Origin of the sequence: Streptomyces sp. NBC_01244 (genome assembly GCF_035987325.1) — a bacterium.
Taxonomy (GTDB): Bacteria; Actinomycetota; Actinomycetes; order Streptomycetales; family Streptomycetaceae; genus Streptomyces.
Genome location: NZ_CP108488.1, coordinates 8,338,471 through 8,394,293, shown reverse-complemented (window position 1 = coordinate 8,394,293; position 55,823 = coordinate 8,338,471). Strand labels below are relative to the sequence as shown.

51 protein-coding genes and 3 pseudogenes (2 of these 54 only partly in view) are annotated in these 55,823 nt (G+C 72.6%); 25 read left to right on the top strand and 29 right to left on the bottom strand.

Annotated elements, in window-relative coordinates:
* The 3 genes in view from egtB to egtD are tightly spaced (each overlapping or abutting the next) and all read left to right on the top strand, a layout consistent with a single transcriptional unit that may run on beyond the window.
* Nucleotides 1-84: the 3' portion of an ergothioneine biosynthesis protein EgtB gene (gene egtB, locus OG247_RS37345; protein WP_327256398.1), read on the top strand. Its footprint begins 1,245 nt before the window's first position; 84 of the gene's 1,329 nt are visible here — the last part of the coding sequence; the start codon falls outside the window, past its left edge; the stop codon is at nt 82-84.
* Entirely contained in the window at nt 84-917 is an 834-nt protein-coding gene (gene egtC / locus OG247_RS37340) for an ergothioneine biosynthesis protein EgtC (protein WP_327256397.1), read from the top strand. Before egtB ends, egtC begins: the two co-directional genes overlap by 1 nt.
* Nucleotides 914-1,984, top strand: a complete 1,071-nt coding sequence (egtD, locus tag OG247_RS37335; protein ID WP_327256396.1) for an L-histidine N(alpha)-methyltransferase — start codon at nt 914-916, stop codon at nt 1,982-1,984. The genes egtC and egtD overlap by 4 nt, the downstream gene beginning before the upstream one ends.
* A 233-nt stretch (nt 1,985-2,217) precedes the next feature.
* On the opposite strand, the pseudogene OG247_RS37330 reads toward egtD, so the two are convergent.
* The 3 genes and pseudogenes from OG247_RS37330 to OG247_RS37320 form a co-directional block, all read right to left on the bottom strand.
* A pseudogene (locus OG247_RS37330) lies at nt 2,218-2,751 on the bottom strand (lysophospholipid acyltransferase family protein); the annotation flags it as partial.
* Complete coding sequence (locus OG247_RS37325; protein WP_327256395.1) at nt 2,748-3,581, bottom strand: GNAT family N-acyltransferase; 834 nt, start codon at nt 3,579-3,581, stop codon at nt 2,748-2,750. The gene OG247_RS37325 and the pseudogene OG247_RS37330, both read right to left, overlap by 4 nt.
* Before the next feature lie 218 nt (nt 3,582-3,799).
* Entirely contained in the window at nt 3,800-5,059 is a 1,260-nt protein-coding gene (locus OG247_RS37320) for an extracellular solute-binding protein (protein ID WP_327256394.1), read from the bottom strand.
* Between the two features lie 166 nt (nt 5,060-5,225).
* Between OG247_RS37320 and OG247_RS37315 the strand changes: the two genes are divergently transcribed.
* Nucleotides 5,226-5,441: a dodecin gene (locus OG247_RS37315; RefSeq protein WP_327256393.1), complete on the top strand. Its 216-nt coding sequence runs from the start codon at nt 5,226-5,228 to the stop codon at nt 5,439-5,441.
* A 140-nt stretch (nt 5,442-5,581) separates the two neighbouring features.
* Here OG247_RS37315 and OG247_RS37310 read toward each other — a convergent pair whose 3' ends face one another.
* Both OG247_RS37310 and OG247_RS37305 read right to left on the bottom strand, forming a co-directional pair.
* Nucleotides 5,582-6,076: a phosphatase domain-containing protein gene (locus tag OG247_RS37310; protein WP_327256392.1), complete on the bottom strand. Its 495-nt coding sequence runs from the start codon at nt 6,074-6,076 to the stop codon at nt 5,582-5,584.
* A 56-nt stretch (nt 6,077-6,132) separates the two neighbouring features.
* Nucleotides 6,133-6,663, bottom strand: coding sequence for an NUDIX hydrolase (locus tag OG247_RS37305; protein ID WP_327256391.1), 531 nt, complete (start codon nt 6,661-6,663; stop codon nt 6,133-6,135).
* A gap of 216 nt (nt 6,664-6,879) precedes the next feature.
* Between OG247_RS37305 and OG247_RS37300 the strand changes: the two genes are divergently transcribed.
* From OG247_RS37300 to OG247_RS37285, 4 genes are all read left to right on the top strand, one after another.
* Complete coding sequence (locus OG247_RS37300) at nt 6,880-8,385, top strand: hypothetical protein (RefSeq protein ID WP_327256390.1); 1,506 nt, start codon at nt 6,880-6,882, stop codon at nt 8,383-8,385.
* 271 nt (nt 8,386-8,656) lie between these two features.
* On the top strand, nt 8,657-9,703 hold the full coding sequence (locus OG247_RS37295; RefSeq protein ID WP_327256389.1) for a S41 family peptidase: 1,047 nt from the start codon (nt 8,657-8,659) through the stop codon (nt 9,701-9,703).
* 58 nt (nt 9,704-9,761) lie between these two features.
* A complete protein-coding gene (locus OG247_RS37290) occupies nt 9,762-10,805 on the top strand; it encodes an LLM class flavin-dependent oxidoreductase (RefSeq protein WP_327256388.1) in 1,044 nt (347 codons plus the stop codon).
* A 10-nt stretch (nt 10,806-10,815) separates the two neighbouring features.
* On the top strand, nt 10,816-13,215 hold the full coding sequence (locus OG247_RS37285) for an excinuclease ABC subunit UvrA (protein WP_327256387.1): 2,400 nt from the start codon (nt 10,816-10,818) through the stop codon (nt 13,213-13,215).
* 16 nt (nt 13,216-13,231) lie between these two features.
* On the opposite strand, the gene OG247_RS37280 is transcribed toward OG247_RS37285, so the two are convergent.
* The 5 genes from OG247_RS37280 to OG247_RS37260 all read right to left on the bottom strand — a co-directional run bounded on the left by OG247_RS37280 (nt 13,232) and on the right by OG247_RS37260 (nt 18,067).
* Nucleotides 13,232-13,603, bottom strand: coding sequence for a cupin domain-containing protein (locus tag OG247_RS37280; protein WP_327256386.1), 372 nt, complete (start codon nt 13,601-13,603; stop codon nt 13,232-13,234).
* Nucleotides 13,604-13,745: 142 nt separating this feature from the next.
* Nucleotides 13,746-14,393, bottom strand: a complete 648-nt coding sequence (locus OG247_RS37275) for a hypothetical protein (protein WP_327256385.1) — start codon at nt 14,391-14,393, stop codon at nt 13,746-13,748.
* Between the two features lie 214 nt (nt 14,394-14,607).
* Nucleotides 14,608-15,354, bottom strand: coding sequence for a succinate dehydrogenase/fumarate reductase iron-sulfur subunit (locus tag OG247_RS37270; protein WP_243341339.1), 747 nt, complete (start codon nt 15,352-15,354; stop codon nt 14,608-14,610).
* Complete coding sequence (locus tag OG247_RS37265; RefSeq protein WP_327257768.1) at nt 15,351-17,306, bottom strand: fumarate reductase/succinate dehydrogenase flavoprotein subunit; 1,956 nt, start codon at nt 17,304-17,306, stop codon at nt 15,351-15,353. The genes OG247_RS37270 and OG247_RS37265 overlap by 4 nt, the downstream gene beginning before the upstream one ends.
* A gap of 56 nt (nt 17,307-17,362) precedes the next feature.
* Nucleotides 17,363-18,067: a succinate dehydrogenase cytochrome b subunit gene (locus OG247_RS37260; RefSeq protein ID WP_327256384.1), complete on the bottom strand. Its 705-nt coding sequence runs from the start codon at nt 18,065-18,067 to the stop codon at nt 17,363-17,365.
* A 94-nt stretch (nt 18,068-18,161) separates the two neighbouring features.
* Between OG247_RS37260 and OG247_RS37255 the strand changes: the two genes are divergently transcribed.
* Nucleotides 18,162-19,040 carry a LysR family transcriptional regulator gene (locus OG247_RS37255; protein WP_327256383.1) on the top strand — a complete coding sequence of 293 codons (879 nt, stop codon included), beginning with the start codon at nt 18,162-18,164 and terminating at the stop codon, nt 19,038-19,040.
* A 62-nt stretch (nt 19,041-19,102) separates the two neighbouring features.
* Here the strand turns inward: OG247_RS37255 and OG247_RS37250 are convergent, their stop codons facing one another.
* Nucleotides 19,103-19,765 (bottom strand): TetR/AcrR family transcriptional regulator, encoded by a 663-nt coding sequence (locus tag OG247_RS37250; RefSeq protein ID WP_327256382.1) that lies wholly within the window; start codon nt 19,763-19,765, stop codon nt 19,103-19,105.
* A 156-nt stretch (nt 19,766-19,921) separates the two neighbouring features.
* Here OG247_RS37250 and OG247_RS37245 point away from each other — a divergent pair, with 156 nt between their 5' ends.
* A complete protein-coding gene (locus OG247_RS37245) occupies nt 19,922-20,995 on the top strand; it encodes an FAD-dependent monooxygenase (RefSeq protein ID WP_327256381.1) in 1,074 nt (357 codons plus the stop codon).
* A 53-nt stretch (nt 20,996-21,048) separates the two neighbouring features.
* Here OG247_RS37245 and OG247_RS37240 read toward each other — a convergent pair whose 3' ends face one another.
* Together OG247_RS37240 and OG247_RS37235 are read right to left on the bottom strand one after the other, a co-directional pair.
* Nucleotides 21,049-23,238 (bottom strand): putative bifunctional diguanylate cyclase/phosphodiesterase, encoded by a 2,190-nt coding sequence (locus tag OG247_RS37240; protein ID WP_327256380.1) that lies wholly within the window; start codon nt 23,236-23,238, stop codon nt 21,049-21,051.
* Nucleotides 23,235-24,065, bottom strand: a complete 831-nt coding sequence (locus OG247_RS37235) for an SAM-dependent methyltransferase (RefSeq protein ID WP_327256379.1) — start codon at nt 24,063-24,065, stop codon at nt 23,235-23,237. Before OG247_RS37235 ends, OG247_RS37240 begins: the two co-directional genes overlap by 4 nt.
* Nucleotides 24,066-25,044: 979 nt before the next feature.
* Between OG247_RS37235 and OG247_RS37230 the strand changes: the two genes are divergently transcribed.
* From OG247_RS37230 to OG247_RS37220, 3 genes are all read left to right on the top strand, one after another.
* Nucleotides 25,045-25,200, top strand: coding sequence for a hypothetical protein (locus tag OG247_RS37230; RefSeq protein ID WP_327256378.1), 156 nt, complete (start codon nt 25,045-25,047; stop codon nt 25,198-25,200).
* Between the two features lie 39 nt (nt 25,201-25,239).
* Nucleotides 25,240-26,010 carry a bestrophin-like domain gene (locus tag OG247_RS37225; protein ID WP_327256377.1) on the top strand — a complete coding sequence of 257 codons (771 nt, stop codon included), beginning with the start codon at nt 25,240-25,242 and terminating at the stop codon, nt 26,008-26,010.
* Nucleotides 26,011-26,285: 275 nt separating this feature from the next.
* A complete protein-coding gene (locus OG247_RS37220; RefSeq protein ID WP_327256376.1) occupies nt 26,286-26,906 on the top strand; it encodes a hypothetical protein in 621 nt (206 codons plus the stop codon).
* Nucleotides 26,907-27,051: 145 nt separating this feature from the next.
* Here OG247_RS37220 and OG247_RS37215 read toward each other — a convergent pair whose 3' ends face one another.
* The gene (locus OG247_RS37215) at nt 27,052-27,567 is read right to left on the bottom strand and encodes a hypothetical protein (protein WP_327256375.1); all 516 of its coding nucleotides are present in this window, start codon (nt 27,565-27,567) and stop codon (nt 27,052-27,054) included.
* Nucleotides 27,568-27,919: 352 nt separating this feature from the next.
* Here OG247_RS37215 and OG247_RS37210 point away from each other — a divergent pair, with 352 nt between their 5' ends.
* Nucleotides 27,920-28,609 carry a class F sortase gene (locus tag OG247_RS37210; protein WP_327256374.1) on the top strand — a complete coding sequence of 230 codons (690 nt, stop codon included), beginning with the start codon at nt 27,920-27,922 and terminating at the stop codon, nt 28,607-28,609.
* A gap of 68 nt (nt 28,610-28,677) precedes the next feature.
* Here OG247_RS37210 and OG247_RS37205 read toward each other — a convergent pair whose 3' ends face one another.
* Nucleotides 28,678-29,568, bottom strand: coding sequence for a polysaccharide deacetylase family protein (locus tag OG247_RS37205; protein WP_327256373.1), 891 nt, complete (start codon nt 29,566-29,568; stop codon nt 28,678-28,680).
* Nucleotides 29,569-29,689: 121 nt separating this feature from the next.
* Nucleotides 29,690-33,004, bottom strand: a complete 3,315-nt coding sequence (gene lysX / locus OG247_RS37200; RefSeq protein ID WP_327256372.1) for a bifunctional lysylphosphatidylglycerol synthetase/lysine--tRNA ligase LysX — start codon at nt 33,002-33,004, stop codon at nt 29,690-29,692.
* Nucleotides 33,005-33,066: 62 nt separating this feature from the next.
* Between lysX and OG247_RS37195 the strand changes: the two genes are divergently transcribed.
* Together OG247_RS37195 and OG247_RS37190 are read left to right on the top strand one after the other, a co-directional pair.
* Complete coding sequence (locus OG247_RS37195; protein ID WP_327256371.1) at nt 33,067-33,528, top strand: universal stress protein; 462 nt, start codon at nt 33,067-33,069, stop codon at nt 33,526-33,528.
* A 352-nt stretch (nt 33,529-33,880) separates the two neighbouring features.
* A complete protein-coding gene (locus OG247_RS37190; protein WP_327256370.1) occupies nt 33,881-34,606 on the top strand; it encodes a DUF4328 domain-containing protein in 726 nt (241 codons plus the stop codon).
* A gap of 72 nt (nt 34,607-34,678) precedes the next feature.
* Here OG247_RS37190 and OG247_RS37185 read toward each other — a convergent pair whose 3' ends face one another.
* Nucleotides 34,679-35,893, bottom strand: coding sequence for a CapA family protein (locus OG247_RS37185; protein ID WP_327256369.1), 1,215 nt, complete (start codon nt 35,891-35,893; stop codon nt 34,679-34,681).
* 285 nt (nt 35,894-36,178) lie between these two features.
* Here OG247_RS37185 and OG247_RS37180 point away from each other — a divergent pair, with 285 nt between their 5' ends.
* From OG247_RS37180 to OG247_RS37170, 3 genes and pseudogenes are all read left to right on the top strand, one after another.
* Nucleotides 36,179-36,718, top strand: a complete 540-nt coding sequence (locus tag OG247_RS37180; RefSeq protein WP_327256368.1) for a sigma-70 family RNA polymerase sigma factor — start codon at nt 36,179-36,181, stop codon at nt 36,716-36,718.
* Between the two features lie 47 nt (nt 36,719-36,765).
* Nucleotides 36,766-37,418 (top strand): annotated as a pseudogene (locus OG247_RS37175) (class I SAM-dependent methyltransferase).
* Nucleotides 37,419-37,698: 280 nt separating this feature from the next.
* Nucleotides 37,699-38,163 (top strand): hypothetical protein, encoded by a 465-nt coding sequence (locus OG247_RS37170; RefSeq protein ID WP_327257767.1) that lies wholly within the window; start codon nt 37,699-37,701, stop codon nt 38,161-38,163.
* A gap of 9 nt (nt 38,164-38,172) precedes the next feature.
* Here OG247_RS37170 and OG247_RS37165 read toward each other — a convergent pair whose 3' ends face one another.
* The 5 genes from OG247_RS37165 to OG247_RS37145 all read right to left on the bottom strand — a co-directional run bounded on the left by OG247_RS37165 (nt 38,173) and on the right by OG247_RS37145 (nt 43,613).
* Nucleotides 38,173-38,577, bottom strand: a complete 405-nt coding sequence (locus OG247_RS37165) for a hypothetical protein (RefSeq protein ID WP_327256367.1) — start codon at nt 38,575-38,577, stop codon at nt 38,173-38,175.
* 51 nt (nt 38,578-38,628) lie between these two features.
* Nucleotides 38,629-39,489, bottom strand: coding sequence for an Fpg/Nei family DNA glycosylase (locus OG247_RS37160; protein WP_327256366.1), 861 nt, complete (start codon nt 39,487-39,489; stop codon nt 38,629-38,631).
* An 81-nt stretch (nt 39,490-39,570) separates the two neighbouring features.
* Nucleotides 39,571-40,227, bottom strand: a complete 657-nt coding sequence (locus OG247_RS37155; protein ID WP_327256365.1) for a signal protein — start codon at nt 40,225-40,227, stop codon at nt 39,571-39,573.
* A 43-nt stretch (nt 40,228-40,270) separates the two neighbouring features.
* The gene (locus OG247_RS37150) at nt 40,271-42,334 is read right to left on the bottom strand and encodes a SpoIIE family protein phosphatase (protein ID WP_327256364.1); all 2,064 of its coding nucleotides are present in this window, start codon (nt 42,332-42,334) and stop codon (nt 40,271-40,273) included.
* A gap of 7 nt (nt 42,335-42,341) precedes the next feature.
* A complete protein-coding gene (locus tag OG247_RS37145) occupies nt 42,342-43,613 on the bottom strand; it encodes a DUF6777 domain-containing protein (protein ID WP_327256363.1) in 1,272 nt (423 codons plus the stop codon).
* 175 nt (nt 43,614-43,788) lie between these two features.
* On the opposite strand from OG247_RS37145, the gene OG247_RS37140 reads away from it, so the two are divergent.
* From OG247_RS37140 to OG247_RS37130, 3 genes are read left to right on the top strand one after another with little or no spacing between them, the layout of a single operon-like run.
* Nucleotides 43,789-44,775 carry a YndJ family protein gene (locus tag OG247_RS37140; protein WP_327256362.1) on the top strand — a complete coding sequence of 329 codons (987 nt, stop codon included), beginning with the start codon at nt 43,789-43,791 and terminating at the stop codon, nt 44,773-44,775.
* Complete coding sequence (locus tag OG247_RS37135; RefSeq protein ID WP_327256361.1) at nt 44,772-45,368, top strand: DUF1990 family protein; 597 nt, start codon at nt 44,772-44,774, stop codon at nt 45,366-45,368. Before OG247_RS37140 ends, OG247_RS37135 begins: the two co-directional genes overlap by 4 nt.
* Nucleotides 45,326-46,801 carry a lipase maturation factor family protein gene (locus OG247_RS37130; protein ID WP_327256360.1) on the top strand — a complete coding sequence of 492 codons (1,476 nt, stop codon included), beginning with the start codon at nt 45,326-45,328 and terminating at the stop codon, nt 46,799-46,801. The genes OG247_RS37135 and OG247_RS37130 overlap by 43 nt, the downstream gene beginning before the upstream one ends.
* Here the strand turns inward: OG247_RS37130 and OG247_RS37125 are convergent.
* Both OG247_RS37125 and OG247_RS37120 read right to left on the bottom strand, forming a co-directional pair.
* Nucleotides 46,787-47,770 carry an NAD-dependent epimerase/dehydratase family protein gene (locus OG247_RS37125; RefSeq protein WP_327256359.1) on the bottom strand — a complete coding sequence of 328 codons (984 nt, stop codon included), beginning with the start codon at nt 47,768-47,770 and terminating at the stop codon, nt 46,787-46,789. The genes OG247_RS37130 and OG247_RS37125 overlap by 15 nt on opposite strands.
* A 223-nt stretch (nt 47,771-47,993) precedes the next feature.
* On the bottom strand, nt 47,994-48,170 hold the full coding sequence (locus tag OG247_RS37120) for a hypothetical protein (protein ID WP_327256358.1): 177 nt from the start codon (nt 48,168-48,170) through the stop codon (nt 47,994-47,996).
* A gap of 339 nt (nt 48,171-48,509) precedes the next feature.
* On the opposite strand from OG247_RS37120, the gene OG247_RS37115 reads away from it, so the two are divergent.
* Nucleotides 48,510-48,845: a hypothetical protein gene (locus tag OG247_RS37115; protein ID WP_327257766.1), complete on the top strand. Its 336-nt coding sequence runs from the start codon at nt 48,510-48,512 to the stop codon at nt 48,843-48,845.
* Nucleotides 48,846-48,943: 98 nt separating this feature from the next.
* Here OG247_RS37115 and OG247_RS37110 read toward each other — a convergent pair whose 3' ends face one another.
* Nucleotides 48,944-50,431: an SDR family NAD(P)-dependent oxidoreductase gene (locus OG247_RS37110; RefSeq protein ID WP_327256357.1), complete on the bottom strand. Its 1,488-nt coding sequence runs from the start codon at nt 50,429-50,431 to the stop codon at nt 48,944-48,946.
* A gap of 201 nt (nt 50,432-50,632) precedes the next feature.
* On the opposite strand from OG247_RS37110, the pseudogene OG247_RS37105 reads away from it, so the two are divergent.
* Nucleotides 50,633-51,412: pseudogene (locus OG247_RS37105) on the top strand (DMT family transporter); the annotation flags it as partial.
* A 144-nt stretch (nt 51,413-51,556) separates the two neighbouring features.
* On the opposite strand, the gene OG247_RS37100 reads toward OG247_RS37105, so the two are convergent.
* A complete protein-coding gene (locus OG247_RS37100; protein ID WP_327256356.1) occupies nt 51,557-52,810 on the bottom strand; it encodes a transglycosylase family protein in 1,254 nt (417 codons plus the stop codon).
* A gap of 207 nt (nt 52,811-53,017) precedes the next feature.
* On the opposite strand from OG247_RS37100, the gene gndA reads away from it, so the two are divergent.
* Nucleotides 53,018-54,463: an NADP-dependent phosphogluconate dehydrogenase gene (gene gndA, locus OG247_RS37095; RefSeq protein ID WP_327256355.1), complete on the top strand. Its 1,446-nt coding sequence runs from the start codon at nt 53,018-53,020 to the stop codon at nt 54,461-54,463.
* Between the two features lie 234 nt (nt 54,464-54,697).
* Here gndA and OG247_RS37090 read toward each other — a convergent pair whose 3' ends face one another.
* The 3 genes in view from OG247_RS37090 to panD are tightly spaced (at most 14 nt apart) and all read right to left on the bottom strand, a layout consistent with a single transcriptional unit that may run on beyond the window.
* Nucleotides 54,698-55,315 (bottom strand): arylsulfatase, encoded by a 618-nt coding sequence (locus tag OG247_RS37090; RefSeq protein ID WP_327256354.1) that lies wholly within the window; start codon nt 55,313-55,315, stop codon nt 54,698-54,700.
* An 8-nt stretch (nt 55,316-55,323) separates the two neighbouring features.
* A complete protein-coding gene (locus tag OG247_RS37085) occupies nt 55,324-55,686 on the bottom strand; it encodes a GNAT family N-acetyltransferase (protein ID WP_327256353.1) in 363 nt (120 codons plus the stop codon).
* A gap of 14 nt (nt 55,687-55,700) precedes the next feature.
* Nucleotides 55,701-55,823 carry the end of an aspartate 1-decarboxylase gene (gene panD / locus OG247_RS37080; RefSeq protein WP_327256352.1) on the bottom strand. 297 nt of this gene lie beyond the right edge of the window, so 123 of the gene's 420 nt are visible here — the last part of the coding sequence; its start codon lies beyond the right edge, outside the window; the stop codon is at nt 55,701-55,703.

Below are 55,823 nucleotides of genomic sequence, written 5' to 3'. Positions count from 1 at the left end.
GACCTGCCGGTGCGCCGGCAGATCTTCTCCGGGTTCCGGACCGCGCGCGGCGCCGTCCCCGCAGGCTCCGCCGGGCAGGCCTGATGTGCCGTCACCTCGCTTACCTCGGGGCGACCGTGAGCCTCGGACGGGTGCTGAGCGAGCCCGAGCACTCGCTGGTCCGGCAGTCGTGGGAGCCGCGCCGCCAGCGTTCCGGCACGGTCAACGCCGACGGCTTCGGCGTCGGCTGGTACGCGGAGGGGGATCCGGTGCCCGCCCGCTACCGCCGGGCCGGTCCGATCTGGGGCGACCTGACCTTCAGCGACCTCGCCCGGGTGGTCCGCAGCGGGGCCGTGCTGGCCGCCGTACGGGACGCCACGCGCCCCGGGGCGGACGGGGAGGCGGCGGCCGCCCCGTTCGCGGAGGGGCTGTGGCTGTTCAGCCACAACGGCTCGCTGCGGGACTGGCCGGACTCCGCGGCCCCGGTCGCGGCCGGGCTGCCGCCCCAGGAGCTGCTGTCCCTGGCCGCCCGTACGGATTCGGCGCTGATCTGGGCACTGGTCCTGCACCGGCTCCGGACGGACCCGGACCTCGGTGCGGCACTGGCCGGGACGGTACGCGAGCTGGCCGAGGCCGCGCCCGGATCCCGGCTGAACCTGCTGCTGACCGACGGCCGGGCCATCGCGGCGACGGCCTGGGGGGATTCCCTGTGGTACCTGGCCGACGCCCGGGCGCAGCGCACGGTGGTGGCCTCCGAGCCCTACGACGACGACTCGCGCTGGCGCGAGGTACCCGACCGGACCCTGCTGACCGCCACCCGCACCCGGGTCGACCTCGTCTCCCTGAAGGAGACCCCCGCCGGCGCACCGCATGCGCCGAACACATCGCACGCACCGCACGCACCGCACGCACCGCACCAAGGAGACGAAGGCACGTGAACGACTTCCAGCTCCAGCTGACCCGCACGCTCGACGAGCACGCCGCCGAGGCGGCGCTGCGCACGGATGTGCGCGACGGGCTGACCCGGTCCCCCAAGTCGCTGCCGCCCAAGTGGTTCTACGATGCCCGGGGCAGTGAACTCTTCGAGGAGATAACCAGGTTGCCCGAGTACTACCCGACGCGCGCCGAGCGGGAGATCCTGCTCGAACGGGCCCGGGAGATCGCCTCGGTCAGCGGGGCCCGCACCTTGGTGGAGCTGGGTTCCGGTTCCTCGGAGAAGACCCGGCACCTGATCGAGGCGCTGCCCGCGCTGGACACGTACGTGCCGGTGGACGTGAGCGAGAGCGCGCTGACGGGGGCGGCGAAGGTCCTGCTGGAGGAGCATCCGGGGCTGCGCGTGCACGCGTTGCTCGCCGATTTCACCCGGGCGCTGCGACTGCCGGAGTCCCCCGGGCCGCGGCTTGTGGTGTTCCTGGGCGGCACGATCGGGAACCTGCTGCCGCCGGAGCGGGCCGTGTTCCTGGCCGACGTACGGGCGATGCTGTCACCCGGGGACGCCCTGCTGATGGGGACGGACCTGGTGAAGGACCCGGCCGTCCTGGTGTCGGCGTACGACGATGCGCAGGGGGTGACCGCCGAGTTCAACAGGAACGTGCTGTCCGTGGTGAACCGGGAGTTGGGCGCGGATTTCCACACCGCCGACTTCGAGCACGTGGCGGTGTGGAACCGGGAGCACGAGTGGATCGAGATGCGGCTGCGGGCCCGCGGGCCGGTGGTGGTGAAGGTCCGGGCGCTGGATCTGGAGGTGCCCTTCGAAGCGGGTGAGGAGATCCTGACGGAGATCTCGGCGAAGTTCCGTCAGGAGGGGGTCCGCAGGGAACTCGCCTCGGCGGGACTGGAGTTGACCCATTGGTGGACGGATGCGGCGGGCCGCTTCGCCCTGTCGCTGTCGGTGGCGGACGGTATCGGCGCCGATGGCTGGGAGGGGACGCCGGGCAGCAGCGGCGGCGTCGCCGGCCGAGACGCGGGTACCGGTTCGGCGGGTTCGGCGAGCACGGCGGCCTGAGCCGCCGCCGCGAGGTCCCGCCGGTGCGCGTACCGGCCCGGCGGGATCCGCGGCAGCAGCCACACCTCGGCGCGCACTCCGCGGGCCCGCGCGATCCGCCACAGGGAGGCGGTCAGCGGATCGTCCCCGACGAAGGCGGGCGCCCCGGCTGGCCCACCGTCGTCGACCAGGTAGCTGATCCGTACGGGCTGTACGGGCACCCGCGCGTCCAGCGCGGCCTGGAACGCGGCCCGCCGGAAGGGGCCTTGGGCGCGTCCGCACCAGGTGGAGCCCTCGGGGTAGACGGTGACGCGGTCGCCGGTGAGCAGGGCCCGGGCGAGGGCGTCGACGGTGGCGGGCAGGGTGCGCAGCCGGTCGCGTTCGATGTAGAGGGTGCCTGCCTGCCGGGAGAGCGGCCCGAGCACGGGCCAGCTCCGGATGTCGCTCTTGGCCAGCATCCGGGAGGGCAGGACGGCGGCGACGAGCGGGATGTCCAGCCAGGAGATGTGGTTGGCGACGATCAGCCGGCCTCCGCCGGGGCCGGGGGTCCCGTGCACGGTGATCCGCAGGCCGAAGGCGCCCAGCAGAGCGGCGGCCCAGGCCCGTACCACCACGTGCCGGGGCCGCTCCGGCAGCAGCCTCAGCGGCGGGGCGCCGAGGATCCCGAGCAGCACCAAGGCGATGGCGCCGGCGAGACGCAGTACCGCGCGCGGCACGCTCGCGGTGCGCCCCTCGTGGCCGGCGCAGACCGCGGGAGTGCAGGGCGAGGTCGGGAGCCAGGCGCTCATGCGGCCGGGGCGAGCGAGAGGAAGTGCTTGAGGTAGCGGGGGTTGGTGCGCCGCAGGGAGAGCAAGACGTACAGGTCGGCGCAGCCGAACTCGGCGTCGAGGGCGGGCTCGCCGCAGACCCAGGCGCCCAGGCGCAGGTAGCCGCGCAACAGCGGGGGCAGTTCCATCCGGCCGGGGAAGTCGATGCCTTCGGGGTTCCAGGGGAGGTGCGGGGTGACCCGGTACTCGACGGGGGCGAGGCTGCGGGTGAGGACGTTCTCCCGGGTGGAGGCGGCCAGCACCCCGCCGTCGGAGAGCGGTATGGAGCAGCAGCCGGCGAGCCAGTTGTGCCCGGAGCGGTCCATGTAGCGGGCGAGGCCCGCCCAGATGAGGGCGATGACGGCGCCGTTGCGGTGGTCGGGGTGGACGCAGGAGCGGCCGACCTCGACGAGGTCGGGGCGGATGGGAGCGAGGGCGGAGAGGTCGAACTCGCCCTCGGAGTAGAGGCGTCCGGCGACGGCGGCGCGTTCGGGGGGCAGTAGGCGGTAGGTGCCGACGACCTGCTCGGTCTCCTCGTCCACGACGAGGAGGTGGTCGCAGTAGGCGTCGAAGGCGTCGGAGTCCAGGCCCGGCTCCGGTCCGTCGAGACGGGCGCCGAGCTCGCCGGCGAAGACCTGGTGGCGCAGCCGCTGGGCGGCGCGCACCTCGTCCTCGTTGCGGGCGAGGCGGACGGCGTAGTGGGGCGCGGGGGTTTCCTCGGCGTGCGGGGTGGGCGCCGAGGAAGAGGTGAAGGCGGAGACGGGGGCGACCGCGGGGGGAACGATGGACGGGGACAGGGGGGCGATGGTCATGACGGCTCCTGATCCGGCACGGGAAGCCAGGCCGGCAGGTGTGTGGCCTGGCTTCTTTACTTCTTCCGTGACCGGCTGGATTCGACATGGCCGCTTCGCGGCCCTTGGATGTGCGGACGCTGAACTTGGTGGGCGGACCCCTCCGGAGCGCTTCCCTCACCCTCGCCCGCCCTCTCCCGGCCTCCCCACCGTCCCCTCCCGCCCCCTCCCGCCCCGGATCAGCGGTCGGAGCTGAGGACCTTGCTCAGGGTGTCGGAGGCCGCCTTGGCCGCCTTCTGCGGGTCCTGGCCGGTGAGGACGGCCGTCATGAACGGCTTGATCGGGTTCTCGGCCTCCACCTCGGCCCAGCGGGGGGACTGCGGGGTGGCGCGGCCCTGGGCGGCGCCGGGGGCCATCGCCGTGGCGCCGTCGTTGCCCTGGACCACGTGCGCGAGGGTGGTCTTGTTGGGTACGTAGCTCATCGTGCGGGCGAGCTCGGTCTGCCACTTCTCGCTGACCAGGGCCGTGATCACGTCGACGGCGTGTCTACGCTGCTTCGTCTTCTCGGGGATGATCAGGTCCGAGCCGCCGGTGAGGACCGAGCCCACCTTGTCGGCGGTCTTGCCGGGGATCGGGAAGAAGCCGAGCTTGCCCTTGAGGTCCGGGTTCGCGGCCTCGATGGCGGCGGCCTGGCCGGGCGGGGCGATGATCTGGGCGATCCCGCCGCGGGCGAAGACGTCGGACTGCGGGGGCGTTTCCTCGTCGGCGTCCTTGGGGCCGTCGCCGAGGGCCTGAAGCTGCTTGTAGAACTCCATTCCGGCCAGGGCCTTCTCCTCGTCGAGGGTGCCGTGCCACTGGCCGCTGCTCTCGACCGCGAGCTCGCCGCCCTCGTCCCAGACGAACCCGGCGAGGACGTACCAGTTCTGCCCGGCGAGGTAAATGCCCTGCTGGGCGCCCTTGTCGAGCTTCTGCGTGGCCTGGATCCATTCCTGGCGGGTCTTGATCGGTGCCTTGACCCCGGCGCTCGCGAAGAGGTCCTTGTTGTAGATCACGACGCGGTTGGCGGCGTACCACGGGACGCCGAACTGGGCGCCGTTGACCTTGCCGGGTTCGGAGAGACCCTTCAGCCAGTCCTTGCCGTCCCACTCGCGCAGGGCTTCCAGGGTGAGTTCGGAGACCCCGCCGCCCTCGACGTACTGGGCGACCTGGGTGTTGCCGACCTCGATGACGTCGGCGCTCTCCTCGCTCTTGCCGGACAGGACGGCGTTGACCTTGTCGCCGATCCCCTTCCACTCCTGGATCTTCACTTCGAGGTCCACGCCCGGGTGTTCCTTCTCGAAGGTGTTGGTGAACTGACCTATGAAATCGTCGGAGGCGCTGCCCTTCATCAGCCAGAGCGTCACCTTCTCCGTACCTCCGCCCGACCCGGCGAGGCTGCAGCCGGTGAGGGCGGTCACGGCCGCGAGAGCGGTGGACACGGCAAGGAAGCGCATCTTCACGAAGGTCACCTTCTGGGGGATGGATCGCAGATGGCTTGAAATTGGCATAGACCAATGGGTGGGTCAAGGGGGTATCGCTATGGATTGTTCACGCAAAGTTCGCGAACACGGACTTACTGGGGCACCGTAGAACAAGGCAACAGCCACCCACTGTCGGGAGACCCCCATGTCCAATCACACGTACCGGGTGACCGAGATCGTGGGCACGTCCCACGAGGGCATCGACGCGGCCATCCGCAACGGCATCGCCCGTGCGGGCGAGACGCTGCACAATCTGGATTGGCTTGAAGTCGTCCAAATCAGGGGCCACATCGAGAACGGCGAGATCGCGCACTACCAGGTGGGGATCAAGGTCGGCTTCCGTCTCGACGGCGAGGCCTGAGGCACGCCTTCCCGGCGCCTACGGGACTCCCTGGGGCCCGCGGGAGCGCCGGGGGGGCCCGCGGGTGCCGGGGCGGCTCTCGCAGGCCCGTCCGGAGCGCCGGGCCCACCCAGGGAGCACCCTGGAGCAGGCGAACGCGCTCAGGTGCGCCCCTCCCCCTCCTGCGCGTCCTTGAGCTCCGGCGCGTCCGCCGCCCAGTCCGCCACGACCACCCGGAAGCCCGCCGCGCGCGCCGCCTGGCACACCAGCTCGTCGTCGTCCACCAGCATCCGCACCTCGCGGCCCCTCGAGATCCGCCGCAGGACCTCCAGCTTGGTCGTGCGGGCGGGCCGCCGGTCCTGGTTCCCGCGCATCCACAGCCGCCCCTCGGGCAGCCCGTTCCGGGCGAGCCAGTCCTCGGTGTCCGCGCGGCACCGCTCCGGGCGTCCGGTGAGGTACGTGACCTCGCAATCGGCCGCGCTCTCCACCGCGAGCGCGATCCCGCGGGCGAGGGGCGGATCGGCCGGAGCCGCACCGAAGAACCCGCTCCAGTCGCGCGGCCGGCTCTCCAGGAAGTGCTGCCGGTGGGCGGTGTCGGCCAGGGTGTTGTCGATGTCGAAGACGGCCAGGGGCCTGCGGTTCTGAGTCTCGGTCACCCCGCCAGCCTAAGCAGGGACGCCTCCCGGACGGCGCGGGGTTCTCGGCGGCGACGTCACGGTCCGGCCGAGTCGGCGCCGCCTCCGAGCCGGAGGGCGCACTGCCTCATGCGGAGCCGATCGCCGGAGAACCATCCCTGCCACGGCTCGTCCAGTCGGTGCCAGGCAACGGGCTGGCCGCTTTCAGGCACCAGCCGCGTCCGCTGATCGACGACCACCACGTAGGAAATGCCCGCGGTCGCCGACCAGCCGGGGCGGTACGAGCGGACCGTGGCGGCCGCCGGTACCGCCTGCGGTTCCGCCCGTACGCCGGTTTCCTCGAACAGCTCCCGGCGCGCCGCCTCTCGCGGCGTCTCGCCGGGGTCCACCTTCCCGCCCGGCGGCACCCACCCTCGCCGGCGGTGGCTCACCAGCAAGACGCGGGTCAAAGTGCGGTCGAACACCCACACCTCGGTGGCGAGCGGGCCTTGCAGGGCGGCCTCGGGGCGGAGCAGCCACTCCACGGTGCCGTCGTAGTCGGCCAGAGCGCGACGCGCATCGCGCATCGCGGCTTCGAGGACGCGCGCCTCTAGGGGATGTCCACTCACCTGCCGGAGAGTACGACGGGCCACTGACAATCCAGGCACCCCGGGTCGTGCGCCTCCCCCGCCGGGTTCCGTGGCGCGGCACCGACCAGCGGTGCACCAACCAGCGATCAGGCTCGGTCCGCAGCCGGGTGAGGCCGGTAGGGTCGTGGCCCGGTGGTCCCGGGGGGGGGCCGATGGTCCCGGGGGGGGCCGGCTGACACACGGGGGTTGCGACACATGCCTACGCCTGAAGGCATCTGGGAGGCCGCCGACCTGCCCGCACGCCGGCTCGCCGGGGTGGCCCTCAATCCGTCCTCTCCCGAGGATGTGCTGCTGCGTCTGCTCGCCGACGGTCCGCCGGCCGTACGGATGGTGCTGAGCCGGGACCGGATCCTGCCCGACGCCGTCGTCGAGGCCGTGCTCAGGCACCCCGACACCCGTACCCGTAGCTTCTTCGCCCGCAACCCCCACGTCGATCCGGCCCAGCGTGCACGACTGGTCGACGATCCGGAGTGGTTCGTCCGCGCCCACCTCGCCGAGGCTCCCAGACTGCCCGCCGGAGGCGTGTACAGGCCACTGCCTGACGAGGTCGTGGTCCACATGATCAGCACGTACGACAACGACATCCTGCAGGGCACCGTCTACCGGCAGATCTCCACCGCGCTGGAGCGGTCCATGCCCACCCATCCGGTCGCGAAGGTCCGCCGTTGGGGCGTCGGCAGATGGGACCAGCTGCCCGCCGGGATCCAGGCCGCGCTCCTGGCGGATCCCGACAAGGACGTCCGGGAGAGCGCGCGCGGGAGCGCACGGAGGTACGCGCAGTCCCAGGATCCGGCGTGGGTGGAGCGCGAACTGCCCGACCGGTCGTGCCACGCACGCTGGGACATGCTGATGTACCAAGCCCTCAGCCGAGCCGTCGTGGACAACGTCCTGACCGCCCCGATCGCCGAGGAGGAACGGGTGGCCATCGCCGGCAACCCCAGCCTGCCCACCGACGTGGTGGCCCTCCTGGCGGGCGATCCGGACCCCGCGGTGCGTGAGCGGATCGCGCACCGCGCGGACCTCGGACCCGCCGATCGCCGCGCGCTCGCCGTGGACCCCGATCCGAGGGTGCGGCTCGCCCTGTCCGTGCACCCCGAGCTGAGCGAGGAGGAACGGGCCGCGATCGACTACGAGATCCCCGCAGGCGGCTGCTTCCAAGCGTGGCGCGGGCCGACCGTGCCCCGGGACCCGCAGCACGTCCGCCGGGACGCGAACTCCGGTCACCCGCTGCTTCGCCGGAAGGCCGCCATGGACCGTACCCTGCCGCCCGACCTCATGGAACGCCTGGCCGCCGACGAGGATCTCGGCGTACGCGTCCTGCTGGCCCAGAACCATCCGGACGCCCCGGCCTCGCTCCTGCTGCGCAGCTTCCTCGAATACACCGGCCACGAGCGCGCGCACCTCACCACCCGGCCGAACTTTCCCACGGCCGGCCTGGCAGCCTTCGCCGACCACGAGGACCCCGAGGTCCGCGCCTTGGCCGCCCGCGACCCCCACACCGCGCCGGCAACCGTGGAGCGCCTCACCCGGGACCCGGACCCGGCCGTGCGCGGGGCGCTGGCACGCCACCCGAACCTTCCGCGGCCCCGGCTGACGGAACTCCTCGACGACGAGGAACTGGCCCACGAGACCGCGGCGAACCCGGCATTGGATCTCGAGGTCATCCAGCGGCTGGTGGCGATGCGGGGACGGCGGGCCTGACCTCCGCGACGTAGCCGATGTGACGTAGCTGATGTGACGCAGCCAATGTGACGCGGCCGCTGCGACGCAGCCGGACGGGAGGCGGGCCGGTGGGCGCGTCGGGCCCTTCGGTATCTTGGGCCTGACCTGGGCTGACCTCGCGGAGCAGACGGCCGCCGTGGGCTATTGGACGCCGCGATGACCGGCCGGCCGCTCTGCCGCCCCAGGACCTCGGCGTGCCCTCCCGCATCCCGTACACCGGCCCGCACGGGCGAGAGGACGGCTGATCCGCATGAAGACCCGAACCCCGGAGCCCGTGGCCCGCCGCCGGCTGATCGCCGCGGCAGCGGCGGCCTTCCTTGCCGCGACAGGCTGCGCCGGTCCGCACCGGACGGAGGGAACGGCCATGTCGTCGGGAGCGCGCGGATACCTCACCGCCGCACTGGACGTCATGGAGGGCAACTCGCTCTTCGCGGCGGACATCGACTGGCCGACCGTACGCCGCGGGGCCTTCGCCCGAGCGGGAGGCGCGCGGGTCCCCGCCGATACGTACGGGGCGGTCAGGGAGGCGCTGCGGGCGCTGGGCGACCGGCACAGCCAATTCATGACGCCCCAAGAGGCCGAGCAGGCGCTGAGCCCGGCACCGGATGGCTCCGCGCTGCCGGAGGCAAGGATGCTCGCCGGTTCCATCGGATACCTGTCCCTTCCCGCGGTGTCGTCCGACCGCGCCGCCGCGGCCTACGTGAGCCAGGCCCGGCAGGCCGTCGCGGAGGTCGACGGACAGGGGGCCCGCGGGTGGATCGTGGACCTGCGCAGCAACACGGGCGGGGACATGTGGGGACCGCTCGCAGCGGTGGGGCCCATCCTGGGCGACGGGGAGGTCGGAGCGTTCGTGGAGGCCGACGGAAAGCGGACCCCGTGGACGATCGGGAACGGCACGCCGCGCCAGTACCTCGCCACCTGGGGCCCCGCCACCCCGCTGGCCCATGCCGCCGCTCCGGCGGTGGCGGTGCTCACGAGCAGCCGGACCGCGAGCGCGGCCGAGGCCGTCACCATCGCCTTCCGCGGCCGCCCGGACACCCGCAGCTTCGGCCAGGCCACCCGAGGCATCCCCACGGGCAACGACTCCCACGCCCTCACCGACGGCGCCCTCATCCTCCTGACACAGGCCCGGGAGGCCGACCGTACGGGCCGGATCCACGACGGCCCCCTCCCGCCCGACGAAGCGGTCCCGGACGACAGCCGCGACCTCGGCAGCGGCCAGGACCGGACACTCGAAGCCGCGGCCCACTGGCTTCGGGGCGGGACGGCCCCCGACCGGACGCCCGGGGAATCCTGACGGCCGGGGAATCCTGACGCAGGGGGAATCCTGACGCCCTCCACGCGTTGATCACGGTGTGATCCGCACACTCTCGATACTCGACCGGTCCCGCACCCGCGAGGGGCACCCCGCCGCCCAGGCCCTGCGCGACACCGTGGAGCTCGCGCGCACCGCCGAGCGGCTCGGATACCGCAGGTTCTGGGTGTCCGAGCACCACAGCGTGCCCGGGGTCGCCGGATCCGCGCCCACCGTGCTCGCCGCCGCCGTGGCCGGGGCGACCACCCGGATCCGCGTCGGCACCGGCGGCGTGATGCTGCCCAACCACCAGCCCCTGGTCGTCGCGGAACAGTTCGGGGTCCTGGAGTCGCTGTTCCCCGGCCGGATCGACATGGGGCTCGGCCGCTCGGTCGGCTTCACCGGCGGGATCCGCCGCGCCCTCGGGCGGGACACCGCCGACGCCGACCGGTTCGAGGAGCAGCTGGCGGAGCTGCTGGGCTGGCTCGACGGCTCCCAGCGGGCGCACCCCGAGGTGCACGCCCGCCCGGCGGAGGGGATGCGGATCCCGGCCTACGTGCTGGCCACCGGCGAGGGGGCGGGGATCGCCGCCCGCGCCGGGCTGCCCCTGGTCGTCGGGGACCTGCGGGCCCGGGCGAGGGTCGCGGAGATCGTCACGGCGTACCGCGATGCGTTCCGGCCCTCCGCCTGGGGCGCGCGGCCGTACGTCGTGGCGTCCGGGACGGTCGCGGTGGCGGCCACCGCCGAGGCGGCCCGACGGATCCTGGTGCCGGAGGCCTGGGCGGTCGCGCATTCCCGCACCCGGGGCAGCTTCCCGCCGCTCCGCCCGGCCGAGGAGGTCGAGGCCCTCACCATGAGCCCCAAGGAACGGGAGCTGTACGAGGGCGCCCTGGCCGGGCACATCCACGGCACCGAGGAGCAGGTCGCGGCGGAGCTGTCCGAGGTCGCGGAGCTGACCGGGGCGGACGAGCTGCTGGTCACGACGTCCACGTACGACCGGACGGCCCTACTGGACTCCTTCGGCCGGCTCGCCCGGCTCACCGACCTCACTGGGCTCACTGGGCTCACGGAGGGCGCGGGGCAGCCCGGCCGCTCCGGACACTAAACTAGGACGAATGCACCAGCCCACCACCCCGCACGCCCACGATCCCTACGTCCGCGTCCGCGGCGCCCGGGAGCACAATCTGCGCGGGGTCGACGTGGACATCCCACGGGACGCGCTGACCGTGTTCACCGGGGTCTCCGGCTCCGGCAAGAGCTCGCTGGCCTTCGGCACTCTCTTCGCCGAGGCCCAGCGCCGGTACTTCGAGTCCGTGGCCCCGTACGCCCGCCGCCTGATCCACCAGATCGGTGCGCCGAAGGTCGACTCCGTCACCGGGCTCCCGCCGGCCGTCTCGCTGGAGCAGCGGCGCTCCTCCCCCGGCTCCCGGTCCTCGGTCGGGACGGTGACCATGCTGTCCAACTCCCTGCGGATGCTGTACTCGCGGGCGGGCTCCTACCCTGCGGGCGCCGAGCGCCTGGACTCCGACGCCTTCTCCCCCAACACCGCTGCCGGGGCCTGCCCTTCCTGTCACGGTCTCGGCCGCGTTCACCGCACCAGTGAGGAACTGCTCGTCCCGGACCAGGACCTGTCGATCCGTCAAGGAGCCATCGCGGCCTGGCCGGGCGCGTGGCAGGGCAAGAACCTGCGCGACATCCTGGAGGCCCTCGACCACGACGTGGACGCGCCCTGGCGGGAGCTTCCGGCAGCGGACCGCGAGTGGATCCTTTTCACCGAGGAGCAGCCGGTGGTGACGGTGCATCCGGTACGGGAGGCCGACCGGATCCAACGCCCCTACCAGGGCACGTACATGAGCGCCCACCGGTACGTGATGCGGACCTTCGCCGACAGCAAGAGCCTCACCCTGCGGGCCCGCGCCGAGAAGTTCCTGACCGATTCGCCGTGCCCGGTGTGCGAGGGCAGGCGGCTTCGCCCGGAGGCGCTGGCCGTGACCTTCGCGGGCCGCACGATCGCGGAGCTGGCGGCGCTGGCGCTGACGGAACTGGATGGGGTACTGGCCACCGAGCGCGGCGGCGGCGAGGCCGCCCGCGTGCTCACGGAGGACTTGCGCTCCCGGATCGGCCCGGTCACCGAGCTGGGGCTGGGCTACCTGAGCCTGGACCGCGGAGCCCCGACCCTGTCGGCGGGCGAGCTGCAACGGCTGCGCCTGGCCACGCAGTTGCGTTCGGGGCTGTTCGGGGTGGTGTACGTGCTGGACGAGCCGTCGGCGGGACTGCATCCGGCCGACACGGAGGCGCTGCTCGGCGTACTGGACCGGCTCAAGGAGGCCGGGAACACGGTGTTCGTGGTGGAACACCATCTGGACGTGGTGCGGCACGCGGACTGGCTGGTGGACGTCGGCCCGCTGGCCGGGGAGCACGGCGGACGGGTGCTGCACAGCGGGCCCCCGGAGGCTCTGGCCGCGGTGGCGGACTCGGCGACGGCCCGGTACCTGTTCGGCACCCGGCAGGCTCGGGAAGCACGCTCGGGGGCCGTGCGGAAGGCGACCGGATCCGTCCGGCTCAGCGGTGTGGAGCGGCACAACCTGCGGGACCTGGCGGCGGAGTTCCCGCTCGGGGTGTTCACGGCGGTGACCGGCGTGTCGGGGTCCGGGAAGTCCACGCTGGTGGGCCAGGTGCTCGCACGGGAGGTCCACGGGCGGCTGGCGGAGCCGGAGTTCCCGGTGCGGCGGCTGGTGGAGGTGGACCAGAAGCCGATCGGCCGGACCCCGCGCTCCAACCTGGCCACGTACACGGGGCTGTTCGACGTGGTCCGCCGGCTCTTCACGGCGGCGCCGGAATCGAAGGCGCGGGGCTGGAAGGCGGGCCGCTTCTCCTTCAACGTGCCGGGCGGCCGGTGCGAGTCCTGCCAGGGCGAGGGCTTCGTCTCGGTGGAGCTGCTGTTCCTGCCCAGTACGTACGCCCCTTGCCCGGAGTGCGCGGGGGCCCGGTACAACTCCGAGACCCTGGAGGTCTGTTACTCGGGGCTGAACATCGCGGAGGTGCTCGCCCTGACCGTGGAGTCGGCGGCCTCCTTCTTCGCGGGGGTGCCCGCGGCGGCCCGTAGCCTCGGGGCGCTGACGGACATCGGCCTGGGGTATCTGCGGCTCGGGCAGCCCGCCACGGAGCTGTCGGGCGGCGAGGCGCAGCGCATCAAGCTGGCGACGGAGCTCCAGCGCGTGCGCCGCGACCACACGCTGTACCTGCTGGACGAGCCGACGACGGGACTCCATCCGGCCGATGTCACGGTGCTGCTGCGGCAGTTGCACGGCCTGGTGGACGCAGGACATTCGGTGGTGGTCGTGGAGCACGACATGGCGGTGGTGGCGGGCGCCGACTGGGTCATCGACCTGGGGCCCGGCGGCGGTGCGGACGGCGGCCGGGTGGTGGCCGCGGGCACCCCGGCCGAGGTGGCCCGCGCCGCGGGCAGCCGTACGGCGGCCTATCTGGCGCGGGCCCTCGCGGCGGGCGGGTGAGCGGCAGCGCGGGTCGTCAGGCGTCCGGGGGCTTGGCGAAGTCTCCGTAGCCCTGCCAGTCGAGGACGACGCACGGCTCGTCGCCGAGCACCCAGGCGTCGTGGCCGGGGTCGATCTGGACGAAGTCCCCGGGCTGCGCCTCGATGCTGTCACCGTCGTCCATGACGACCTTCATCCGGCCGCTGACGATGTAGCCCACATGGGCGGCCTCGCAACTGTCGGTTCCCGCAATGGGCTTGATGTGCTGGGACCACTGCCAACCGGGCTCGAACACGGCCCGGCCGACCGGCCCGCTGTCGGTGTTGAGCAGATCGAGCCTGCCCTTGCCGTCCTCGAACCGGCGTGTCTCGTCAGCGGAATCGAAGCCCCTTCGGACGATTCCCGTCATGATCGTCGACCTCCCGGCGCACGACTGCCCCGAGTCCACTTCTCAGAGTACGCCCGTACCGCGCGGTCATCGCGGCGTGCTCGCGGCGTGCTCGCGCGCTCCCGACGTGCTCGCGGGGTCCCGGCGCGACCGCGCGCCGGTGCTACGCGTCCCCGTGGAGCAGGTGCTGCGGCAGCTCGCGGAAGGTCCAGACACCCTGCTTGCGGGCGAACATCCACACCAGGTCGTAGCGGTCGGGCCAGGCGGCCGGCAACCCCAGCACGTCCTGCGCTCCGAGGCCCCGGATCAGGCGGGGCATCCCCTGGTGCTCCCAGCAGACCAGGACGGGCATCCGAGCCGCCAGCACCGCCCGGACCAGGGCGGGCTCGGCTCCGACGGCGAATTCCGCCCGGACGGGAGTACCCAGCGCGGTGGCGAGCGGCTCGACCGTCTGGCGGCACCGCGCGGGCGCCCCCGCCCTGCCGCCGGCCGCGAAGACGGCCCCGGGCCGGGGCAAGGCGGCGCCCCGGGCCGGCGGGAAGAGGGTGGGCAGTTCCTGGGCTCGGCGCCGGCCCCGGACGGCGAGGAAACCGGGGTCCTCGTTGCCTTCGTCGTCCTCGCCGGTGTCCCCGGCGTACGGCTTCTCGGCGTGCCGGATGACCATGACGAGCGCGTCCTTGGCGGCCTCGGGGCCGGGGCGCGGCTTCGGGGGGCGCTCCTCCCCGGCGCAGCCGGCCGCCGCCAGCGGGGCGAGGGCGGCGGCCAGCACGGTGCGGCGGCGCGGGCCGGATCCGGCGGGGGCTTGAGACATGCGCCCACTGTCACCCACGCCCGGGAGGCCGACCGGTCACGGCACGGCGGGGGCCGCTCCGATCATCCGATCGGCGGACGCGTCGTGGTCACGAGCCGGGGTGTCACGGTCACGCACCGCCGGTTCGGGTCGCGCACCGCCGGTTCGGGTCGTGCGCCGCCGGAGCTTCTCGGTCCCCCGGCGGACGCTCCCCCATTTTCATGGAACCCGCAGGTCAGCGCGGGCCTCGGCGGACGGCCCGCAGCCACTCCTTGTTCATGGCGGCGATCGAGGGCAGCGGGATGCCCTTCGGGCAGGCCGTGGCGCACTCGCCGGTCAGGGTGCACCCTCCGAAGCCCTCGGCGTCCATGGTGGCCACCATGTCCAGGACCCGGGTCTCACGCTCCGGCGAGCCCTGCGGGAGCACGTTCAGGTGGTTGACCTTGGCGGAGGTGAAGAGCATCGCGGAGCCGTTGGGGCAGGCCGCCACGCACGCCCCGCAGCCGATGCACTCGGCGTGCTCGAAGGCGTAGTCGGCGTCGGGCTTGGGGACGGCCGTGGCGTGCGCCTCGGGGGCGGCGCCGGTGGGGGCGGTGATGTAGCCGCCGGCCTGGATGACCCGGTCGAGCGCCCCTCGGTCGACGACGAGGTCCTTGACGACGGGGAAGGCCGAGGCCCGCCAGGGTTCGACGTCGATGGTGTCGCCGTCGTCGAAGGAGCGCATGTGGAGCTGGCAGGTCGTGGTGCGCTCCGGCCCGTGGGCGTCGCCGTTGATGACGAGGCTGCACGCGCCGCAGATGCCCTCGCGGCAGTCGTGGTCGAAGGCGACCGGGTCCTCTCCGCTCAGGATGAGGTCCTCGTTGAGGGTGTCGAGCATTTCGAGGAAGGACATGCCCTCCGAGATGCCGTCGACCTCGTACGAGGCCATCGCGCCGGGGGCGTCGGCGTTCTTCTGGCGCCAGACGCGCAGGGTGAGCTTCATGCGTAGCTCCGCTGGGTGGGGTGGACGTACTCGAAGACGAGGTCTTCCTTGTGCAGGACGGGCGCGGCGCCCGTTCCGGTGTACTGCCAGGCGGCCGCGTACCCGAACTCCTCGTCGCGGCGGGCCGCTTCGCCGTCCGGGGTCTGGGACTCCTCGCGGAAGTGGCCGCCGCAGGATTCGGCGCGGTGGAGGGCGTCGAGGCACATCAGCTCGGCGAGCTCCAGGTAGTCGACGATGCGGTTGGCCTTCTCCAGCGACTGGTTGAACTCCTCGCCGCTGCCCGGCACCTTGATCCGCCGCCAGAACTCCTCGCGGATCTCGGGGATCCGGTTGAGGGCTTTGCGCAGGCCCTCTTCGGTCCGGGCCATCCCGCAGTACTCCCACATCAGTTCGCCGATCTCCCGGTGGAAGGAGTCGGGCGTGCGGTCCCCGTCGACGGCGAGCAGCTTGGCGAGGCAGTCGCGGGTCTCGCGGACGGCGGCCGCGGCCTCGGGGTGGGTGTCGTCGACGGCGTCCCGGTGCGGATGGCGGGCCAGGTAGTCGTTGATGGTGGAGGGCAGCACGAAGTAGCCGTCGCCGAGGCCCTGCATGAGGGCGGAGGCGCCGAGGCGGTTGGCTCCGTGGTCGGAGAAGTTCGCCTCGCCGATCGCGAACAGGCCGGGGACGGTGGTCTGGAGGTCGTAGTCGACCCACAGCCCGCCCATCGTGTAGTGCACGGCGGGATAGATCCGCATGGGGACCTCGTACGGGTTCTCCGCGGTGATCCGCTCGTACATGTCGAAGAGGTTGCCGTATTTCTCGGCGACCTTCTCCTTGCCCATCCGGCGGATGGCATCGGCGAAGTCGAGGTAGACGCCCTGGCCGCCGGGGCCGACGCCGCGGCCCTCGTCGCAGACGTTCTTGGCCGCGCGGGAGGCGATGTCGCGGGGCACGAGGTTGCCGAAGGAGGGGTAGATCCGCTCCAGGTAGTAGTCGCGCTCCGCTTCCGGGATGTCGGCTGCGGGGCGGGTGTCGCCCTGGGCCTTGGGGACCCAGATGCGGCCGTCGTTGCGCAGGGACTCGCTCATCAGGGTGAGCTTGGACTGGTGGTCGCCGGTGCGCGGGATGCAGGTGGGGTGGATCTGGGTGAAGCAGGGATTCGCGAAGTAGGCGCCGCGCCGGTGGGCCCGCCAGACGGCGGTCGCGTTGGAGTTCATGGCGTTGGTGGAGAGGTAGAAGACGTTGCCGTAGCCACCGCTCGCGAGGACGACGGCGTCCGCGTAGTAGCTGTCGATCTTGCCGGTGACCAGGTCCCGGGCGACGATGCCGCGGGCCACGCCGTCGACGGTGATCAGGTCCAGCATCTCGGTGCGGGCGTGCATCTCGACGTTGCCGGCGGCGATCTGCCGCGAGAGCGCCTGGTAGGCGCCGAGCAGGAGCTGCTGTCCGGTCTGGCCGCGGGCGTAGAAGGTCCGGGAGACCTGGACGCCGCCGAAGGAGCGGGTGTCGAGGAGGCCGCCGTACTCGCGGGCGAAGGGGACGCCCTGGGCCACGCACTGGTCGATGATCTCGACGGAGATCTGGGCGAGGCGGTGGACGTTGGACTCGCGGGCGCGGAAGTCGCCGCCCTTGACGGTGTCGTAGAAGAGCCGGTGTACGGAGTCGCCGTCGTTGCGGTAGTTCTTGGCCGCGTTGATGCCGCCCTGGGCGGCGATGGAGTGGGCGCGGCGCGGGGAGTCGGAGAAGCAGAACTGGACCACGTGGTAGCCCTGTTCGGCGAGGGTGGCGCCGGCGGCGCCGCCGGCCAGGCCGGTGCCGACGACGATGACGGTGTGACCGCGCCGGTTGGCCGGGTTGACCAGCTTGGCCTCGAAGCGGCGGCGGTCCCAGCGCTCGGCGATGGGGCCTTCGGGCGCCTTGGCGTCGGCGATCGGGTCCCCGGTGGTGTAGTCGGCGTAGTCGGCGTGGCGCATGTTCTCGTTCACCGTCTCGTTCACCGTCTCGCTGCTGCTCGTGTTCTCGCTCATGGTCAGCTCACCACTCCGGTCATGACGGCGACGGGCACGGACACGAAGCCCGCGAAGAGGACGAGGGCGAGGCCGTTGGCCAGGAACTTCAGCGTCCTGTCCCGTCGGGCGTTGCCCGCGCCGAGGGTCTGGGCGGCGCTCCAGAAGCCGTGGCGGACGTGCAGTCCGAGGGCCGCCATCGCCACGAGGTAGATGGTGTTGCCGTACCAGGTGGAGAAGGTGGCGAGGACGTTCTCGTACGGATGTCCGGCCCAGGCCCGCTCGTTCACGGTGAGCGTGGTGAGGTCGAGCAGGTGCCAGACGATGAAGAGGGCGAGGATGACGCCGCCCCAGCGCATGGTGCGGGTGGCATAGCTCGCGCGGCGGCGCTTGTGGGCGTACTTCACCGGGCGCGCCTTGATGTCGCGGCGGCTGAGCTGGTACGCGCAGACCCCGTGCGCGACGACCGCCGCGAGCAGGGCCACCCGGACGATCCACAGGGCCCACTCGTGGTGCAGGAAGGGCGAGCCGAGGGTGCGGAGCCAGTGGGCGTAGCCGTTGAACTCGTCCGCCCCGAAGAAGATCTTGAGGTTTCCGAGCATGTGCACGGCGAGGTAGCCGAGCATGATCAAGCCGGAGACGGCCATCACGGACTTCTTGCCGACGGAGGAGTCCCAGAGCGTTCGCGTGGTGGACGGCCGTCGATCCGTCCGCGTTGCCAGAGCCATGACATTGACGGTAAGGACGAAGGTCCCGAAAGGTCCAAGACATGGCAGAGCTCAAGTCAATAGTCTCAGCCTATGGAGGCGCTAGCCTGGGGTCATGCAGTTCCAGCAGCTGGTCTACTTCGTCGCCGTCGCCGAGACCCGTCACTTCACACGCGCGGCCGAGCGCGAACACGTCGCCCAGCCTTCCCTCTCGCAGCAGATCAAGGCGCTCGAACGGGAGCTGGGCGCCGAACTCTTCAGCCGGGCGCGCGGGAACATCACGCTCACCGACGCCGGCGAGACCCTGCTGCCGCTGGCCCGGCGGATCCTCGCGGACGCGGACACGGCGCGGCTGGAGGTGCAGGAGCTGGCGCAGCTCCGGCGCGGCCGGATCCGGCTGGGGGCCACCCCGAGCCTGTGCACGGGCCTGCTGCCGGGCGTGCTCCGCGCCTTCCACACCGCCCATCCGGGGATCGAGCTGCTGATCGAGGAGAGCGGTTCGCTGGACCTCGTACGGGAGCTCGCGCGGGGCTCCCTGGACCTCGCACTGATCGCCCTGCCGCTACCCCCCTCGGCGCCGGCGCTGACGACGGTGGAGCTGCTGACGGAGGACCTGGTGGTGGTTTCCTCGGCGGCCCTCCCGCCCCCGGCGGGCGGGGGCTCCCTCACGGTGTCCGCGCTGCGCGACGAGCCGATGGTGATGTTCCGGCACGGCTACGACCTGCGGGACCTCACGGTGGCGGCCTGCCGGGCGGAGGGCTTCGAGCCGGTGTTCACGGTGGAGGGCGGCGAGATGGACGCCGTACTGGGCTTCGTCCGCGCGGGGCTCGGCATCGCGGTGGTCCCGGCGATGGTGGCCGACCGCGCGGGCTCCGGCCTGCGCGCCACCCCCCTGGCGGGCTCCCCCCTGCGCCGCACGATCGCCCTGGCCCACCGCACGGACGTGGCACCCCCACGCGCGGCCCGGGAGCTGAAGCGCATCCTGCTGGGCTGATTCTGCTGGGCTGACCCTGCTGGGCCGATGCTGCTGGGCCGATGCTGCCAACCCGAGGCCCGTCAGCCCCCGGCAACCGGGCCGGGCCGGGCCCCGGGCAGCGCCCGGTCGAGGCCGTCGGACAGGAGGGCGAAGGCGCGCTCCGCGTCGACGACGGCGGCCGGGTGGGCCTCGTCGGCGCTCCGGCCGGCCTCGATGCGGAGGAAGTTCTCCCGGCCGAGCTCCCGGCGGGCCGCCACCAGGTATCCGGCTGCCAGCCGGGCGCTGAGCGGGTCGACCGTTTCGGCCTCCAGGACGGCGGCGAGCAACTCCACCTCGCGGGCGGCGTAGTGGGCCAGCCGGGACTCCAGGCTGGCGGTGCCGTAGAGCAGGCGCTGGAAGGCGAGCACGTTCGGGTGGTCGCAGAGCCCGGTGATCGGGTCCCGTTCCGCGAGCGCCGCCAGGAAGTGGGCGCGGACCGCCGCCACCGGGGTCTGCCCGGCGGCCCGGTCGCGCACGACGCGCGCCGCCTCGTCCTGATGGTCGGCGAACCGGTCGAGGACCAGGTCCTCCTTGCTGGGGAAGTAGCGGAACAGCGTGGGCTTGGAGACCTCTGCGGCCGCCGCGACGTCGGCCACCGATACGGCGTCGAAGCCCCGCTCCAGGAAGAGCTCCAGCGCCGTGGCCGCCAGCTGGTGGCGCGTGCGGAGCTTCTTGCTCTCGCGCAGACCCTTCGTGTTCTCCATGGGTCCACCCTAACACGAACGAGTGACCAAGTTACTTTTGTAACCCGGTTGCATTTTCTGTGACGAGCCGCTTTCCTTGAGATACCGACGACGAGGGGACATCTCATGACTGGAGTGGCGGATGCAGGCCTGGCGGATGCAGGCCTGGCGGATGCAATGGACGGAGCGGACGTGCTGATCGTGGGCTCCGGCCCGACCGGCCTCACGCTCGCCTGCGACCTGGCCCGTCGCGGCATCGCGGTGCGGATCATCGAAGGCCGCCCGGGACCACACCACGAGTCCCGGGGCAAGGGCCTCCAGCCGGACAGCCTCGACTTCTTCGAGGAGCTCGGCGTGGCCGGGGAGGTGAGGGCCAAGGGGCGCGAGCACGTGGTGCTGCGCAAGTACTTCGACGGAGAGCCCGTCAAGGACACCGTGGTCAGCGGCGGCCTGCTCGTGGGGCAGTGGCAGGTGGAGGAGGCGCTGCGGGACCGGCTGGGCGAACTGGGCGTGCGTGTCGAGTACGGGTCCCGGCTCGCCGGAATCAGCCAGGACGCGGACGGCGTCCGCGCCGAGCTGGAGGACGGCGCCGTGATCCGGGCCGGATATCTGGCGGGGTGCGATGGCGGGCACAGCACCACCCGCAAACTTCTCGCCATCCCCTTCGAGGGGAACGGGGAGAGGGAACCGGCGATGGTGCTCGGGGATGTCCGGGCACCGGGGCTCAGCCGTGAGGTCTGGCACCAGTGGTTCACCTCGGACGGGGGCGGGATCCTGCTCTGCCCGATGCCGGGGACGGACACGTTCCAACTGCAGGCCCCGCCCGAGACGGGCGAAGGGGGCGAGGCGCTGCCGCCCTCGCTGGAGAGCTTCCAGCGGCTCTTCGACCGGCACGCCCGGATGCCGGGGATCCGGCTGGCCGACCCCACCTGGCTCTCCTCCTGGCGGGTCAACGTCCGCATGGCCACCCGGATACGCGAGGGCCGGGCCTTCCTCGCCGGAGACGCGGCGCACGTCCACCCCATAGCCGGCGGACTGGGCATGAACACCGGCATCCAGGACGCCGCCGCCCTCGGCCGGACGCTGGCCGCAGTCCTCTCCGGGACGGCCGGGGAGGAAGCCCTCGACGCGTACCAGGCGGAGCGGCTGCCGGTGGCCGCGGAGCTCCTGGCCGACACGGCACGGCGCTACGAGCGGGTGCTGGCGGCCGTCCGCGAGCCGGGCCGGGGCACCGAGGCGGGCCTGGAGTGAGCCCGGCCGCCCCCGGACCATGCGGTCCAGGGGGCGGGCCGTGCGGGTGGCGTTCAGGACATGGGGACCGCGTCCGACAGGGACAGGGTGTGGATGCGGTCGGCGGCGCCCGGGCGGGCGTAGTACCAGCCCTGGGCCGTGTCGCAGCCGAGGGCTCGGAGCTGGGCGGCCTGGGCGCCGGTTTCCACGCCCTCGACGGTGACGGCGAGTTCGAGGCTGTGGGCCAGGGCGACGATGCCCTCCACGATCTTGACGTCGACCGGGTTGGCCGGGTGCTGCTGCATGCCCTTGGTGAAGGAGCGGTCCAGTTTCAGGACGCTGACGGGCAGGCGGCGCAGGTTGGCCAGGTTCGAGTAGCCGGTACCGAAGTCGTCGAGGGCGATGTCCACGCCGAGGGCGGCGAGCCGGCGCAGGGGTTCGAGGAGTTCGTCGTCGGCGCCGATCAGGGCCGACTCGGTGACCTCCAGGCACAGCGTGCCCGGAGACAGGCCCGAGGACTCCAGGACCCGGATCGTGTCGGCGACCAGGCCGGGGTGGTGCAGCTGGGTCGGTGACAGGTTGACGTTGATCCGCAGAGTGGCGCCGCCCTTCTGGTGCTGCCAGGCACGGGCCTGGCGGACCGACTCCTCCAGGACCCAGCGGCCGAGCGGCACGATCAGGCCGGTGCGTTCGGCGAGGGGAATGAACCGGTCCGGGCCCAGCACCCCGTGCTGCGGGTGCGACCAGCGCACCAGTGCCTCGGCGCCGTGCACGCTGCCGTCGTGCATGTGGACCAGCGGCTGGTACTCGATGAAGAACTCGCCGCGTTCCAGCGCCGCCGGGAGGGCGTTGGTCAGGCCGTGCCGGGTGATGGCGCGCGCGTCGGCGGCGGCGTCGGCGAACTCGAACCGGTTGCCGCCGGCCGCCTTGGCCCGGTACATGGTGATGTCGGCGCTGCGCAGCACCTCCGCGGGGGTGCGCTCACGGGCCGGACCCTCGACGATGCCGATGCTGCCCCGGACCGTCAGCTCACGGCCCTCCAGCCGGATCGGGACGGAGAGGGCGGAGAGGATCCGTACGGCGAGTTCGGTGGCCTTCTCCTCGGTGTCGGGACCGGTGGTCAGCGCCACGAACTCGTCGCCGCCGAGCCGGGCGACCACCTCGCCCGGTCCGGTCGCGCAGCTCTGGAGCCGGTCGGCGACCTCCACCAGCAGCCGGTCGCCGGCCGAGTGACCGAGGCTGTCGTTGACCGCTTTGAAGCCGTCGAGATCGAGGTAGCACAAGCCGAAGCGGGAGCCGCCGGAGCCGCTCAGGGCCTTCTCCAGGCGTTCGAAGAAAAGGGTCCGGTTCGGCAGGCCGGTCAGGGCGTCGTGGGTGGCCTCGTAGCGCAGGCGCAGGTTCAGCAGCCGGCGCTCGGTGGTGTCCTCCATCAGGGCCAGCTGATACTGCGGCACGCCCTCGGCGTCGCGCAACAGCGAGACCGTCAGGTTGGTCCACAGCACGGTGCCGTCGTGCCGGTAGTACGGCTTCTCGACGCGGTAGCTCTCGCGTTCGCCGCGCACGAGCTCCCCGTACATCCGCCAGACGTGCGGGGTGTCGTCGGGGTGGCTCCATTCGCTGACGTTGCGGCCGCGGACGTGCCCGTCCATGCCGCCGAACATCTGCAGCAGCGCGTCGTTGATCTCCAGGACGTTGCCCTCCAGATCGGCGATGCCGATCCCGATGGCCGCGCCCTCGAAGACCGCCCGGAAGCGCTCCTCGCTCGCGTGCAGCGCCTGCTGGGCGTCGATGCGGGCGGTCAGGGCGGAGCGGGCGATCGCCTCCTGCTCCTTGAGCGTGCGCTCGCGCAGGGCGCGGGCGAACCCGGCCGCGATGCCGTGCTGGAGCCGGGCACAACGGGACCGGTACTCCTCGGTTCCCTCGATGCTCTCGGCGTCGGGGCCCTGCGGACCGCAGTACAGCACCAGGTAGGACTCGACGACGCCGAGCGTGCCGGCCAGCGCCTCCGGGTCGGTGCAGTGGACCGCGACGAGTTCCTCCCCGACCCGCTGGCCGACGGAGGAGTCGAAGGGGCGGGCGCGCAGGGCCTCGACGAGGGTGCGGGTGAGGGGTACGAGGTGGCGTTCGAACTCGCCGCGGGTGAGCGAGGTCGCGGTGACCGGGAAGATCGCCCGCCCCCAGATGGTCGCGAACCGCCCGATCCGGTCCTCCAGACCGCCCTGCGGCGCGGCCGGGTCGTCCGCCGTCTGCGTCGGCAGTCTCACGCCTTGCGTCCCACGCCTGCGAAGCCCGAGAAGGCGTAGGGGTCTTCGTCCGCGGGCTCGCCCTCCGGCCCGCCGGTCGTGTCGGGCCGCCAGTCGGGCATCGACACCAGTCCGGGCTCGATCAGGCCGAAGCCGGTGAAGAAGCGCCGGATCTGCTCCCCGTCCCGCATGACGAGGGGGTTGCGGATCTCGCGGTAGACGCCGACGGTTCCGCTCGCGACCTCCTCCGAGAGCGGGATCCCCTCGTACGAGGCGTGCGTGAGGATCAGCAGGCTGCCGGGTGCCAGCGCGTCGCACAGTTGGGCGACGGCGTCGTAGGGCTCGTCCGAGTCCTCCAGGAAGTGCAGGACGGCGACGAGCATCAGGGCGACCGGGCGGCTCAGGTCGAGCCCCTGCGCGACCTCGGGGGCGGACAGGATGTCCTGGGGCTTGCGCAGGTCGGCGGCGACGACCCCGGTCCGCTCGGTGCCGGCCAGGACGGCCTGGCTGTGGGCGACGGCCACCGGGTCGTGGTCGACGTAGACCACGCGTGCCTCGGGGCTGGCGACCTGGGCGATCTCGTGGACATTGCCGAAGGTCGGGATGCCGGAGCCGATGTCGAGGAACTGCGTCACGCCCTCGGCCACGGCGTACCGGACCGCACGGCGCATGAATGCCCGGTTGGCCTGCATGATCTTGGGCAGGCCCGGCATGAATTCCATGGCCCGACGGGCCGCCTGCCTGTCGACCTCGAAATTGTGGGAGCCGCCCAGGTAGTAATCGTAGATACGGGACACGCTCGGCACCGATATGTCGATGCCTGGCGGGGCCCAGGCGGGGCGCTCCATCGGGGTCTCCAAGCCTTGGTCCTGCATCGGTCCGGACGGGTCGGACTCCTGTCCGAGCCGAATGTACTGATCATTGCCCAACGGAGCGAGCGAAAGCGGAAATTGGCGATCCGTTCTTCGTCACACGTCAAAGGCCGGACGGGCGACGCCCGGGGAATGATCGAAACCGACAAATACCTTTTGGGAAAAGGCCGGTGAACGATCGGACACGAAGCGAGTCTGGCTCAAACCTCCGTAGCCAAAGCCTCACCCGTTCAGGCGAACCCAGGTCAACCTTCCCGCGCGCGGGCGCGCGCGACCCCATGATCCCCGGGTGAAAAGAGCCTCTTCCAGGCGCCTGCTGGCAGTCCCGGTCCTCCTGTGGGCGGCCCTGTCCGCGACACCGGCCATGGCCGATAGCAGCGCATACGCGACGATCGACGCCGACGGCGGGGCGAGCGCCGTCAGGGCCGCCGTGTCCGCCTTCGGCAGCGCGACCGGGGGCACCCGAGGTGGCGGACGTCACGGCGAACAGGGCCACCAACGCGACCAAGGCAACCGGGGCGATCACGGCAACCAGGGCAGCCGGGGCGATCGCGGCAACCAGGGCGGACCGGGCAACCACGGCAACCACGGGCGCGGCCATGGCCACGGCGGCCACGGCCACGGCCACGGCCACGGCGGACACGGTCACGGCCCCGGCGGCCACCACGGACACCCGCCCTGCCCACCGCCGCCTCCCCCGCCGTGCCCGCCCAAGCCCACCCCGCCCCCTCCACCGCCACCCCCGAAGCCGATCCCCACCCCGAAACCGCCGCCTCCACCACCCCCGCCACCGCCCGCTCCGAAGCCGGTGCCGAAACCCCCCGTACCGGCCCCGCCCCCCGAGCGCCCGGCACCCGCTCCCCCGGCCCCGGCTCCGAAACCGGCCCCCAAGCCGGTCCCGAAACCCGTCCCGGAGCCACCCGCGCCGCCGGCACCCGCGCCTGCGCCGCCCCGGGTGATCCCCGCGGCCGCGCCCGCGAAGCCGATCGCGCGCCCCTCGTACCACGCGGCGGCCCGCAAGCCGCTCGAGCACCACATCTCACCGGTGACCTTCACCTTGATGACCGCGACCCCCGCGGTGCTCGCGATCATCGCGCTGCGCCCCCGCTAGCGCCGCCGCATTCCACCCCGTAATCGATTGGGAGTCATCTTGTCGGAATGGCTCGTCCTGTCCCTCGCGATGGCCGCGGCGTGTGCCGTGGTGCTGTCCATCGCCTTCTTCAACCAGCGCCGGATCGGCGAGGACGACGATCCCAGCGAAACCCCGGACGTCATCGAGTACATGACGATGATGATCGGCGTGATCTACGCGATCGTGCTGGGCCTGGCGATCGCCGGCGTCTGGGAGGGCCGCGGGGCCGCCCAGGAGTACGTACGCCAGGAATCGCAGGCCCTGCACGAGATCAGCGTCCGCTCCGAGGTCTACCCGGCCGAGGTCCGCAAGAAGATCAAGTCCGACGTGGACGCCTACGTGACCTACGTCGTCGACACCGAATGGAAGGAGATGGCCGAGACCGGCGAGCTGACGGACCGCAGCGGGGAGCTGCTGGACCGCATCCGCCGCGATGTGACCGACTACGAACCACAGACCGACCACGAGGGCCAGGCGTACCAGCCGCTCGTGGACCAGGTCGCCGTGGTCGACGACGCGCGCAACGCACGCGGCCTCAGCGCCGGGGCCACCATGCCCGGCGTGGTCTGGTTCGGCCTGATCGCCGGTGCCCTGGTGACCGTGGGGCTGATCTTCACCTTGCAGATCAGGCGCTCGTTCCGGGAACTGCTGCTGGCAGGGCTGTTCAGCGCGCTGATCGCGTTCCTGCTGTTCCTCATCTGGGACTTCGACGCACCCTTCGGCCGGGGCATCGCCGCCACTGCCGAGCCGTTCCTCTCCCAGTTCCCGTATCTGGACCTGAGCGGCTGACACCGCGTCGCCCCCCGCGGTCGCACCGCACCGCACCGCACCGCACCGCACCGCACCGCACCGCACCGCACCGGGGACCGACCGCCCCCCACCGCGGCCCGGCAAACCGGGGACGGGCCTCCCGTCCCCGGTTCGGCCTACCGCCATGCCCCATTCGCCCGTTCCTGATCGCGGGTCACCGCGCCCGGACCTAGCGTGGCGGACATCGAGGCGCACGACCCCCCACGTGCGGAAACCGTTCCGCGGCTGCTCCTCGGGGATCCGGAGAATCAACCATGGGCGCGATACGCACCTCCCCCACAGCCCTGTTGGGCGCCGCCGCGGCGGGCGCCCTGCTCGTCTTCGGCGCGGCGGCCGCGCCCGCCGCGCGTGCGGCCGAGGCCGCGCCCATCACCTCCTTCGGTTTCGCCATCACCCCCTCGACGGTCGCCCCCGGCGGCCAGGTGGTGCTGTCCGTCACCGGCTGCAACGCCGCCTTCGCCACCGTCTCCTCCGGCGTCTTCGACACCGTGAGCATCGACCGGGGCAAGACCGCACGGGTCACCGTGGACCGGGACGCGCGGCGCGGAGCCCAGTACTCCGTCTCCTTCACCTGCGCGGGCGAGACCGGCTCGGCCGACCTCACGATCACCGGCGGCACCGGCAGGCCCACGACCAGTTCCACCGTCGGTGCCCGAAAGACCGCGAGCGCGGTCACCGGTACGAGTACGGGTACCAGCGCCGGCACCGGTACGGGCGCTTCGCGCCCCGCCGCCCTCGGCGTCCGCGGAGGCCTCGGCGGCAGCATCGCCGCGCTCGATCCCCTGGAACTCGGCGCCGGCGCGGGGCTCGTCCTCGGCGGGCTGGTCGGTCTCGGATACGCCCTGCGCCGCCGGGACATCCGCCGCATCCACTGACCCCGCCGCACCACCGGCCCACGCCTACGGCCGCACACACCCACACCCACACCCACATGAACTCCCCGAAAACGCCGGTCGCCCCGTGTCCTGGCCAGGACACGGGGCGACCGGCGTTTTCGGGCCGACCGGGGAGGTCGGCCGGTCAGGCCCGGCCGCGGATCGGGCGCCGGCGGCGCATCACGTGGGCACCGGCGCCGAGGGCCGCCGCACCGACGAGGCTCGCGCCGATGGCGGTCTCGGCGGTGGACGGGCCGAGGGAGCCGCCGATGCCGCCCTGGGCGCCGCGGCCGTCCAGGATCGTGAAGCGGTGCGTGGCGACCAGGCTGTTGTCGTGGCACTTGACCGACAGCGTGTGGTGCCCGGGAGACGCGTGGTTGAAGATCCGGACGGTCGCGAAGCCGATGGAGCCTGCCGACAGGTTCGTCTGCGGAAAGTTGCCGTGCGAGAAGACGATGCCGCCGTGGCCGCAGCCGGCCGCGCTGACCTGCATCGTGGAGCCCTGGTGCACGGAGTACGGGTTGACCGTGACATTGCTCGGCCCGCCGTTTCCTCCCGAGGGCGGACCGCCCGCAGGGTTCGCGGAGGCGAATGGGGCACTGAGGGCGATGGCGGCGCAAGTGGCCGCCGCGGTCACGGTGAGAGCGCGGAGAACACGCATGGTGGAACCTCCAGCGGGAAGCGCCCCGGAGCGGTGGCCCGGGCAGATCGACGAGAACGCCTCCCATCACGAACCCTCGACTCGGTCCGCAACCAGCGCATTTCCACCTTTGGGCCGCAAGGTTGAGCGACACGCCGAAGCGCGGACGCGTTTGCTGACGGATCCGCAGGTCACGACCCGTCAGGCATTTATGTGACGATTACCTGGATGGCCGCACCCCTTCCGGCCCCACCACCCGTTCGCCCTTCCCCGATCGCCGTCCCGCACGCACCGCCTTAGCGTGCGTGAAGTAGGGCGTGAAGGGGTGGGACAAGAACGCGGGTCGGGACCCCCGCGTCGGGAAGGGAGAACCATGCTCGAGGACGAGAGTGAGAGGCCACCGAGGAGGCGCTCCCCCTGGGGTGCGATCGCGCTGGTCATGCTCACCGGCCTCGCCATGATGCGCAACGGAGCCGAGGCCGGCGACGGACCCCCGCAGCCGGCCGCAGCCGCCGCGGTCAGCGCACCGGCCGGGTCGGCGGTCGGGCCACGGGCCGACCAGGCACCCTCGGAGCCGCCCGTGCCGCCGCCGGACATGGAGGCGCTGGACCACTCGTCGGTACAGCGCGTCCGGATCCCGTCGATCAGCGTGGACGCACCGGTGATGACGGTCGGGCTGGACGCGCAGGGCTGGATCGACGCGCCGCCCCCGCAGGACAAGAACCTGGCCGGCTGGTACCTCAACGGCATCTCGCCGGGCCAGCGGGGTTCGGCGGTGATCGTGGGCCACGTGGACAACGCGCAGGGCCCCGCGGTCTTCTTCGGACTGGGCTCGGTCCAGAAGGGCAGCCGCATCGAGGTGGCACGCTACGACGGCCGCACGGCGGTGTTCGAGGTGTACGGCGTGGAGGTCTTCTCCAAGAACACCTTCCCCGGATCCCGGGTCTACGGGGACACCGGGCACCCGGAGCTCCGGGTGATCACCTGCGGCGGCGGCTACTCCAAGGGGCGCGGCTACGACGGCAACGTCGTCGTGTTCGCGCGGATGGTGGAGGCCCGCTGACCCACCCACCCGCGCGGCGGCGGCGGACCGTGCCGCCGCCGTGCGGGGGCGGGGTCGGGGCGGGCCCCTCAGCGCGACGGCAGCTCCGGCAGCGTCATCCGGAACCCCCGTCCGAGCAGTTGCGGCAGGTAGCTCGCCAGCGCCTGCACGCTCTGCGAGCGGTCGCCGCCCGCGTCGTGGTTCAGCACGATCACCCCGGGCGCGGCCTGCTTGAGGACCCGCGACACGATCGACACGGTGCCCGGCTCCTTCCAGTCCAGGGTGTCCACGGTCCAGGCGAGCGGTTCCATGCCGAGTTCCGCGCCGATCTCGAAGGCGGCCCGGTTCCACGCCCCGTAGGGCGCCCGGAACCACTGCGGAGCCGTGCCGACGGCCTGTTGGACGACCTCGCTGGTGCGGCCGATCTCGGAGGCCATCGCCGGCCGGCTGATCTTGGTGAGCTGGGGATGGGTCCAGGTGTGATTGCCGATGACGTGTCCCTCGGCCACCATCCTGCGCAGCAGGTCCTTGTTGTCGACCGCCATCTCCCCGCAGACGAAGAACATGGCCCGGACGCCGTGGCGCGCGAGGGTGTCCAGGATGGCCGGGGTGTAGCGGGGGTCGGGGCCGTCGTCGAAGGTGAGGGTCATGGCGCTCGCCGACCCACTTTCTCGTTGGGCGTCGGCGGGCAGTTCCAGGATCGGCCGGGTCCGTACGGCGGGCTTCGCGGCGGGCACGTGCTCCGGGGCCCCTTCGGAGGTCATCGGCTCGAGCCTGTACGGGGATCCGCGCGGGAACTGCGGCAGTCCGCCGGGGGCTCCGGTGAGGGGGCCTGGCCCCGCGGCTCCACCGGGTACCGCCCCGGGGCCGGTACCTGCCGCGGGGCCGCCCGCGCCCGGTGTCGGCAGGTCGGTCTCACCGCCCGTCAGCAGCCCTGCGGCGGCGGCGACTCCGAGGAAGACGGCGGAACGCAGGAGCATGCGTCGCCCTACTGTCGGCTCGTCATTTTTCATTACTACTACGTATCAACGACATCGCCGCAGATGTCGAGAGGCGCGGACACGGCTCCCGCCGCTCACCCGCTCGGAGCAGTCCTGCCGGTCAGCCCCGCCTCACCAGCGGGAACGGCAGCGTCTCCCGGATCGTCAGACCCGTGAGGAACATGACGAGGCGGTCGACGCCGATGCCCAGGCCCCCCGTCGGCGGCATCGCGTACTCCAGTGCGTCCAGGAAGTCGTTGTCGAGCTCCATCGCCTCCGGGTCCCCGCCCGCCGCCAGCAGCGACTGGGCCGTCAGCCGGCGCCGCTGCTCCACGGGGTCGGTCAGCTCCGAGTAGGCGGTGCCCAGTTCGGTGCCGAAGGCCACCAGGTCCCAGCGCTCCGCGAGCCTGGGATCCTTGCGGTGCTGCCGGGTGAGCGGGGAGACGTCGGTCGGGAAGTCCTTGTAGAAGGTGGGCAGCTTGGTCCGCTCCTCCACCAGCCGCTCGTACATCTCCAGGACCACGTCGCCACGGGTGTTGTCGGGCGTGTGCGGCACGGCCGCGCGGTCACACAGCCGCCGCAGGACGTGTTCCTCGGTGTCGGCGTCGACCTCCTCGCCCAGTGCCTCGCTGATCGCCCCGTACATCGTCTTGACCGGCCAGGGTCCGGAGATGTCGTGCACGACGAGCTTTCCGTCCGGTCCGGCCTTGTGCGCGATCGGCGAGCCGAAGGCGGCCGTGGCGGCGCCCTGGATCAGCTCGCGGGTCAGGTCGAGCATCACGTCGTAGTCGGCGAAGGCCTGGTAGGCCTCGAGCATCGTGAACTCGGGGTTGTGCTTGTAGGAGACGCCCTCGTTGCGGAAGGTGCGGCCCATCTCGAAGACCTTCTCCATGCCGCCCACGCAGAGCCGCTTCAGGTACAGCTCGGGCGCGATGCGCAGGTACAGGTCGAGGTCGTAGGCGTTGATGTGGGTGCGGAACGGGCGGGCGTTGGCCCCGCCGTGGATCTGCTGGAGCATCGGGGTCTCGACCTCCAGGTAGCCCCGGTCCAGCAGCCCCTGCCGCAGGGCCTGGACGGCGCTGGACCGGGCCCGTACGACGTCGCGCGCCTCGGGGCTGGCCACCAGGTCGAGGTAGCGCCGGCGGACCTTGGCCTCCGGGTCGGCGAGGCCCTTGCGCTTGTCGGGCAGCGGGCGCAGGCACTTGCCGGTGAGCTGCCAGGAGTCGACGACCACGGACGGTTCGCCGCTCTTGCTGGCGCCGACCTCGCCGCTCGCGACGACGTGGTCGCCGAAGTCCACCTGGGAGGTGAAGGTGCCGAGCACGGCGGCGCCGGCCTCGTCCCGGGTGAACATCAGCTGGATGTCTCCCGACCAGTCCCGCAGGACGGCGAACACCACGCCGCCGAGGTCGCGCACGACCATCACCCGTCCGGCGACGGTGACCCGCGCGCCGGTGCGGGTGCCGGGCGGGTGGCCGGGGTGCGCGGCCTTCAGCTCGGCGACCGTGTGGGTGCGCTGCGGGATGCCGACGGGGTACGGGTCGGTGCCGGCGGCCCGGATCCGCTCCAGCTTGTCGTGGCGGACCCGGACCTGTTCGGGCAGCCGCTCGGCCCGTGCGCCCTCCGTGTCCTCCTGCCCCACGGATTCCAGCCCGAGGGATTCGATGGGCGGCAGGCCGGCGGTGGTGGCGGGGGCGGTGAGCCCGCGCGGGTGGCCGTTGCCCCACAGGGTGCGCATGCTCGGCACGGAGACGAACCCCTCGGCGATGCCGGAGGCGAGGCTGACCCGGGCGAGCGAGCCGGCATCCTGGAAGCAGAGGAACCGCGGGTACCACTCGGGGCCGTACTTGACGTTCGAGCGGTACAGCGCCTCCAGCTGCCACCAGCGGGAGAAGAAGAGCAGCAGCTTGCGCCACACCTTGAGGACGGGACCGGCGCCGATCCGGCCGCCCTCCTCGAAGGCGGAGCGGAAGACTGCGAAGTTGAGGGAGATGCGGCGCACGCCCAGGCCCGGGGCGGCCGCGCAGAGCTCGGCGACCATGAACTCCATGACCCCGTTGGGGGCGGCCCGGTCGCGGCGCATCAGGTCGAGGGAGATGCCGTCCTTGCCCCAGGGCACGAAGGAGAGCAGGGCGATCAGCTCGCCCTTGTCGTCGAAGGCCTCCACGAGCAGGCAATCACCGTCGGCGGAGTCTCCGAGCCGGTCCAGGGCCATGGAGAAGCCGCGTTCGGTCTCGGTGTCGCGCCACTTGTCGGCCCGGTCCACGATCATCTGCATCTCGTCCTCGGAGAGGGCGGAATGGCGGCGGATGACGGTGCTGGCCCCGGTGCGCTTGACCCGGTTGACGGCCTGGCGGGTGACGCGCATGTCGCGGCCGTCGAGGTCGAAGTGGGCGACGTGCAGGATGGCCTCGTCGCCGAGTTGGAGGGCGCCGAGCCCGGAGCGGGCGTACGCGGTCGCGCCGTCCTCGGAGGCGCCCATGACGGCGGGCTGCCAGCCGTAGCGGCGGGCGACGGCGAGCCAGGCGTCGATGGCGGGGGTCCACGCGGCCGGGTCGCCGACGGGGTCGCCGCTGCCGAGGCAGACGCCGGCCTCGACCCGGTAGGTGACGGCGGCCTTGCCGTTCGGGGCGAACACGACGGCCTTGTCGCGCCGGGTGGCGAAGTAGCCGAGGGAGTCGCCCCGCCCGTAGGCGCCCAGCAGGGCCCGGATGCGGGGCTCCTCGTCCCCGTGCAGGGCGGCGGTCAGCCGCTGGGAACGGAAGAGGGTGGCGGCGGCGTTCAGCAGGGCGAGGGCGCCGAAGAGGCCGAGCAGGAAGTACAGGGGCCGGGCCGGGTGGCCGTCGAACTGCCGGGCCGAGAACAGCCCGCCGAAGACCTGCTTGGCCGACCAGTCCAGCCACTGCCCCTTGGGCAGGGTTCCCGGGAACAGGGCCACCAGGCCCCAGCCGAGGAAGACCGCCGCGAGCAGACCGAGGCCGAGCACGAGCAGGGCCCGCCACAGGGCCCCGGGCCGGGAGGCGGCGTTGAACTCCTTGCGCGCGGCGATCAGGATCACCAGGGCGGCCACCGCGAGGGCCATCGAGGAGAAGCCCACCCAGTAGTCCTCGGCTGCGATGGTCAGCACGTCGACCAGGACCAGCAGGGCCAAATAGGTGACGACGATCCACCAGGCGACCTTCTTGCGCATGCCGAGTGCGGCGGCGAGGAGGAAGAGGAAGACGGCGTAGGCGAGGTTGGCGCTGACCGGCAGGACGATGGCGTCGAGGAAGCGCACGACGGGCCGCAGCAGGCGGCGCAGCGCCGGGGAGAGCGCCAGGAGGGCGCAGAACAGCCCGAGCGTGCCGAAGAACGCTCCGAAGGCATCGGGCACCCGGTTCAGGAAGCGGCTGCGGCTGCCGCGCGTCCCGCGCGTCTCCTCCACGGTGGCACTCATGGTTCGCACTGTAAGGAGGGCCGCGCCCCTTCGCGCGGTGAGAGAGGTTTAGCCTCTTAAGGGTGACAGAGCACGTGGGTACGGGATTCGAGCGCGGTACGGACGGTCCGAAGGTGATCCTCGCCGGGGTGGACGGTTCGCAGTCCTCGCTGCGCGCGGCCGCCTACGCGGCGGGGCTGGCCCGGCGGCAGAACGCGCTGCTGGCACTGGTGTACGTCCAGCCGGTGATGCCGGCCGGGGCCTCGCTGGGGGCTCCGGTGTCGGAGGCCACCGAGGAGATCGCGGAGGGGCTGGTGGCCGAGATCCGGGAGTCGGCGGAGCGGCTGAAGGGCGTCTACGACGTGCGCTGGCAGTTCCACACCTTCCGCGGGGACGCGTACGCCGGGCTGGTGAGCGCGGCGGCGGAGCTGATGGCGGACGCGGTGGTGGTCGGGGCCTCGGAGCAGGCCGGACACCGGATCGTGGGCTCGGTGGCGATCCGTCTGGTGAAGGCGGGGCGCTGGCCGGTGACCGTGGTTCCCTAGTGCTGTGGCCGGAAAGGTTTGCCGGGTCGCGGCGTTCGGTGCGGTGCATCGCAAGGCGGAGGACCACGCCTCGTACCGGACGTACCGGCGTGGTCCGACAACGCGGCGAGGTGCCGTGCCGGGCGTCGCGACCCGGTGAACCTTTCCGGTCGCAGCACTAGCGTCCGCGCGCAGCAGGGTCCACCAGGTCACGACCCCCACGCCTCCCTGGGCAGTGATTTGCCCGCGCAACCGAACGCCGTAGACGGCGGGCCCGGGCGTGACGTATGTTCAGGCGGCTCCGGGCCGCCCGTCCGTCCGTCAGCCGTTTCCCTGTCACACGTCACACAGTTCCCGTGGGGGGTACTTCGTCATGTCCTCGAGCACGCCCGCTCCGTCACCGTCCCCGTATCCGTATCCGCCGTCCCGACCCGCCCAACTCCTGCGCTCCCCCGACTCGATGGCGAAGGCCGCGACCGTACTGCTGATGGTGGGAGCGGTGGCCCACCTCCTCTCGACCGGCTTCAACCTGCACAAATGGCAGGTTCAGAAGCAGCTGATCGCCGATCCCGCGGGCCTCGACTACGACAATCTCGCCTCGATCGACGGCCTCGACGCTCTGGTCGGCTTCCTCCAGCAGTCCACGATGCTGGCCACGGTCGTGGTCTTCATCATCTGGTTCCACCGGGTGCGCTGCAACGCGGAGGTGTTCCGCCCCGACGGCTTCAGTCAGAGCGCCGGCTGGGCGATCGGCGGGTGGTTCGTCCCGATCGCGAACCTCTTCCTCCCGTACCGGACGGCGCGGGAGACCTGGGACGCCAGCGCCCAGTACGCCCCCGACGGGTCTTACCGCCACGTCTCGGGCGCCCCGGTGGTGGCCTGGTGGCTCACCTTCATCGCCGGCTCGGTGATCAGCAAGGTCGCCGCGTGGAATTACGCGAAGACGGCGGCGCACGAGGGGCTCCGCGACGCCTTCCTCCTCGGCGCCGTCGGAGACCTGACCACCGTGGTGGCCGCCGTGCTGGCCGTCCTCTTCGTGCGCGGACTGACCCTCATGCAGGGTCTCAAGGCCGCCCAGGGACCGAACGCCGCGGTCTGAGGTTCCCGGGCCGGGGCTTGGCGGGCCGGGGCTTGGCGGGCCGGGGCTTGGCGGGCCGAGGTGCTCCCGGTCCTACTTCGCCGTCGTCAGCCCGTCCTTGGCCGCGCCGCGCCCCAGGACCGCTTCGGTGATCTCGTCGCGGGCCTCCTCGTAGTCCTCTCGGCCCGGGTTCTGGGCGAGGGCTGCCGGGAGGTCGATCACCCGGCCCGCTCCGAGATCCATCATCTGCGGCACGAACTCGGCCTTGGTCACCTGCCAGCGCTGCCCGGGGGCGGCCGGCGGGGCGAAGGTGAAGCGGCCGATGGATCCGTAGTTGCCGCGCATGTCGCGGGCGCCGCTGTAGTTGAACATCTCGCCGGCCACCTGGTCGCCCATGCCGTAGACGATCCAGGTCCCGTTGACCTTCTCGTACGCCTGCGGGATGTGGGCGTGCGTGCCGAGGATCATGTCCACGTCGGGGCGGCCGCCGGTCTGCGAGGCGGTCAGCGCCTTGCCGAGCGCGAGCTGCTTCTCGTCCGGTTCGGTCTGCCATTCCGTGCCCCAGTGGAGGCTGACGAGCACCACGTCGGCGCCCGCCTTACGGGCCGCCCGGGAGTCCGCGACGATCTTCTCCTGCTCCATCAGGTTGACCGCCCAGGGCTGGCCCTCCGGCATCGGGTAGCCGTTGGTGTCGTAGGTGTACGCGAGGTGCGCGACCTTCGCGGAGCCCGCGGAGTACATCGTCACGGTGCCCGCCTCGGCGGCCGTACGGGCCGAACCCGCGTGCTTCAGGCCGACCTTGTCGAACCGCTCGAGGGTGCGCTTCAGACCGGCGGCGCCGCCGTCGAGGGTGTGGTTCGAGGCCGTGGAACAGCCGTCGTACCCGGCGTCCTTGAGGCCGTCGGCGACCTCGGGCGGGGACTGGAAGGCGGGATAGCCGGTGAACGGGCCGCCTTCCGGCCCGTAGATGGTCTCCATGTGGCAGAGGGCCAGGTCGGCGGCCGAGACGATCGGCTTGACCGCGGAGAACATCGGCCGGAAGTCGTGGCCGTCACCGTCCGCGTCGGAGGCCGCCCGCCGGATGACCGACTCGTGGGGCAGCACGTCGCCGCTCGCGACCAGGGTGAAGCCCCTCATCGAGCCGGCGGCGGGGGCCGTGGTCGATCCGGGAGCACCGGAGGGCGCCGCGGCGGGCCGGGAGCCGGCGAGGCGGGCCGGCGCGGGGTCCCCGCCCGCGGAGCAGCCGGCTACCGCCGACAGCACGACGGCGGTCAGGAGTGCGAGGGCGTGGCGGGTGCGCGCGGTCATCTGTCCCAGCTCTCCTTGATTAGTACTACTACCTGATCTTCCGTCAATCCATAGAAAGAGACGCCGGAAGTCAAGGACCGGCTCCGCCGCCCGGCCGCGCACTCACCCCAATGGCCGTTCGGCGCGCCGTTCGACCGTTCACCGCCCGGCGCGGCCGCCCACCGGATGACCCGGGTGCTTGGGCGCACCGTCCGGGCGGGACGGTTCCGGGCGGGCCCGGTGCAGGTCAGGGTGGATCCGTCGACCTCGACCGACCCCCGCACCGACCCCCGGAAGGAGCCTCCCGTGCCCCTTGCCCCCACCCTCCGACGCACCGATCCCGAGGCACTGGCCGAACTCCAGCACGAACACGGACGGGCCCTGTTCGGTTTCCTGCTGGGCCTCACGGCCGGTGACGCCCAGCGCGCGGAGGACCTCGTCCAGGAGACGCTCCTGCGCCTCTGGCAGCATCCGGAGGTCCTGGGAAGCGGCTACGAGTCCCTGCGGCCCTGGCTGTTCACGGTGGCCCGGCGGCTCGCCATCGACGCCCGCCGGGCACGCCTGTCCAGGCCCCTGGAGGTGGACCCGGAGGGGCTGGACCAAGCACCGGCGCCGGGGGACGCGGTGGCGGGCTCGGTGACCGCCATCGACGTCCGGCGGGCCGTGGGATCGCTGGGCCCGGAGCACCGGGACGTCCTGGTGCAGGTCTACTTCCAGGACCGCTCGGTGGCCGAGGCCGCGGCAGAGCTCGGGATTCCGGCGGGGACGGTCAAGTCCCGTACGTACTACGCCCTGCGCGCCCTGCGGAAGGGCCTCCAGGGCTACGGGTACGGACTCGGCGCCTAGGTTCGGTGTCCGGGAACGATGTCAGTGCCGGCTGCGAGACTCGCGGGATGACGAACACCGCTGCCATCAGCGCCTACTGGGACGCCGCCGCGGCCCGCTTCGACGAAGAGCCGGACCACGGCCTGCGCGCCCCGGAAACCCGCGACGCCTGGGCCGACCTCCTCGGCTCCTGGCTGCCTGCCGGACCGCTCGACGTCCTCGACGTGGGCTGCGGCACCGGATCGCTGTCCTGCTGGCAGCCGAAGCCGGCCACCGGGTCACCGGCGTGGACCTCTCCCCGAGGATGGTCGGGCACGCCCGGGCGAAACTGTCCGCCGCCGGTCTGACGGGCCGGTTCCTGGTCGGCGACGCCTCCGTCCCGCCCACCGGCGGCCGGCGGTTCGACGTCCTGCTCTCCCGCCACCTGCTGTGGACCCTGCCCGATCCCCGGGCCGCACTCGGCGACTGGACCGGCCGTCTGCGCCCCGGCGGCACCCTCGTCCTCGTCGAGGGCCGCTGGCGCGAAGCCGGAGCGAGCGCCGCGCCGTACGTACCCGGGGCCGAGACCCTGCCCTGGGCCGGCGGCATCGGCGCCGACGACCTCGCCGCCGCCGTACGACCGCTCGTCACCACCCTGCGCGTCGAACCCCTCGGCGGCGACGCGGCCTTGTGGGGACGTACGGTGACCGACGAACGCTACGCCGTGATCGCCACGGCCTGACCTGACACGCGCGGCCCGACACACGGACCGACGGAGGACCGACGTACCGACCGACGTGCGGCGAACGCGTCAAAGAATGGCTTGAACACCCCCGAATCGGACATGAACCGCATCGAAATCGGCATCGGACCGTTCAAGTTGAGTAAACATCCCCCGCTCCGCGAGCCCCGCAGGGAAGGCTCGGCGCTGACGGCGGGAAGACTCGACGCGTGCGGGAGAAGGTGGAACGGTGCAGCCCGAGGGTACGAACGGCACCAGTGACGGCGGGCTCGCGGTGCCCATGGCATGGCTCTACGCGGAGTACATCGCCGATGAACTGCTGCGCACGGGCCGGTTGATCCCGGTCAGCACCCTGGAGTTCCGCGCCGGACGCGACACGCTCGCGCTGACCATCTACCTCTCGGACGCCGCCGGCGAACTCTCCGGGATCCGGGTCGTCTCGCAGCTCGACGAGTGGATGTCGCTGACGGCGTACGGGCACCCCTGGCGCGACTGGGTCCATACCCGCTTCCTCGCGCTGGGCGAGGAAGCCCGCGAGCGCGGCCGGGGCGAGGACCCCGACCTGGAGCTGGCCCGGGCGGCCTGGCTCTGGCTGGACCACACGGAGCTGTTCGCCACGAACCTCGACCCGGGACGCCACGGCCACGCCGACACCCCGCCGGGCCTGGACGAGAACGCCCGGGTCTGGACCCCGGCCTGGCAACTCGGTCTCCCTCTCGGGCACTTGGCGATGCACCTGTTCTGAAGGCGGGCACTACTCCGGCCGGCGCGGCCCCGGCGGCTCCGTCGGGTCGGTGACCAGCCCGGTGAAGTCGGCCTCGTTGCGCTCGGCCCGGATCACGTACGCGCGGGCGACGCACCACAGCACCGGGTACACCAGGACCCCGAGCACGACCCAGACCAGCGGGCCCGCCGCGACCCGCGGGAGCAGGAACAGCAGGGGCAGCAGGCCCACCAGGAGGACGAGCGCGGCCAGGGCGCCGAGGCCCGCGCGGAGCTGGCTGCGCATGAGGGCCCGTACGTAGGTGGCGCCGAGGGTGGTCTGCTCGGAGATCTCGGAGCGGGCCGGCGTGTGCGCGGGGGGCCTGCGGCGGCTGCCTCGCGGAACCCCGGTGACGACCTCCCGCCGGGGCGGCTGCGGCTCCTGCTCCTCGGCCATGGGCCGGAGTCTAACCGGAGCCGGGCCGCCCGGAACCCTCCCGCCAGGAGGCTACTTCAGCAGCTTCGACAGCCGCCGGTCGGCGAGCGGCTTCCCCGCGGTCTGGCACGTGGCGCAGTACTGGAGCGAGGAGTCGGCGAAGGAGACCGAGCGGACGGTGTCCCCGCACACCGGGCAGGGCTCGCCCGCGCGGCCGTGGACCCGCATCCCGCTCTTCTTCTCGGCCTTGAGCCGTCCGGCGGCCACCCCGTGCGCCCGCTCGACGGCCGTGCGCAGGGTCTCCTCGACGGCCGCGTACAGCTGGTCCACCTGCGCCTCGTCGAAGGAGGCGGCCAGTTTGAAGGGCGAGACCTTGGCGTGGTGGAGGATTTCGTCGCTGTAGGCGTTGCCGATGCCCGCGATGACGCTCTGGTCGCGCAACACGCCCTTGATCTGCCGCCGTTCCCCGGCGAGCAGTGCGCCGAAGGCCTCGCGGCCGAAGCCCTCTGCGAGCGGGTCCGGGCCCAGCCGGGCGATGCCGGGGACCTCCTGCGGATCGCGGACCACGTACACGGCGAGCCGCTTCTGGGTCCCGGCCTCCGTGAGGTCGAACCCGCCGCCGCCCTCCAGGACGAGACGCAGGGCGAGCGGCCCTTTGCCGGGACGCGGAGGCCGGTCGGGAACGGTGTCGATCCAGCGCAGCCAGCCGGCCCGGGCCAGGTGGGTGACGAGGTGCAGTTCGCCGATGCGCAGGGCGAGGAACTTTCCGTACCGGGCCGTGGCCCCGGCCCGCTGCCCCTCGAGCGCGGTCAGGGGCGGGTCGTAGGTCTTGAGCACGCTCACCGCGAGCGGGAGGACGCGCTCGACCACCCGCCCGGCGAGGTGCTCGTCGAGGAACTCCCTCAGGGCCTCGACTTCGGGCAGCTCGGGCATGCCCCCAGCCTGCCGCGACCCCGGGCCGAGCGCGAGCCGGGACGGGGCACGGGGAGCCGACCCGGTCCTGCGGGCCGCCCCTCAGCCGGCCGAGACCTGAAGCTTGTAGTTCACGCCGACGGCGAAGGAGCCCGATGCTCCCCTGATGCTCAGCGTGTGGCTGCCGGGTGCCATCGGTTCCAGTTGCACCCAGAGGCCGCAGCCGTGGGTGAGGAAGCGCCCCCCGTCCTTGGTGAGCGGATTGCCGTCGACGGCAATGAACCTGACGTCCGTCGCCTCGTATCGCTCGGGTTCCAGAGCTCGTCCGTCGAGGACGGCCTTCCCCTGCGCCGAGGCCATGAAGGCGGTGCAGTCGCCCTCTTCGCCGATCATGTTCACCAGGGGGAAGGCCACCGGCACCGATGCGGGCACCGTGCAGGAGCGCGTCACGGTCCCGCCGAAGGTGCCGGCCAGGAACCAGATGCCGTCCTCCTGGCCCTGGGCGCACAGATGGCCGTCCGGATCCGAGACGGGGTTCGATTCGCTGACGCTCGAAGCCGCCCAGGTCCACCAGCTGCCCTGCAGATCGGCAGCGCTCAGCTTGGCTCCTGCGCCGGAAGAACTCGCAGCGGGAGCCGCGGTCACCGTGCCGGCCGGGGAGCCACTGCTCTCCGCAGAGCTCGGCGCGGACGTGGTGGAGCAGGCGCTGACCAGGATCGATGCGCCGATCAGCAGGGCTATGGATCTTCCGGGATGCATGAGCGAAGAGTACGAGGCCGTGAGCCTCGTACCCGCGGAGGGGTCACGGCATCGTGAACTCGCACCATACGCACTTGCCGCTCCCCCGCGATTCCACGCCCCAGACGTCCGCCAGCCGGTCCACCAGCATCAGCCCCCGCCCCGAGACACCGGAGTCGCCCGCCTCCCTGCGCCGGGGCAGGGCGCTGGAGCGGTCCTCGACCTCCACGCGGAGTCTGCGTTCGGGGCCGGACAGGACGCGGAGGGTCACGATCGCCGGGCCGTCGGTGTGCATGAGGGCGTTGACGATGAGCTCGTCGGCGATCAGCTCGATCTCGTCCGCCCGGTCCCGCGCGCCCCACGCCCGCACCACCGCGCCGATCATGTGGCGGGCCGATACGAGGGCTTCCGGATCGCCGGGGGCCACGTGCTGCTGGAGCCGGCCGCCGGCCTGCTGGGCCTCCTCGGCGTCGCGGCGGAGCAGGAGCAGGGCCATGTCGTCGTCGCCGCCGCGGTCGTCCACGACCTCGCACAGCCGGTCCGCGAGCAGGGACAGGTCGGCCGGTCCGGTGCGGACGAGGGAGGCGAGGAGCCGGACGCCGTCGTCGAGGTCGGCTCCGGGCTGTTCCACCAGGCCGTCCGTACACAGCAGAAGCGTTTCCCCGGGTCCCATCTCGACCGTGGTCACCGGGTACTCCAGCAGCCCGAACTCCGCGGACAGCCCCAGCGGCATCCCGCCCTCCAGCGCGAGGCGCTCGCAGCCGCCGTCCAGGGTGCGCATCAGGGGGTCGATGTGGCCGGCCCGGACCAGTTGCAGCACCCCGGTCGAGAGGTCGGCCTCGACGTACGTGCAGGTGGCGAAGCGGTCGGTGTCCAGCTCGTGCAGGAAGACGGATGCCCGGGCCATGACGGTGGCGGGCGAGTGCCCTTCGGCTGCGTAGGCGCGCAGCACGATCCGGAGCTGGCCCATGACCGCCGCCGCGTGGGTGTCGTGGCCCTGGACGTCGCCGATGACCGCGCCGACCCGGCCGCCGGGCAGCGGGATGACGTCGTACCAGTCGCCGCCGATGTCCCGGCCCATCCGGGCCGAGCGGTACCGTACGGCGATCTCGGCGCCCGGTACCGAGGGGATCCGGCGCGGCAGCATCGCCTGCTGGAGTCCCTCCGCCAGATCGTGTTCCTGCTCCAGCAGCATCGCCCGCTGGAGGCTCTGCGCGATGCTGCTGCCGAGCGCGACGAGCAGGTTCCGCTCCTCCTGGGTGAAGCCGTCCTTGTCCCGGTAGAGCAGGCCGATCGCACCGATCGGGCGGGCCTGGGCGATCAGCGGCAGGTAGGCGGCCGCCGAGATGTGCATGGACGAGATCTTCGCCCACAGGCCGGGGTAGCCGGCGGCGAACTCCGCCGCGGAGTCCAGGAAGCGCGGCTGGAGCGAGCGCACCACCTCGCTCATCGGGTACTGCTCGTCGATGCGGGTGTAGCGGGTGCCGGGGACGAAGCTGCCCGCGGGGCCCTCGGCGACGAGGTGGATCCGGCCTGCTTCGACCAGTCCCATCACCATGCCCATGGACCCGAGCCGTTCCAGGCCGTGGGCGTCGCCGAGCGCGTCGATGACGTCCTGGACGGTACGGGCGTGCGCGAGCGCGGCGGTGGTGCTCTCGACCACGGACGTCTGGCGGCGCCGCTCCTCGTCCAGCCCCAGGCGCTCCGCCGAATGACTGAGCTCCTCGGTGGCGTCGCGGACGATGCCGATGATCCGGTACGGACGGCCGTCCGGGCCGCGCATGACCCGTCCCTGGGTGTGCGTCCAGCGCAGTCGGGCGTCGTGGCAGCGGATGCGGAAGTAGGCGCCGTAGCTGTCGACCCCGCTCTTGAGGGCCGAGGAGACCAGGGCGTCGAGCCGGACGCTCTCGGCGGGCGGGACGCGCGGGGCGAGGGACTCCGGCCGGCCGTCGTACTCCTCGGGGGCGGTGTCGAAGACGTCGAGGGCGGCCGAGTCCATGTGCATGAGACCGGTGACCAGGTCCCAGTCGAAACTGCCCATGCGGTTCAGCGAGAGCGACCGGTCCGGGTGTGCGGGCCAGTCCTCCGGCAGCGATACGGCGGTCGGCACCGGTCCACCATGACACACGGGCCGGTCAGGCGCTCTCCAGGTACTGGCCGTCGTACGGGGCCGAGGGCTGCTGCTCGGGGACGGAGTAGGGGTCGGCGTACGGGTCCGCGTAGGGGTCCGCGTACGGGTCGCTGGGCTCCGGCGACACCCCGTCGGGGCCCACCAGGACCCCCGGGTCGCTCGGGATCTGCCCGGGCAGGTCGGAGGGGATGTCGGTGGGCACGTCGGAGGGCTGGTCGGAGGCGGGCGGCGGGGCCGTGGGCGGGGCCGAGGGGATGCCGGACGAGGGCTGGTCGGGGGTCACCGGGGTGTTCGGGGCCGTCTGCGGGGAGCTCGGCGGGCAGTCGGCCGCGTTCGGGGCGGGGCTGCGGCCGGGGCTCGGCGGGCCGGTGGGCGGCGGCTCGGTGCGGGCGAGGCTGTTGCTCTCCGGGGTCCGGCACGGGTCGGCCGGCGCGGTGCCGGGCGGGGTCGCGGGCGCGCTGGGGATCCCGTCGGCCGGGTCGTACGGGGGCGGCGTCCGCGGGGTGCGGTCCTGGGCTCCGTCGTCGCCAGCCGTGCGCTCGATCCAGGTGTTGTCGGCGATGTTGACGATGACCAGGTTGTCGATCACCTGAATGGTCGGCTCGATGACCACGACTTGAGTGGGCTGGTAGCCGCTCCAGGGCTCCCCCTTGAGCACCGGCGTGCCGGGGGCCGCGCGCGGCGCGAGCAGCGGGTTTCCGCAGGCGCAGCGGACGCGGGGCATGCCGTGGTCGTCCACGAGGACGGCGGTGCCGGCCTGGAGGACGGACTGGAAGGCGCCCGGCTTGCCGCCGACGAAGCCGTGGTTGGTCACCCGGGTGTCGGCGCGCAGCACGACCGGGGTGAGGCCGCGCAGGAAGTCGGGGATCTGCTCCTGCTCCACCCGGGAGGCCTCGGCGAAGGCACGGGCCTTGGCGTCGTCGGCGGTCAGGGACTGGACCTGCGCCTCCACGTCGCAGCTGCCGAGCCGCTGGGTTCCGCCGTACAGGCCGGGGGTGGCCGCGTTGACGGTACGGATGCCCTGGCCGGTCGCATTGGGCAGCGGGGGCTGGACGGGGGCCGATTCGGCGGTGGCGGAGGAGGAGGTGAAGGGGTCCGGGCCGGCCGAGGCCACGGGCTGGAGGTGGACGTCCTGGCTCTCGGCGGCGGGGCCCTTGGTCCGCCCGTCTTCGCCGGAGGCCCCGCAGGCCGCGGCGAGGAGTCCGAGGACGGTGAAGAGGGCCGCACGGGCCGGTGCGTGACGACGCGGCGCCTGACGAGGTGTCGGTGCGTACACGTTGCATCTCCCTTTTCGCCCCGGTTGCTCCCTCTTGTCTGCCGTATGTCCGGAGTGGCCGCAACCGGAGATCACGCCGCCAACCCCTCTCTTGAACATGTTCAAGAGAGGGTCTAGGCTCACGATCGTGAGTTGAACGCGTTCAATGCGTTCGTTCCTGGGAGGGGGATCCTCGGTGACCGTGCTGGTGAATCTGATCGTCACCCTGGGCATGCTGTACGTCGTGCCGGCGGGCCTGCGCCTGATCGATCCGGTCCGGTTCGGCCGCACGGCCCGGCTGTGGCCGCTGTTCGCGGCCCCCGGAGCGGTCTGCCTGTGGCTGCCCCGGGGAGCCCCGGCCACGGCCCTCGCCGCGCTCTACGCGGCGGCCACGGCGGCCCTCGCGGTGCGGGCCCTGGTCCCGGCGGTGCGGGCCCTGGTCCCGGCGGTACGGGCCCCGGCCCCATCGGCGCGGAACCCGACCCGTTCCGGCGCACCCGGGCGGGGCCCCGGACCCGCCGAGGTGGCCGTGCTCACCGCACTCGTGGCGCCCTCGGTCGCCGGGACCGCCCTGGTCGCCGAACGCGCCGGACACCGACTCTTCGGCTTCGACCTCGACATCCTGGCCCTGACCGTGCCGCACTTCCACTTCGCCGGTTTCACCGCGGCCCTGGTCGCCGGGCTGGTGTGCCGGGCCTCCGCCGCCGGAGCCCTCGCGCGCTGGGCGGCGTACAGCGTGCCCGCCGGGACGGGGCTCGTGCTGCTCGGCTACTTCATCGACGACTGGGCCGAGCTGGTGGGCGCGGTGACGCTGACCGGCGGCATGTGGGCGGTGGCCCTGCTGACCTGGCGGGACGTCCGGCCCGGGGCCGCGGTGCGCGACCGGATCACCGGCGCGCTGCTCGCGATCTCGGCGGCCGTCCTGGTGGCCACCATGCTGCTCGCCCTGTGGTGGGCGCTCGGCGAGGCCACCGGGATCGTGCACCCCACCCTGACCTGGATGGCCGCGACCCACGGTCTCGGCAACGCCCTCGGCTTCGGCCTGTGCTCGCTGCTGGCCTGGCGCCGCCTGAACACCCGTTCGGCCGACCCGACCGACCCGACCGACCCGGACGGCCCGCCCCGACCGGCCGGGCTGCCCGCCCGACCCGCCCGACCCGCCCGAACGGAGATCCCGGCATGACCCGCCTCATCAGCCAGGGCCGCAGGACCTTCAACTACCCGGAGCGGGGCGCCACCACCGTGCGGCCGCTGCCCACCGGATACAACATCACCCACCACCGCACCCGTCTCGGGCACGGCCGGGCCGTGCTCGACGCCGCCGCCATCGCCGTCACCACCTTCCGCGCGCACCGCGCCTCGGGCATGCTCGTCACCGCCGGACCGGACCCCGTCCGGCAGGGTGACCGGGTGGTGGTCGGGATGGGTGTCGGCCCACTGCGGATCGACGCCCCGTGCGAGGTGATCTGGGCTCTGTACGAGCCTCGGCGGACCGGTTTCGCCTACGGGACGCTGAGCGGGCATCCCGCCCGCGGCGAGGAGTCCTTCGTGGTGGAGATGGAGGCGGACGGCTCGGTCTGGTTCGAGGTCAACGCCTTCAGCCGTCCGGAACGCCGGTACGCCCGGCTGGGCGGCCCGGCCCTGCCCTTCCTCCAGCGGGCTTACGCGCGCCGCCTCGGCCGGTACGTCCGGCAGCTGGCCACCGGCGTCCGGCCGGATCGATACTGGAGGGGATGGACTGGTTCACGGCGCCCGGATACTGGCTGGGGCGGCTGATCTTCCAACGGGCCCTGGCCGGTCTCTACCTCGTCGCCTTCGCCGGGGCCGCCCTGCAGTTCCGGGCACTGATCGGGGCGCACGGCATGCTGCCCGTGCCGCGCCACCTGCGGTACGTGCCCTTCCGCCGCGCCCCGAGCCTGTTCCACCTGCACTACTCCGACCGGTTCTTCGCCGTCTGCGCCTGGACCGGGGCGGCCCTGGCCGCGGCGCTCGCCGCGGGGGCGGGGGACGCTGTGCCACTGGGCGCGGCGATGGCGATGTGGGCGCTGTTGTGGCTGCTGTACCTGTCGATCGTGAACGTGGGGCAGACCTGGTACTCCTTCGGCTGGGAGTCGCTGCTGCTGGAGGTCGGCTTCCTGGCCGTCTTCCTCGGCAACGCGCGGGCCGGGCCGCCGGTGCTGGTGTTGTGGCTGCTGCGCTGGGTGGTCTTCCGGGTGGAGTTCGGCGCCGGGCTCATCAAGATGCGGGGCGATCCCTGCTGGCGCCGGCTCACCTGCCTGTACTTCCATCACGAGACGCAGCCGATGCCCGGTCCGCTGAGCTGGTTCTTCCACCATCTGCCGAAGCCGCTGCACCGGGTGGAGTGCGCCGCCAACCACGTGACCCAACTGGTCGTGCCCGTCCTGTTGTTCACCCCGCAGCCGGTGGCCTCGTACGCCGCCGGGATCATCGTGGCGACCCAGCTGTGGCTGGTGCTGTCGGGGAACTTCGCCTGGCTGAACTGGATCACGATCACGGCGGCCCTGCCGGCCTTCGACTTCAGCGCGCTCGCGGGCGACCCGCCGCCGGCGGCCTCCGGGGAGGGTCCGCTCTGGTACGTGGTGCTGGTGTGCGCGATGACCGCGCTGGTGCTCGTGCTGAGCCGGCATCCGGTGGCCAACATGATCTCGCGCGGCCAGGTCATGAACCGGTCCTTCGACCCCCTCCACCTGGTCAACACCTACGGGGCGTTCGGCACGGTGGGCCGGATCCGCGAGGAGGTGGTGGTGGAGGGCACCGCGGACCGGCGGCCCCGGGAGGACGGCGCGTGGCGGGAGTACGGGTTCAAGGGCAAGCCGGGTGACGTGCGCCGGATCCCGCGCCAGTTCGCCCCGTACCACCTGCGCCTCGACTGGCTCATGTGGTTCGCGGCGCTCTCCCCCGGCTACGCCCGCGACTGGTTCGGGCCGTTCGTCGAGCGGCTGCTGGCGGGCGACCGGGACACCCTGAAGCTGATCCGCCACAACCCCTTCCCGGACGCACCGCCGCTCTACGTCCGGGCGCGGCTGTACCGCTACCGGTTCACGACCTGGCGGGAGCTCCGCGAGACCGGGGCGTGGTGGCACCGCACGCTGGTGCGCGAGTACCTGCCGCCGACCCGGCTCGCGGAGGCGTCCTGGTCAGAGCCCTGGCCGGGACCCCGGGCGGCGCCCCGGTCAGAGCCCGAGTAGCGCTGCCTCCCGCTCCGCCGATATGCCCTTCTGGGGCCGGTCGGGCCGGTGCGGGGCGACCCCGCCGAGCGACCGGAGCCAGGTCCAGGTGTCCGCGACGGTCTCCTCCACGGGGCGGCAGACGAGGCCCGCCGCCAAGGCCTTGGTGACGTCCCCGCCGAACATGTAGTCGTGCAGTTCGCCCTCGGGGAGGTAGATGGGCAGCTCGACCCAGGGCTCGATGCCCGCCTTCTCGATCACCGCCGAGTCGGTCCAGCGCGGTTCGAACCCGGCGCCGGTGGCGGCGGCGCAGGCCTCCAGGAGGCTGTTCATGGTGGCGTGGCCGACCGGGGAGACCAGGTTGTAGGCGCCGCCGAGCCCGGCCGATCCCGCGTCGAGGGTCCAGCGCGCCAGGTCGCGCACGTCGATGTACTGCAGTTGCAGTCCGGGGTGCCCGGGCGCGAGGAGGGGCCCGCCGCGGGCGACGCGGTTCAGCCACCAGGGCAGCCGGCCGACGTTCTCGTACGGGCCGATGATCAGCCCGGCGCGCACCAGCAGGGCGCGGTCGCCGAAGGCATCCAGGGCCGCGAGTTCGCCGCCGCGCTTGTCTTCGGCGTAGGCGGTGGCCTCCGCGTCGGGCGAGCCCTCGACCACCGGGCCGTCCTCGTCCAGACCGGCGGGGGCGGGATAGGCGTACACCGAGCGGCTGGATATGTACACGTACCGGCCGGCCCGGCCCGCGAGCAGCCGGGCGCTGTCGCGCACGGCCGTGGGGGCGCCGCCCCAGGTGTCGACGACGAGGTCCCACTGCCCCTCGGCGAGGGCGTCCAGGCCTCCGGGGGCGGTGCGGTCCCCGTGCAGGGCCGTGGTCCCCGGTGGGGGCGCGTGGTGCCCGCGGTGGAAGACGGTCACCTCCCACCCGCGGCTCAGGGCGTCTTCGGTGATCGCGCGCCCGACGAATTCGGTTCCACCCAGCATCAGCAGCTTCATGCGGGTCAGCCTGCCCGGGGCCGGGGGTGCGCGGAACCCTTGATCGCCCAGAGCGATGACGCCCACGGCGTACCGGTACCGGGAACTTCCGGGCGCCCTCCGGCATGGAACGGGCCCGCGAGCAGCCACCGCAGGGCTCAGCCACCGCACGGCGCCGCCCGCCGTCCCGGGTCTTCACACCGGGGACGACGGGCGGACCGCACCGTACGGGTCTGGCGCGTGTCTAGTCGATGCCGGGCAGGATGTGCGGCTCCGCGAGGTCGTCCTCGTAGCCTGCGAGGCGGATCGGAGCGGACCGGGCCCAGACTTCCAGGTTGCCGAGGGTCTCGGGGCGCTTCACGCTCCGCGAGGTCGTCCGTTCTCTGGGCGCCTGGTCGGTCGTCGTCAGTTCTGGCGTCACCGCGCACTCCTTTGTGTCGCGTAACCCGGCGGGCGAACCGCGCGCCGGTGCGGGAAGAGGGGGTTTCCGGACGCGGTGGCGCCTTGGTGGAGCGAGTGCCCGTGTGGGGCTCTCATGGCGATCAGAGTACACATATGAGCGCACCCCCGCTCGATGGAAAGGTAAAATCCGCTCCGGACAGCTTGTTTTCTCCACGAGTTCATCACCTTGCACGGCGGCGCGTCGTGTAGGGCTGATCTGCTCGACGGCGCCATACGGGTGATGCGCGGTCGGGCGACGGAAGGAACGACAGTGGCGAAGTCCGAAGTGCCGGTGGTCGTCGGAAGCGTCGGGGAACTGATGGACCTGCTGCGGTGCGGGCCCGGCGACGGCCATGGGCTGCGGGTGGCGGCGCTGCTGCGCCGTTCCCACCCCTTCGACAAGGAACTGCAGGTCGCGGGGCTGTTGATCGACCACCCCGCGGAGGCGATCCGCCCCCTGCTGGGCGAGCGGGTGGCCCGGCTCGTACGGCTCCAGGGACCCGGCGCACCGGCACCCGGGCCGGACTCCGACGCGGAGTCCCTGGGTCACGCGGCCGAGGCGGGCCGGTCCGCGGGCCTGGACGCGGGGGTACTGGACGACTGGCGCCCGGTGCTGGAACTGGTCGCCGCGGGGGCCTACGGCCGCACGGCCTGAACGGGCAACGCCCCCGGTCCCCCTCACGGGAAGGGGAACCGGGGGCGCTCATTTGACGCGGGGCGGGTGGCGCGGGGCAGGTGCCCCGTGCGCGCGGCCTACCAGTTGGCGGGTGCGTAGTCCTTGAGGAAGACGCCGTACAGGTCCTCGCCGAGCTCGCCGCGGACGATCGGGTCGTAGACCCGGGCCGCGCCGTCGACCAGGTCGAGGGGGGCGTGGAAGCCCTCCTCGGCGAGGCGGAGCTTGTCGAAGTGCGGGCGCTCGTCGGTGATCCAGCCCGTGTCGACCGAGGTCATCAGGATTCGGTCGGCCTGGAACATCTCCTGGCCGCTGGTCCGCGTCACCATGTTCATCGCGGCCTTGGCCGCGTTGGTGTTCGGGTGCCCCGCACCCTTGTAGCCGCGGCTGAAGACACCCTCCATCGCGGAGACGTTCACGATGTACGCCCGCCCGCCGTCCGACGTCCGGGCCGCCTCGGCCATGGCCGGCCGGAGCGCGCTGATCAGGATGAACGGCGAGGTGTAATTGCACAGCTGGGTCTCGAGCAGCTCCACCGGGGAGATCTGGTCGATGGTCTGCACCCAGGTGTTGCTGTCGACGACGTCGGGCAGCAGGCCGCCCGCGTCGATGGCGGTTCCGGCGAGGTGCCGCTCCAGGCTGGCGTTGCCCGCGACCAAGGCCAGGTCGGCGACCTTCTGCGCCTCGAGCCCGCTCACGCCGATGGGCAGGGCCGCCAGGCCGTCGACCGCGCCGGAGTTGAAGGCGCCGATGACGTGGTGTGCGGGAAGCTCACCCGCCGGCAGCGGGGCGCCCTCCCCCTCGACCAGCGCCGCGTAGGCGGACGGCAGGCGGCGTACGGTCTGCGTCGCGTTGTTGATCAGAATGTCGAGCGGACCGGCCCCGGCCACCTGGTCGGCGAGCGCCACGGCCTGGGCCGGATCGCGCAGGTCGATGCCCACGACCTCCAGGCGGTGCATCCAGTCCGCCGAGTCCTCCATCGCCTTGAAGCGGCGGATGGCGTCCTTGGGGAAGCGGGTGGTGATCGTGGTGTGGGCACCGTCGCGCAGCAGCCGCAGCGCGATGTACATGCCGATCTTCGCGCGGCCGCCGGTGAGCAGCGCGCGCTTGCCGGTGAGGTCGGCGCGGGCCTCCCGCTTGGTCCGGTTCACGGTGGCGCAGTCCTGGCAGAGCTGGTGGTAGAAGTAGTCGACCTCTACGTAGCGCGTCTTGCAGACGTAGCAGGAGCGAGGGCGCTGGAGGATTCCGGCGATCCGTCCGGTCTCCGTGACAGAGGAGGGCAGCAGGCCCTCGGTCTCGTCGTCGATGCGCTCGGCGGAGCCGGTCGCGGTCGCCTCGGTGACGGCCTTGTCGTTGGCGGTCTTGGCGGCGCGGCGGTCCTGGCGGCGGCGCTGCTTGACCGTCCGGTACAGCCCGGCGGTGGCGCGGCGCACGGTGATCGCGTCCGGGTGGTCGACGTCGAGCTTGTCGAGCTCGTCGAGCACGCTGAGGCAGAGGGCCAGGCGGTCGGGGTCGATGCCGGGCCCGAAGGCGTGGCCCTGCTCCTGGCTGTCTTCGGTCACCGTCATACCCGCTGCAGTTCCTTGATCAGTCGTCCGCGTCCGCCGGATGCGGAAGTCCCCAAAAGGGCTAGTGTACGGATCCCCCGGGCGGGAAGACAAACGCACTCCCCCGCTCCCGGCTACTGCGTTCGGAGTACGCCCAGCGGCGTACCCGTGCCCGCCTCCAGGGGGAGGAATAGCTCTGCGGACTCGGGCATTGTGACTTTTATGAGTGCCCTAGCGTTTTCGGTCCTGCTGTGCCTGGTGTCCGCCGTGGCGTATGCGGCCGGAGCGATCGTCCAGGAGCGGGTCGCGTCCGGTACCCCGGGCCGGCCGTACGCGCCGGTGCGCCGGCCCGCCTGGTACGCCGCGATCGCGCTGAACGGCCTGGGCGCCCTGCTGCACGTGGTGGCGCTGGCCTACGGGCCGCTGAGCCTGGTGCAGCCGCTCGGCGCCCTCACCATCGTCTTCGCGCTCCCCATGGCGGCCGTTTTCGTACGCCGTCGCGCGGGCGCCGCCGCTTGGCGCGGGGCCCTCCTGGCCACGGCCGGGCTGGCCGGGCTGCTGGCCCTGACGGGCGGGGGCGGACGGGCCGAGCAGTCCCTTTCGGGCGGGGAGCAGAGCCTGCTCCTGACGGCGACCGGCGCCTTGGTGTCCGTACTGTTCCTGGCCGCGCGCCGGGTGCGGCGGGTCACCGCGCACAGCATGCTGTTGGCCACCGCGGCGGGGGCCGCCTTCGGGATGGCCTCGGTGTTCACGAAGTCGGTGGCCGAGAGTTTCGCCCCGGACGCACTGGTCACGTTGTGGCCGGAGCTGACCGCGATCGCCGCGCTGGCCACCACCGGACTGCTGCTGTCGCAGGCGGCCTACCGCGGCGCCGGGCTGACCGCGCCGCTGGCCACCGTGACGGTGGCCAACCCGGTGGTCGCGGCCGCGGTCGGCATCGCACTGTTCGAGGAGGGCTTCCGCTACGGGGCGGCCGGCGCCGCCGCGGCGGTGGTGAGCGCGGCGGCGGCGGCGACCGGGCTCGTCCTGCTCACCGTCGCGCCCCGGGACGCGCGCGTGCTCGTACCGTCGGGAGCGGGGCCTGCGCCGGCTGCGCCTGGGGCCGCGGCAACAGCTACGGCCGGAGCCGCGACCCCGGCCCCGGCCTCAGATGGAGACCCCGTGCGCCCTCAGGTACCTCAGCGGGTCGATGTCGGTGCCGTAGCCGGGTCCCGTACGCATCTCGAAATGCAGGTGCGGCCCGGTCGTGTTGCCGGTCGAGCCGGAACGGCCGATCCGCTGGCCTCCGGAGACCGCCGCGCCGGCCTTGACCGAGAGCGCCGAGAGGTGCGCGTACTGGGAGTACCTGCCGTCGGTGTGCCGGATGACGACCTGGTACCCGTACGCACCGGCCCAGCCCGCTGAGACGACCTGCCCGCTGCTGACGGCCTTGACGGTGGTGCCGGTGGCCACCGGGAAGTCGATGCCGGTGTGGTAGCCGCTGGACCAGGCCGAGCCCGCGACGTGGTAGGCGGTGCCGAGGCCCGCGTCGACCGGGGCGCTGAAGGCCCCGGAGGGGGTCTGCGGCTTTTCCGCGGGCTTTTCCGCGGGCTTCTTACCGGCCTGCTCGGCGGGCTTCGCCGGCGCCACGGGCTTCACGGGTTCGGCCGTGCGCGGCGGCTTCTCCGGATTCGGTGCGGGCGGCGCGGGCGGCGCGGCGGTGACGCGCAGGGTGAGCCGCTGCCCGGGGAAGATCAGGTCCGGATCGCCGCCCACGACGGCCCGGTTGGTCGCGTACAGGGACTGCCAGCCGCCCTCGACGTGCTGCTCGGTGGCGATCTCCGACAGGGAGTCCCCCGGGGCGACGACGTAGGGGTTGGGCAGGACGGAAGTCCCGGCCGGGCGGGGCGTAGTGCTCTGCGGAGCGGCCTTGGGAGCCGCCTTCGGAGCGGCCTTCGGGGTGGTCTGCGCCGCGACCTTCGGAGCCGTCGCCTTCCCCGGGCCCGTCGCCTTGCCCTGCGTGCCGAGCGCGGGTGCCGGGCCGCTGCGGCTGCGTCCGGCCTGCTTCCCGCAGACCGGCCAGGCCTGCGGCCCCTGCCCCTTCAGCACCTTCTCCGCCACGGCGATCTGCTGTTCCTTGGTGGCCAGATCGGCGCGGGCGGCGTACGCGGTTCCGCCGAAGGCACGCCAGGTGCTCTGGCTGAACTGGAGTCCGCCGTAGTAGCCGTTGCCGGTGTTGATGTGCCAGTTGCTCGTGGATTCGCAGGCGGCGACCTTGCTCCACGTGTCCACCGAGGCGGCGTGCGCCGTGCCCGCTCCGATCAGGGGCAGCGCTATCCCGGCTCCGCCGGCGGTGACGACGAGCGAAGCACGGTTGATGCTGCTCGGCTGATACCGGCGGTGCCGGCCCCGTACACCCATGGGAGCCCCCATCGAAGACATCAGGAACCTCGCAACCTAACGCCACGACCGGAGCATGACAAGGCGCACAACAAGACGCATTCGAGCGGAAGTTGATTTCTCGCCGAATGTAGGACACCGGTAAGGATCTCCACCGGGGTAGCGTCGGTGTTCCTGCATTCCGCCGCACATCGAATGCACTGTCGACGCACTCAGGAGCGCACCCACATGACCAGCAGCACGGCCCAGATCGGCGTCACCGGACTCGCGGTGATGGGCAGCAACCTAGCCCGCAACTTCGCCCGCAACGGATTCACCGTCGCCGTCCACAACCGCACCACCGCCAAGACCACGGCGCTCGTGGAGGAGTTCGGACACGAGGGCTCCTTCGTGGCCGCCGGGTCCGCGAAGGAGTTCGTGGACGCGCTGGAGCGCCCGCGCCGTCTGATCATCATGGTGAAGGCCGGTGAGCCGACCGACGCGGTGATCCGCGAGTTCGCCCCGCTGCTGGAGCCGGGCGACGTGATCATCGACGGCGGGAACGCCCACTTCGAGGACACCCGCCGCCGCGAGAAGGAACTGCGCGAGCAGGGCCTGCACTTCGTGGGCGTCGGCATCTCGGGCGGCGAGGAGGGCGCGCTGCTCGGCCCGAGCATCATGCCCGGCGGATCGGAGGAGTCCTACGCCTCGCTCGGCCCGCTGCTGGAGAAGATCTCCGCCAAGGCCGCCGACGGCACGCCCTGCACCTCGCACGTGGGCCCCGACGGCGCCGGGCACTTCGTGAAGATGGTGCACAACGGCATCGAGTACGCCGACATGCAGCTGATCGCCGAGGCCTACCACCTGCTGCGCGAGGTGGCCGGCTACTCCCCCGCGAAGATCGCCGAGACCTTCCGCTCCTGGAACAAGGGCCGGCTGGACTCGTACCTGATCGAGATCACCGCCGAGGTGCTCGCGCACACGGATGCCGCGACCGGACGGCCGTTCGTGGACGTGGTCGCCGACGCCGCCGAGCAGAAGGGCACCGGCCGCTGGACCGTGCAGATCGCCCTCGACCTGGGCGTGCCGGTGTCCGGGATCGCCGAGGCGGTCTTCGCCCGCGCGGTTTCGGGCCACGGAGAACTGCGTACGGCCGCGCGCGGGCTGTCCGGCCCGAAGGCCGAGCCGCTCTCCGCCGGGGCCGCGGACGCCTTCGCCGCCCAGGTGGAGCAGGCCCTGTACGCCTCGAAGATCGTCTCGTACACGCAGGGCTTCCACCAGATCCAGGCCGGCAGCGAGGAGTACGGCTGGGGCGTGGACCCGGGCGCCGTGGCCTCGCTGTGGCGCGGCGGCTGCATCATCCGGGCCGCGTTCCTCGACCGGATCCGCGCCGCGTACGACGCCCGGCCGGAGCTGCCGAGCCTGCTGGCGGACGCCGGCTTCGCCGACGAGATCGGCGCCGCGCAGCACGACTGGCGCGAGGTGCTGGTCGCGGCGGTCCGCCAGGGAATTCCGGTACCGGCCTTCGCGGCCTCGCTGGCGTACTACGACGCCCTGCGTTCGGAGCGGCTCCCGGCGGCCCTGACCCAGGGCCAGCGCGACTTCTTCGGGGCGCACACCTACCGGCGCACCGACCGCGAGGGCTCGTACCACACGCTGTGGAGCGGCGACCGCTCCGAAGTCCGTACGGACTGACGCGGCGGGCCGAACCGGCTCCGCGTCAGCTCAGCGGCTCCGGCGCGGGCTGCGGCGCGGGGCCGGGCGGCGGCGGAACCGGGTCGGGTTCGGGCACCGGTCCCGGTGTCGGCGGCTCGGGCCGGGGCAGCGGCCCCGGATCCGGGAAGGGATTCGGCACCGGAGCCGGGTCGGGGACGGGAGGCTGTGTCATACCTCCAGCCTCCCCCGGTCCCGGTTCCGGCGCCCGCCGGACTAGGCCAGAGCGGCCGCGAGGCCGGAGGCGGGGCTGGACAGGACCGGCACGGCGGTGGTGACCAGGTCCTGCGCGCCCGCCGTGGACACCTGGGCCAGCACGATGACGTCCGCGTCGGCGACCGCGTCCGCCGCGGCGGCAACGAGCCCGAGGCAGCCGGCCGCGTCGCCCGCCGCGAACCGGTCCCAGGCCCCTTCGACCAGCCGGGTACGGACCGACACCGGCAGGCCGGCCCTGCCGGCCTCTTCCTCCAGCAGCTCCGCCGTCGGGGTCCGCGTCGACTCCACGGTGGCCAGTACGAGGATCCGCGGCCCGGTACGGACCGCGGCGGCCGCCAGCGGGCGGTCGACCCGGAGCACCGGGACGCCGAGCTCCCCGGCGAGCGACTCGGCGACGGCCCCGATCGAGGAGCAGGTGACCAGGACGGGCCCGCCGGAGCCCGCCAGCAGCTCCCGCACGGCCGGAGCCTGCGACTCGGGCCCCAGCGCACGGGCCCGCTCCAGCAGCTCCGGCACCACCAGGTGGCGCAGGACGGCGCCCGGGTGGTGCCGGTCGCGCAGGGCGTCGAAGACCGGCACGTGCACGGGCGAGGTGTGCAGCAGCGTCAGGTCCGGCACGCGCGCCGTCACCACAGGTCGGCGTCCGAGTCGAGCTGCGCCTTGGCGGCGGCCACCACCCCGGCCGGCGCCTCGGGCGCCTGCTCGGGATGTTTGGCGGCCCAGCTCGCGGCATAGGGGCAGAGCGGGACGACGGGTACGCCCTCGTCGGCCGCGATCCCGTAGAAGGTCTTCACCAGGTTCCCGGCGATGCCGCGGCCCTCGTGCCCCGGCTCGACGATCGTGTGGACCGCCACGAGGGCGTGGGGCGCCCCGGCGAGCACGAAGTAGGCGATGTACCCGACCACCGCCCCGTCCTCGACGGCCAGCAGCCGCCCGGCCGCGCGGTCGTCCACGATCTTGATCGCTTCGCTCGATCCGGTCTGCGCCATCGTCCCGACTCCCCTCAGACAGCCACCGCGTGGGGGCTGCGCTCCTGATCCGTTCCCGGAACCGGGGCGGACGGGTCCACACCCAGCTCGATGATGCGATTGTCGCCGTCGACGTGGACGACCCGCGGCTCGAACAC

Excerpts from the sequence above, each read along its gene's own strand:
- egtC (WP_327256397.1), top strand. The coding sequence starts at position 84 with ATGTGCCGTCACCTCGCTTACCTCGGGGCGACCGTGAGCCTCGGACGG.
- OG247_RS37325 (WP_327256395.1), bottom strand. The coding sequence starts at position 3,581 with ATGACCATCGCCCCCCTGTCCCCGTCCATCGTTCCCCCCGCGGTCGCC.
- OG247_RS37315 (WP_327256393.1), top strand. The coding sequence starts at position 5,226 with ATGTCCAATCACACGTACCGGGTGACCGAGATCGTGGGCACGTCCCAC.
- OG247_RS37300 (WP_327256390.1), top strand. The coding sequence starts at position 6,880 with ATGCCTACGCCTGAAGGCATCTGGGAGGCCGCCGACCTGCCCGCACGC.
- OG247_RS37295 (WP_327256389.1), top strand. The coding sequence starts at position 8,657 with ATGAAGACCCGAACCCCGGAGCCCGTGGCCCGCCGCCGGCTGATCGCC.
- OG247_RS37285 (WP_327256387.1), top strand. The coding sequence starts at position 10,816 with ATGCACCAGCCCACCACCCCGCACGCCCACGATCCCTACGTCCGCGTC.
- OG247_RS37280 (WP_327256386.1), bottom strand. The coding sequence starts at position 13,603 with ATGACGGGAATCGTCCGAAGGGGCTTCGATTCCGCTGACGAGACACGC.
- OG247_RS37275 (WP_327256385.1), bottom strand. The coding sequence starts at position 14,393 with ATGTCTCAAGCCCCCGCCGGATCCGGCCCGCGCCGCCGCACCGTGCTG.
- OG247_RS37270 (WP_243341339.1), bottom strand. The coding sequence starts at position 15,354 with ATGAAGCTCACCCTGCGCGTCTGGCGCCAGAAGAACGCCGACGCCCCC.
- OG247_RS37265 (WP_327257768.1), bottom strand. The coding sequence starts at position 17,306 with ATGCGCCACGCCGACTACGCCGACTACACCACCGGGGACCCGATCGCC.
- OG247_RS37260 (WP_327256384.1), bottom strand. The coding sequence starts at position 18,067 with ATGGCTCTGGCAACGCGGACGGATCGACGGCCGTCCACCACGCGAACG.
- OG247_RS37255 (WP_327256383.1), top strand. The coding sequence starts at position 18,162 with ATGCAGTTCCAGCAGCTGGTCTACTTCGTCGCCGTCGCCGAGACCCGT.
- OG247_RS37250 (WP_327256382.1), bottom strand. The coding sequence starts at position 19,765 with ATGGAGAACACGAAGGGTCTGCGCGAGAGCAAGAAGCTCCGCACGCGC.
- OG247_RS37245 (WP_327256381.1), top strand. The coding sequence starts at position 19,922 with ATGGACGGAGCGGACGTGCTGATCGTGGGCTCCGGCCCGACCGGCCTC.
- OG247_RS37235 (WP_327256379.1), bottom strand. The coding sequence starts at position 24,065 with ATGGAGCGCCCCGCCTGGGCCCCGCCAGGCATCGACATATCGGTGCCG.
- OG247_RS37220 (WP_327256376.1), top strand. The coding sequence starts at position 26,286 with ATGGGCGCGATACGCACCTCCCCCACAGCCCTGTTGGGCGCCGCCGCG.
- OG247_RS37215 (WP_327256375.1), bottom strand. The coding sequence starts at position 27,567 with ATGCGTGTTCTCCGCGCTCTCACCGTGACCGCGGCGGCCACTTGCGCC.
- OG247_RS37210 (WP_327256374.1), top strand. The coding sequence starts at position 27,920 with ATGCTCGAGGACGAGAGTGAGAGGCCACCGAGGAGGCGCTCCCCCTGG.
- OG247_RS37205 (WP_327256373.1), bottom strand. The coding sequence starts at position 29,568 with ATGCTCCTGCGTTCCGCCGTCTTCCTCGGAGTCGCCGCCGCCGCAGGG.
- lysX (WP_327256372.1), bottom strand. The coding sequence starts at position 33,004 with ATGAGTGCCACCGTGGAGGAGACGCGCGGGACGCGCGGCAGCCGCAGC.
- OG247_RS37190 (WP_327256370.1), top strand. The coding sequence starts at position 33,881 with ATGTCCTCGAGCACGCCCGCTCCGTCACCGTCCCCGTATCCGTATCCG.
- OG247_RS37185 (WP_327256369.1), bottom strand. The coding sequence starts at position 35,893 with ATGACCGCGCGCACCCGCCACGCCCTCGCACTCCTGACCGCCGTCGTG.
- OG247_RS37170 (WP_327257767.1), top strand. The coding sequence starts at position 37,699 with ATGGCATGGCTCTACGCGGAGTACATCGCCGATGAACTGCTGCGCACG.
- OG247_RS37165 (WP_327256367.1), bottom strand. The coding sequence starts at position 38,577 with ATGGCCGAGGAGCAGGAGCCGCAGCCGCCCCGGCGGGAGGTCGTCACC.
- OG247_RS37160 (WP_327256366.1), bottom strand. The coding sequence starts at position 39,489 with ATGCCCGAGCTGCCCGAAGTCGAGGCCCTGAGGGAGTTCCTCGACGAG.
- OG247_RS37155 (WP_327256365.1), bottom strand. The coding sequence starts at position 40,227 with ATGCATCCCGGAAGATCCATAGCCCTGCTGATCGGCGCATCGATCCTG.
- OG247_RS37135 (WP_327256361.1), top strand. The coding sequence starts at position 44,772 with ATGACCCGCCTCATCAGCCAGGGCCGCAGGACCTTCAACTACCCGGAG.
- OG247_RS37130 (WP_327256360.1), top strand. The coding sequence starts at position 45,326 with ATGGACTGGTTCACGGCGCCCGGATACTGGCTGGGGCGGCTGATCTTC.
- OG247_RS37125 (WP_327256359.1), bottom strand. The coding sequence starts at position 47,770 with ATGAAGCTGCTGATGCTGGGTGGAACCGAATTCGTCGGGCGCGCGATC.
- OG247_RS37115 (WP_327257766.1), top strand. The coding sequence starts at position 48,510 with ATGGACCTGCTGCGGTGCGGGCCCGGCGACGGCCATGGGCTGCGGGTG.
- OG247_RS37110 (WP_327256357.1), bottom strand. The coding sequence starts at position 50,431 with ATGACGGTGACCGAAGACAGCCAGGAGCAGGGCCACGCCTTCGGGCCC.
- OG247_RS37100 (WP_327256356.1), bottom strand. The coding sequence starts at position 52,810 with ATGGGTGTACGGGGCCGGCACCGCCGGTATCAGCCGAGCAGCATCAAC.
- gndA (WP_327256355.1), top strand. The coding sequence starts at position 53,018 with ATGACCAGCAGCACGGCCCAGATCGGCGTCACCGGACTCGCGGTGATG.
- OG247_RS37085 (WP_327256353.1), bottom strand. The coding sequence starts at position 55,686 with ATGGCGCAGACCGGATCGAGCGAAGCGATCAAGATCGTGGACGACCGC.